We start from the raw sequence: 57,325 nt of genomic DNA, 5'->3' as shown, positions 1-57,325 counted from the left end.
CCGGCGGCGGCGGGCGCGCGCAGGTCGATCGCCCACTGCGCGCCCAGGGTGAGGTCGCCGCGCGCGTTCTCCGCCAGCGCCGGCGAGAACTGGGCCAGGTAGCTGAGCGGCACGTTGTCGGCGTGCCCGCGGCTGACCCAGCGCGCGCCGTTCTTGCTCAGGGTGTCGATGCTCACGCTGCCGGCCGGCAGGCGGATCAGCGCGTTGTCGAAGGCGATGCGTTCCGGCGCGGCCAGGCCCAGCACCCCGGAGCCGGGCGCGCCGCGGATGCTCATCGGCACCGGCGCGGCCAGGTTCAGGGCGTAGCGGCCGCGGTTCTGCAGCGAGGCCAGGCTGCCGCTCCAGGTGTCGCCGGCCAGGCCGCCGCGCACTTCCGTGCTGGCGTCGAAGGCGTCGCCACGCGCCGCCAGGCGGATGCTGTGCGCGCCGCGCGTGCCTTCGCTCTGCAGGCGCAGGCTGGCCACGCGGGTGTCGCCGCTGGCGTAGTCCTCCACCAGCACGTCGGTGACGAAGGGATCGCGCGCGCCGCGGCCGGAACCGAGATTGGCGCTGGCGCGCAGGGCGCGCACCGTGTGCACGCCCAGCAGCTTCAGGTTGCGGCCTTCCAACGCCGCCGTGAGCGAAGGGGTGTCGGCGCTGCCGGACAAGACGCCGTTGCCGCGCAGCGCGCCGCCGTAGTCGGGGCCGAGGGCCGCCAGCTGGGGCGCGTCGATGCGCCAGTCGAGGCGGTCGCGCGCCGTGCCGAAGCCGCCTTTGGCGGCGACCACGTTGGGACCGACATGCAGGTCGATGTCGGCGTTCGAGATATGGCGCGGGTCGGCCGCGAGCTTCGCATGGCCCCAGAACGGCGACTTCGACAGGGTCGAATCCTGGATCCGCAGGTCGAGCGCGCCGCGCCAGTCCTTGGCCGCGCGGCCGCTGGCGTCGAAGACGGCATTGATGCTGCCGGCCAGCGGCGAACCGAAGGCCGCCGGATTGAAGCCCTTGGCGCTGCCGCTGGCCTTGAGCTCGACCGCTTTCGCGCCTTCCGGACCGGCCAGCCAGGCGTCGCCCGCCACGCGCAGGCTGCCGGCATTGTTCTGGCGCTGGCTGGGGGCCCATCCCATGCCCTGGGCCAGCAGCTCGAAGCTGGTGCGCGGCGCGGCCATGGTGCCGGTGGCGACGCCGCTGGCCGTCACCGCGCCATACAGGTCGCTGCGCAGGGCGGAGAGCTGGCGGCCGTCGATGCGCCAGTTCAGGCGGTCGCCCTGGCCGCCGAAGGCGCCGTTCAGGGCCACCGTGTTGCGGCCCAGGGCCAGGTCGGCGTCGATGCCGCTGATGCGTTTGGCGTCGGCGTGCATCTTGCCCTGGCCGGACAGCGGCTGGTTCATGAAGCGGCTGGCGCGCACGGCGAAGTCGGCGTCCACGCGCCAGCCCGGGACCAGCGCGCCGGCGGCGTTGACCGTGGCGTTGATGTTCGCTTCCGGATAGTCGCCGAAGTCGGCCGGATCGAAGCGGCTGGCGCTGAGCGTGGCCTTGAAGGCCTTGTCGCCAGTGAGGTTCATGTTGCCGCTGGCGGCGATGCTGCTGGACCCGGCCGCCAGGCGCGCTTCGCGCAGGTTGACCACGTTGTTCTCCAGCACCGCCAGCGCGGCCAGGCGCAGGCTGCGGTCGGCCAGGCGCGCTTCCAGGGTCTGGCGCGCGGCCTCGTTGGTGAGCGCGATGTCGCCGCGGATCGCGGTCGGCTTCATGCTGGAATAGATGTGCTTGAGGTCGAAGCGCTCGGTGTGCAGGGTGAAGCGGGCGGTGCCCAGGCCTTCCTCGTCCTTCCCGCGCTGGACCCCGCCGGCGCCGCTGAACTGGCCGGCCGCGCCGAAGTCGATCAGCACGTCCGAGACCTGCAGGGCGCTCAGGTTGCCGCCCAGCTGGCCGCGCATGCTGCGCAGGGGCAGGCGCTGCTGGTCGATGGTGCCGGCCGGGCCGTCGTTGACGATGTTGACGCTGCCGCTGATGTTGCGCTTCGCGTCCAGGCGGCCGGCCACGTTGAAGGTCAGGTCGGCGGTCGGCAGCGAGGGGTTGAAGAAGCCCGGGTCGACGTTGCGCCCGTTCAGGCGCAGCGAGCGCAAGGGGATCTCGGCGAAGGGCGAGAGCTCGAAGTGGCCGTCGCCCTGGGCGCGCCCGGCCTGGCCGCTGGCGTCGACCAGCGTGGTCTCGAGGTCGCCGCCCATCTTCAGGCGCAGCTGGGCCGCGCGCGCGCCGGCCTGGGCCGCCGTTTGCGTGAGGCTGGCCGCGCCGTCCAGCTTGAACGGACGCTGGGAGCCGATGCTGGCGTTGGCCGCCGCCAGGCCCCAGGGCGTGGCGGCGCTGGCGTCGCGCAGCACCCAGCTGGTCTTGTCGCCCTTGATTTTCAGGCGGATGTTGTCAATGCGCGTTTCTGCGCCCTTGCTCACGAAGGTGGCCTGGGCCAGGCGCGCGTCATTGACCGCCACCGGGAAGGGCGGGGCCAGGGTGGCCGGCATCGGGGTGCGCTCCTCGGTCTCCTTGAGCGTTTCCATGCGCAGGCTGGCCGCGTGCAGGCGGTCGACCAGCACCCCGCTGGAGAGGATCTGGGCCGGCGACCATTGCAGGTCGATTTTCTGCGCGACCACCAGCTGCTCCTCGGTGCGCCACACCAGGCGCTCGATGCGCATGGTGCCGTACAGCGAGCCGGAGACGCCGCTGAGGGTCAGCTTGCCCCCGCTGGCATTGGCCACCCGCTGGGCGATCATCTGGAGCGTGGTCTCGCGTCCCAGGTACCACAGGGTGCCGCCGATCAGCACCCCGGTGACGGCGACGCCGATCGCGACCCGGCGCGGCCACTTGCGCTGGCGCGCGGCCGGCGCGCCCTCGGGCGCCTGGTGCGGGGAAGTGTCCTTGGTATCCATCAGAACGTGAATCCGAGTGAGAAGTGCAGGCGCGCCTTACGCACCGCGTGGCCATAGGCCAGGTCGACGTTGATCGGGCCGACCGGGCTGCGCCAGCGCGCGCCGACGCCGTAGCCCGACTTCGGATTGAGGTCACCCACCTTGTCGCCCGCGTTGCCGACGTCGTAGAACACGGCCACGCCCCAGGGCGGACGGAACCAGTACTGGTATTCGGCGCTGGCGGTGGCCATGTATTTGCCGCCGACGATGGCGCCGTTCTCGCGCACCCCCAGCTCGCGGTAGCCGTAGCCCCGCACTGACTGGTCGCCGCCGGCGCGGAACAGGAAGATCGAGGGCACGCCCAGCTTTTCCTTGGCCGCCACCGCGCCGAATTCGCCGCGCAGCACCAGGGTCCCGCTCTCGCCCAGGGGCTTGAAGGCTTGCCCGCGCAGGTAGAGGCGCAGGAATTTTTCGTCGGTCAGGATGGGCAGCAGGGCGCCGCCCAGCTGGCCGCTCAGCACATAGCCGTTGGTGGGCTGGATCAGGCTGTCGAGCTTGCGCCGGGTGATGCTGTAGGTGAGCGGCAGGCTGCGCGTCGTGGTCTTGGGATTGGGCGCGACCTCGCGCTGTTCGGCCAGCAGTTCGAGGGTGAGGCTGCGCTCCAGTTCCGGGCTGCCCCAGGCGCGCCGCGCCGACACGGTGGCGGTGGTGGTGATCTCGCCGCGCACGTCGTTGCGCTCGACGCCGGCGCCGACGCTGTCGTTGTAGCCCTTGGGCTTGGTGGGCCAGAAGAAGTCGACGCGCGCGGTCTGGCGCTTCTGTTCGTACAGCAGGTCGCTTTTCATGCGCTTGCCCAGCACGTTCAGGTCGTCGTAGCTGAGCTGGGCGCGGCCGCCGGTGTCGGTCGAGAAACCGACGCCGGCCTCGACGAACTTGCGCTTGTTCTCGCTGACCCGCACCAGCACCGGCAGCACGGTCGGGCCGACCGGAGCGCGGCCGCTGGAGGCGCCGTCCTCGTCGCCGTCCTTGAGGTCTTCCAGCTCGGCGTTGAGCACGGCGCGCAGGTCGGCGCTCACTTCGACGCTGCTGAAATAGCCGGTGTCCTGCAGGCGCGACTGCAGGGCCTGGAGCGAGGCTTCGCTGTACTGGTCACCGGGCTTAATGGTGTTCAGGTTGGTGATCACCTGGCGCGGGTAGCGCTTCAGGCCGCGGATGCGCAGCTCGCCGAAGCGCATCTCGGGCCCGCTGTCGATCACCACGTGCAGCAGGGCGCGGCGCTCGTCCGGGTCGACCGTGGCGCTGGTCTCGACCAGCTGGGCGCGCGGGAAGCGGGTCTGGCTGACCTCGCGCAGCAGGCCGCGCTTGGCCGCTTCCCAGTCGGCCTGGCGGAAGCGCGCGCCGACCGGCAGGCTCCAGCGCTGGCGCAGGGCGTTGGCGTCGAAGGGCGCGGCGCCCTTGTCGAAAGGCGCGAAGCCGCGCAGCACCAGGTCGACTTCGCCCACCAGCACCGGCGGGCCGGGGTCGACGATGACGCGCGCCACCGGACGCGGGCCGCTGGTGTCCAGCCCGGCCGAGACGCGCGGCGAGTAATAGCCTTCAGTGGCGACCAGGGTCTTGACCTGTTCCGGCGCTTCCTTCACCAGGCGCTGCAGCTGCTCGAGGTCGACCCGGCTGTTGCCGCGCCAGCGCACCAGGTCGAGGTTGTCTTCCAGCAGCTCTTCGAGCTGGCCGGGGGCGTCGATCCTGACCGTGTAGTCGATCCCTTGCGCGAACACCGCCGACGCGAACAGCAGGGCCCCGATGCCGAGCATGAAGCGGGGCAGGAGACCGGGCCGGGCGCGGCGCGGATTCAGACGTAGGATCGATCTTTCAGGAAACATAGGACTCCGATAAGCTTGAGTCGGCATCTTAGCGGATTGGCAAAATCGATGGCGTGCTGTTGGTCGACAGTGCGGGACAGGGCGGGGACGGGGTAGCCCCACACGCGGCTGGCGATTTGTGCCAGAATTCCCGCTTTCCTCGCCGCCACGGCGCTTATTTCTCCAGACCATGACCCAGCTTTCCCAAGACACCGCGCTCGTGCTGTTCAGCGGCGGCCAAGACTCCACCACCTGCCTCGCCTGGGCGCTGCAGCGCTATGCGCGTGTGGAGACCATCGGTTTCGACTACGGCCAGCGGCACGCCATCGAACTGGCGGTGCGCCCCAGCCTGCTGGCCAAGCTGCGCGCGCTCGATCCCGAATGGGATGCGCGCCTGGGCGAGGACCACATGATCGACCTGGGCCTGATCGCCAAGATCTCGGACACGGCCCTGACCAGCAATGTGGCGATCGCGATGCAGGAGAACGGCCTGCCGAACACCTTCGTCCCGGGCCGCAACCTGCTGTTCATGACGGTGGCCGCCACCGTCGCCTACCGCCGCGGCCTGAACGTGCTGGTGGGCGGCATGTGCGAGACCGATTTCTCGGGCTACCCGGACTGCCGCGACGACACCATGAAGGCCCTGCAGATCGCCCTGAACCTGGGCATGGCCACCCGTGCGCGCATCGAGACGCCCTTGATGTGGATCGACAAGGCCCAGACCTGGGAGCTGGCCGAGCAGGAGGGCGGGGAGGCGCTGGTGGACCTGATCCGCTTCGACACCCATACCTGCTACCTGGGCGAGCGCGGCGCGGCCCACGACTGGGGACATGGCTGCGGCAGCTGCCCGGCCTGCGAGCTGCGCGCGCGCGGGTATGCGCAGTACAAGGCGAAGAAGGCGGCGACGCCGGCCTGAGCCGGAGCCAGGAATCCGCGGCAGAAGGAAGAACCCTTCTGCCGCGCAGACTCCTAGACGATCTTGTTGCGGTCCGCCAGCAGGGCCTCGTAGGTCATGTTCTGCAGCAGCGTCACGTGCAGCGGATCGAGGTCCACGAACTGCACGCCGTAACCGTAAAGCTCGCCGTCGCTGCGCCCCGGTTCCTCGACCGTCAGGTTGCGCACGATGCCCTGGGTATCGACCATGGTCTCCTGCCCGCCGCCGGGCAGGGTGAGCGCGAACTGCAGGCCCACCAGTTCCTCGCCGCGCGGCAGGGGAATCGGCGAATCGAAGCGCGCGCCGGTCACCGATATATTGGTCAGCACGCACTCATAGGGCGCGACCTCGGGCTTGAGGGTGCTGCGCACCCGCACCGGGATGCGGGTCTTGACCCGCATCGCGCCGCGCAGGCTGGTGCCCTGGATCGAGGTGGGGAAGGCCAGGTGCAGGTAATTCAGCGGCCGGCCGAACACCCGGTCCACCGTGCTGGCGAAGGAACACACGTTCACTCCCGAGAACACCCGCACCGTGACGCGCTCGCCGTCGGTCAGCCCAATCGGGTTGCCGTTCTCGAAGGGCGTCTTGACGATGATGAACTCGTCCTTGGCGTAGCCGATCAGGGTCGAGAAATACGGGACCGGCTTGGCGCGCCGGTGCGTCATCAGCTGCAGGCGCACGCCGACCCGCAGGTTCAGCGATTCGAATTCAAATTCCCGGGGCGTCAGTTCGTTGGTGGGGGCGCCGTTCATGCCAGTATCGCTTTACTTCTCAGTTATTGCTGTGCGAAAACTGGCATCCTACCACTTGTGGGGACGGCAATAATATCGTTTTGTAACGCGTGACTAGCGAAGGACCTTCGTGAACTCGACCAGGTCCCAGCGGTTGCCGTACAGGTCGACGAACACGGCGACCGTGCCGTAGTCGGCTTCCTTGGGCTCACGGACGAACTCCACGCCCGCCGCCTGCAGGCGCCGGTAGTCGCGCCAGAAGTCGTCGGTCCGCAGGAACAGGAAGACCCTCCCGCCGGCCTGGTCGCCGATGAACCTGGCTTGTTCCTCGTTCGTCGCGCGCGCCAGCAGGATGGACGCGGCGCCAGGATCGCCTTCGCTGCCGGGAGGCGCTACCAGCACCCAGCGTTTGTCCTGCTCCGGCTGGTAAGTGTCCTGGAGCAGGGTGAACCCGAGGCGGTCGACGTAGAAGGCGATCGCTTCGTCGTAATCGCGCACCACTAGGGCAATGTGCGCCAGGGACTGTTTCATTGATACTCCTTGCGTTCTCATCGATCTTTACAGGATGCTGCTCAGCCGTGGCGGCGCACCAGTTCCGGCACCTCGTGGGCCTCGACCGGAGGGCTGAACAGGAAGCCCTGGTACTCGTCGCATGCCATGCCGCGCAGGATCTCCAGCTGGGCCGCGGTTTCCACGCCCTCGGCCACGACTTTCAGCTTGAGGCCGCGCGCCAGGTTGACGATCGACAGGGCGATGGCCGCGCTGTCGCCATCGCGGTCGAGGTCGCGCACGAAGGCGCGGTCGACCTTCAGGCGCGCCACAGGGAAGCGCTTCAGGTAGGCCAGGCTCGAATAGCCGGTGCCGAAGTCGTCGATCGACAGCTCCACGCCCAGCGCGCGGATCTGCTGCATCAGTCCGTCGACTTCCTCCTCGCGGCTCATCAGGGTGGTCTCGGTGATCTCCAGCTCCAGGCAGCCGGCGCCGATGCCGTGCTGCTCGAGGCAGCGGCGGATGGTCTCGACCAGGCCCTTCTGGTGGAACTGGCGCGGCGACAGGTTGACCGCCACCGCGACCTGCCGCCCGAGCTGTTCGGACCAGGCGCGCATCAGGCGGCAGGACTGTTCCAGCACCCAGGCGCCGATCGGAATGATCATGCCGGTGCGCTCGGCGATCGGGATGAACTGGACCGGCGAGACCTCGCCCAGCTCCGGGTGGCGCCAGCGCAGCAGGGCCTCGAAGCCGACGATCCGCCCGCCTTCCACGGTGAGCTTGGGCTGGAACACCAGGCGCAGCTCCTCGCGCTCGAGCGCGCGCCGCAGGTGGGCCTCGAGGGTCAGGCGCTGGTCCAGGCTGGAGTGCATGCTGGCCGAGAAGAAGCGCACCGCTTCGCCCACCTCGACCCCGTGGCCGCTGGAGGCGTTCTGGGCGCTGCGGTACAGCTCGTCGGCGTTGCGGCCGTCCTGGGGGAACATCGCCACCCCGAGCACCGGTTCGAGGTAGAAGTCGCGGCCGTCGATGAGCAGGGGCTCGGACAGCATGGCGTGCAGGCCGGTGGCGAAGCGCGCCACCGCCTCGCGCCCTTCGCCGGCGTCGAGCAGGAAGGCGAATTCGGCGCCCCGGATGCGCGCCACCACGCCGCCGTCGCCGGCCGCGCTGCGCAGGCGTTCGCCGATGGTGCGCAGCGCGCGGTCGCCGGCGTCGCGCCCCAGCAGGTCGACGATCTCGTGCAGGCGCTCGAACACCAGCACCAGGGTGGCCGGGCTGCGGCCCTCGAGCGCGGCGGCCAGCAGGCGCGCCTCCAGCAGGCGCCAGAAGCGCGCCTGGTTGGGCAGGCCGGTCAGGGCGTCGAAGTCGGCCAGGTAGGCCAGGCGCGCCTCGGCCCGTTCGCGCTCGGTGATGTCGGTCAGCACCGTGACCACCTGGGCCTTGCCGTTCTCGCCGGCCAGGGGCGCGGCCAGCTCGATCACGGTGCGGGCGTCACCATCGCCGTCGTGCATGCTGCCCGCCGCTTCCATGCGCCGGCCCTCGGTCAGCACCGCGTGGTGGCGCAGGTCGCGTTCGCCGTCGTCGCCCAGCACGCGCCGCTCGTCGAGGTCGATCAGCTGTTCCGGCGCGCGCCCGACCAGGCGGCCGAAGGCGGCGTTGGCCAGCACGATGCGGCGCGCGCCGTCGGTGACCCAGATCGGCGTGCCGACCGCGTCCAGCAGCGAGGACAGGTAGTCGAAGCGCCGCGCGAGGCGCGATTCGCTGGCCGAGAGCAGATCGATCAGCTGGAACTGGCGGCGCGAGTCGCGTCCCACGCGCCAGGCGAAGAAGGCCAGCACGCTGGAGACCAGCAGGTAGAAGGCGAGCGCGGTCCACAGCCGCCCGTACCAGTGCGCGAGCGCGGCATGCCGGTCCAGGCCGGTGATCACCACCAGCGGCAGGCCGTCGACCGAGTCGTAGCCGTACAGGCGCGCGACCTGGTCGAGCGGACTGCTGGCCTCGATCACGCCGCGCGGCGCCTGCGGCAAGTAGGTCTGGAACAGCGGCGTGTCGGCGAAGGAGCGGCCGATCCCCACGGGATAGGCGGGGCCGCGCACCAGCATGGTGCCGTCGCGGTGGAACAGGGTCACCGAACCGCCGCGCCCGAGGTCGACCAGTCGGTAGATGCGCTCCAGGTGGGCCGAGTCGATCTGGGCCACCACCACGCCGGCCGGCCGTCCGTCCGCATGGAATACCCGCCGCGTGAAGTTGAGCAGGCCGCGTCCGCTGCCGCGGTCGACCACGGTGATGGTGACCTCGCGCTCGGGACCGTCGGGCGAGGGCGCGGCCAGCGGCGGCAGCACGCGCGCGGCGGCGTCGGCGGCGCGCACGCTGCCCAGCAGCTGGCCGCGGGCGTCGTACACCGCCAGCCGCGCCAGGTAGGCGCTGACCGGCCCGGCGCTTTCCTCGCGCAGCAGCGGTTCGATCGGGGACAGGTTCTCGCGCAGGCCCGCGGCGGCGTGCTGCAGGGTGGCGTCGACCACCTGGGCCACGCTGGCGGTCTGGGCCGCGAAGACCACGGCGACGTTGCGCAGGTTGATTTGCTGGTCGCGCTCCGCTTCCTGGTAGCTGGCGTACAGCATGGAGCCGGTGACCATGCCGAGGACGGCGATCAGGCCGACCGTCAGGACGGCCAGGCGGGCCACGGGATAGGGGCGGGTAGGAGGTCGGTCCGGAGTTTCCTGGTTGTGCATGCCTGCCCGAGCGATGGTCGTAGTGGGGTATGTGCAAGGATTCTACATTGCGCGTCCGGGAGGGCCGAAAAAAAAGCCGGGACGAGCCCGGCTACGAAGGAGAAGGTCGAGAGGAATTCAGACGGCGGCGGAGGCCTTGGCCACGCGCTCCTTGCGCGCGCGGCTGACGAAGTACCAGACCAGGGCCAGCGGCAGCAGCAGGGGCAGCAGCAGCGGCGAGACCACGAGGCCGATCGCCACCATGCCCAGCGCCAGGCCGCCCAGCAGGACCACGCCCAGGCTGGCGAAGACCACCGCCAGCACCACGCCGACGAACAGGGTGATGACCAGGCCCAGCAGGGTTCCGCCGCCCGCCAGCAGCATGCCGACCAGGAAGCCGAAGGGACCATCGATCTGCTCGCCGTCGATGTTCACGTACATGCCGTCGCTGACGACATCCCACAGCAGCAGGGCGAACAGGGCAAGCAGGAGGTAGGGCGCGTATTTTTTCATGGTGGTCCTCGTCGGGTTGGTGATCGCGTTGTCGCTTTGCATGGTGCTACTCTAGGCCCGCCGTCCGGGGCGGACCACGGGATTGCGACGAACTGCGTTTTTCGCGGACCGAGCCGCCGGCGCGCGCGACGAGCGGAACGCCGGACGGGCGGGGCCGGCCTGCCCGGCGCGGCGCGGGAAGGCCGTGGATTCGTCCTTGTAATACGCGGATTGTTACCTATACTGACAGCCTGCTCTGTTTCAGGGGGATCCTATGCAAGCTGTGTCATTCCGTTCCCGGGATCGCCTGGCCAAAGCGCATTTCGTGCTGGCCAACAGCGGTCCCAAGGGCCCGCCATCGGCGCCGCCTACCATCCCGCCGATCATCATCAATCCCTACAATCGGCAGGCGCCGTCGCCCGCCATCGACCCGCGTCCCGAGCCGGTCGGCCCGCCGGTGCGTCCACCGCGGGGACCGGACTGGCGTTGTCCCCGTGTGGCCCACTAGGCCATCCGGCATCGCCACCCTTCACCGATTGCCCGCCGGCCCTACCGTGCGGGCTTTTTCATGTGCCCGGTTTCCTCTATGATCGTGGTTTTGGGCGCGAGCCCGCCGAAGGAAACCGACACATGAACGACGATATCCACGAGCACGAGCAGGAGGCCGGCGACGGCCCCGTCCAGGAAGCCCGCCTGTGGCAGGGCAATGGCTGGACCGCGCGCGTCATCAAGAACGAGGACGACGAGGGCTGGGCCGTGGCCATGATCCTGGACGGGGAGCCGGAACCGGCCCTGGTCGGCCCCTGGACCATGGGGCGCGACAAGAAGAATCCCAAGCCGCTCGACCAGGCGGCCTTCAACACCCTGGTCAAGACCGCCTCGGAAGTCATCCGCCGCCACGAGCAGCAACTGCACGCCATGCTGCACAAGAGCACCGTGGTGAGCACCGAACAGGGCGAGCTGAAGGTGACGCTCGACATCGTGCCGGACGACGACGATCCCTACGCCTATCTCGCCGCCGTCGACGAGATGGGCGAGCAGGTGGCGCGGGTGCGGGTGGCGGCCAGCTTCAAGCTCACCCCGGCCTCGGCCCACGCCTGGATCGAGAACGGGTTCCGCGCGCCGCGCTGAATGCGGACTGCTGCGCGCCGCGCCGAGCGCGACCTGCCGGCTCAGCACGCGCCGGCGCTGCCGGCGGGGCGCGGCTGGTAGCGCCGGTCGACCAGGGTCCAGCGGGTCGGCGCCTCCGCCTCCCTGCTTGACTGCAGGCCCCGCAGCTTTTCCCACACCGTCTGCTGCGGCAGCAGCAGCGCCTGGGGCATGCGCTTCCCCTTCTTCAGGTACTGGCGCTGCCCGCCCCAGATCCGCACGCCCTTGCCGTCCGCGGCGCACTGCCACCAGCCCGATCCCGGGCAGGGCTCGCCTGCGGCCGCGGTGTCGCCTGGAAGCGGTCCCGGTCCCGGTCCAGGTCCTGGTCCCGGTCCCGGCGCGGCGGCGGGCGCGCCCACCCTGTCGAGGTTCCGGGTCGGGCGCACCCGGATGCTGGACACCACCTGGTCCCACAGCGCCAGCAGGGCTTCCTCGCCGAGCGGACTGGGCACGCGCTTGCCGCCCGCCGCCGCCGGGTGGCCGGTCGACATCTCCAGGTGCAGGAAGGGACGCAGCACGTCGTCCCGGGTGCCGTTGAATTCCCAGTGAAAGCTGAAGGTGCTGACCCCGGCCGGCTCCTGCCAGCGCTCGACCACCTCGTCGCCCTCGATGCCGTGGACGCTGCGCTTGTTATGGCGCAGTTTGGTCATCAGGGCGCGCACCCAGAGCGGGAGTTCGGCGTCCACCCGGACGTCGCGCTGCAGCCGCGTCTCGGCGTCGGGGGTGCTGCGGCCGGCGCTTGAGAACACCATCGCCAGCCCGGGACGGCCCGGGATCGAGGCGAACAGGCCCATGCCTTCGCCGGCGCCGACCGGCAGCGGGTCGACGAAGATGCCGGGGCCCAGGCACAGGCCGGGCGAATCGGGAACGAGGCCGGGTTCGACCAGCCTGAGCCGGGCGATCAGGGCCTTGAGGCGCTCGAAGTCCTCGGGGTCGGAGTAGTCGATCCTGAAGTCGAAGCTCCACCCGTCCCTGTGGGCGTAGGCCTCGTGGCGGATGTTGGTCTCCAGGGTTTCGCGCCCGCCGTCCATGCCCTTGAGCGACTGCCGCCCGAACTGGAAGATGTGGACCTCGAAACCCTCGAGCGAGAAACGCTGCGCACGCTCGAGATGGGCGGCGCCGGGCGGATGGGGCGCGTTGTCGGGCCAGGCCTGCAGCTCGCGCTGGCGGCGCGCGACGCGCTCGGAGAAGGCCGCGCCGGTTTCGGCGACGGCGGCGACCCAGAAGCCGCCGATATTGGCGCTGCGCGTTTCGTGGCGCATCGCCTGCGGCAGATCGATCAGGAAGCGTCCGACGCAGACCGTGTGCATGCGGCTGGTGAGGCCGGTGACTGTCAATGTGTCCATTGCATGGGTTCCGAAAGAGTTAACGAGAAATAGCGCCAGCAGCGAGGCGGTGATGCCGACTAAGCGTGATCCCTGTCTATTGTCTTCGGCCATGCTTGGTCAGCTCCTTGACGATCTTGACGATGGAGTAGTGGGTCAGCAGCAGGGCGTTCCGGTGACGGTAGCCGTCCTGGTGCCGGACACCGCGGGTGGCGAACAACTTCCTGACCTTGCCTTCCGGCGCGGCGCCGGACTGGCGCGCCACGGTATCGTCGCCGTGGGCGTCCTGGGGCTCGACGGCGAAGCTCAGGATGCGCTTGCCGTCGACTTCCACGATCCGGGCGCCGTCGGGCTCGTGCGCCATGAAGCGGGCGTGGCGGATGTTGGCGGCCGTGGCCGACAGGCCGGCAGGCAGGCGCGCGACCCAGCGGATGCGGCCGTAGGAAGCATAGGCGGGGTCGTCGCCGTACCAGGCGAAGCTGGCGGCGTGATAATGGTCCGCCAGCCATGCGTGGAAGTGCTCGGCGCTGTCCAGCGCCTGCTTCGCCGTCCTGACGGCGTCCTGCCGGCTGGCGTAGAGCCCGGCGGGGTCGAGCAGGGCCGGGTTGATCAGGCGGTACCAGGCGTCCATGTCGCGGTAGATCGCGTAGGGATTGGGCTGGGATTCGTTGGGCAGCTGCAGGTAGTCGGTGGCCTGGTCCATATTCCGGTGGCGCGCCGGGCGCGCCACGGCGATATGGAGCCAGGGGCGCGGATACAGGTGGTTCGGCAGCAGCTCGAGCGCGCCCGGCGCCGCCGCCAGCACCGGCGTGGTGTCCTCGGGGCGCCGGCCGGCCAGGTCGGCGAACTTGCCTGCCACGAAATTGCCGTACGCGTTATTGGTCGGGCTGTCGCATTCGGTGCCGCAGGCCAGCCGGCGGTACATGAGCGGGGCGCCGAGCGCCGGCATCACGCCGTGCACGATGCCGGCGATTTTTTCGGGAATCCGCTTGGCGCAGGCGCGCGCCACCAGGCCGCCCATCGAATGCGTCACCAGGATCACCTGGCGGCACTCGTGCTTGCGCGCCCGCCACCAGGCGAGGATCTCGTCGATGCGCCGCTCCAGCCGGCAGGCCGAATCGCCGCAGGACTGCAGCCAGTTGTAGCCGCAGGCGTAGACCGGGTACTGGTAGCCCGAGAAGGTCTCGAGCTCGCGTTCGGTGAGGGGCTCGACCGCGCGCACGCCCCAGCGTCCCTGGGGATCCTCGGCCACCGCCTGCATGACCTCGATCCAGCGCTTGCGGACGTGGCGCTGGCGCAGGGCGTCGACCCGGAAGGTCATTTCCAGATGGCTCTGCAGCTCGTGGAGCAGCTCGCCATAGGCGCCGTGGTGGATTTCTCCCCAGCCGCGTTGGCGCATCTCGTCGGGGCGCAGGTTGCAGGAACCGACGCGCAGCTCGCCGCCATTGTCGACCTCGACGAACTGCGGATGCAGGATCAGCTGGCGCTCCCTGGGCGAGCGCTTGTTCCAGTCGTTTGCGTATTGAAATGCTTCGGGATCGCTGTTCGGCGGACGCCAGGCGACGGCGCCGGGTTCGAGCGGATGATCCTCGGGGAGTCCGGTGTCGCGGCGGAGGCGCAAATGGGTGCCCATGGTGCCGGGAACGAAAATCACCGGGATCACCTTGGTGGAACCCAGGTAGACGGCGCCGCGGACGGTGAAACCGACCGGTGTCGCCACGCTGTGCGTCACCTGGCTGCCATCTTCCTGGGCAATGGGATCCTTGAGGCGTCGGGTTGCTTCAGGCATTGTCAGCACTCTCGTCAAGAAAAAGTGCAATGCTGACATGATGAGAACAGATGGCCCCTGCCGGACCCCAATCGTGGGCGGCACCCTGTTAGAGCATGGACAAGACGCGAAACGCACGACGGACTCCGGGCTGTAAAGCCATTTTAGGAGGAAGCTGATCGGTGGGAATTGACCCGGGTTAAAGGTCGAAAAGCGACAGCCGGCGCCGACAATCTCCCTCTGGAGGAGGCAAGCTGGTACTATTTCCGCAAGGAATTACGCTTTTACATGGGGAAGCAATGGAACGTCTTGACCGGCTGGAAGCGGTCCAGTCGATGCTGCTCGAGATCGGGCAGATGTCGACCAGCTGCAGCGACATCACCGAATTCATCGCTGCGGTGCACCGCGCGCTGGGCCGCATCATGTACGCGGCCAACTTTTACGTCGCCCTGGCCGACCGCGAGGACGGCAGCGTGCGCTTCGTCTACTTCGTCGACGAAGCCGACGCCCCGCCCGACCCGGACGAGCGCATCCGCCTGGCGTCCCCGGAGCAATCGCCCACCGCCTGGGTGCTGCTGAACCGCCGCACCCTGGTCATCACCGCCGACGACTTCGCCGCGCGCGAAAGCGAAGGCATGCGCTGGGGCAGCGGCAGCGCCGCCGAGCACTGGATGGGCTGCCCGCTGCTGGACCAGAACCACCAGGCCCTGGGCGCGATCGTGATCCAGAGCTATGACAAGGGCGTGACCTACAGCGAGGAAGACCAGGCCCTGTTCGCCCTGATCGCCAACCACGTCTCCAACGCGCTGCAGGGCCTGCAGAGCATGGACCGGCTGGAGCGCGCGGTGCAGGAACGCACGGCCGCGCTGGCGATCGAAGTGAGCGAGCGGCGCCGCGCGGAACAGGTGCAGCATGCGCTGTACCAGATCGCCAGCCTGTCGGCCCAGGCGCTCGACACCGATGTGCTGTCGGCCAGCCTGCACCGCATCATCGGCGAGCTGATGGTGGCCGAGAACTTCCTGATCGCCCTCTACCACCCGGAGACGGAGGAGATCAGCATTCCGTACTTCGTCGACCAGAAGGACAAGGAAGCGCCGCTGCAGCGCTTCCCCTTCGGCAAGGCCATGTGTTCCTACGTCCTCGCCAGCAAGCAGGCGCAGTTGCACGACGCCGGCAGCTTCCAGCGCCTGGCAGCGAGCGGCCTGGTGCGCGAGCCCCTGGGCAACACCGAGATCGCGAGCTGGATGGGGGCGCCGATGCTGGTGCACGAAAAGCCCTATGGCGTGCTGGTGGTGCAGAGCTACGATCCGGCGGTGGTGTACACCAAGGCCGACCTCGACCTGCTGGCCTTCATGGCCAGCCACGTGGCGGTGGCGATCGCGCGCATGCAGGCCGACCGCGCGATCCGCAAGACCAAGGAGCGGCTGGAAGAGCAGAACGCGGCCCTGAACGAAGCGCTGCATGCGCTGCAGGAGGCGCAGTCGGAGCTGGTGCGCCAGGAGAAGCTGGCCTCGCTGGGCCGGCTGGTGGCGGGCGTGGCGCACGAGATCAACACCCCCTTGGGCATCTGCGTGACGGCGACCAGCCACCTGGTGCAGGAGCTCAAGCTCACCCGCGAAGAGCTGGCGGCGGGGGAGATGACGGAGGACAGCCTGAACGGCTTCTTCGACATCGTCGACCAGTCGCTGCGCATCCTGACCACCAACACCCAGCGCGCGGCGGCCCTGGTGCGCAGCTTCAAGCAGGTGGCGGTGGACCAGTCCTCGGACGACATCCGCAGCTTCAACCTGCACGGCTACCTGAACGAGGTGCTGCTCTCGCTCCAGCCCAAGCTCAAGGGCCGGCCGGTGAAGGTGGAGCTGGCGTGCCCGAAGGACCTGGTGCTGGACAGCTTCCCGGGGGCGGTGTCGCAGATCGTCACCAACATGGTGGTGAATTCGCTGGTGCACGGCTTCGAGCGCGAGCAGGCCGGCACCATCGCCATCCGCGTGGGGCTGGAGGGCGAGGTGGTGTGCTTCGACTACGCCGACGACGGGGCGGGGATGGACAAGGACACGCTGGACAAGTTGTTCGATCCCTTCTTCACCACCAAGCGCGGGACCGGCGGCAGCGGACTTGGGGCGCACATCCTGTACAACCTGGTGACCGGGGCGCTGGGCGGCACGGTGCGGGTGGAGAGTGCGCCGGGGAAGGGGCTGCAGTATCACTTGCGCTTTCCGCGTTCGCAGCGCAAGGAGAAGATCGCGGCTTGAGGGGCAAGGCAGCGCCGGTTTCGGCCCGCGCTTGCTTTCGGCCCGCCGCGGTAGCTTTCGGCCCGCGACTTTCTCTCGGCCAGCGCCTCGCTTTCGGCCAGCGCCTTGCTCTCGGCCAGCGCCTTGCTTTCGGCCAGCGCCTTACTTTCGGCCAGCGCCTTACTTTCGGCCAGCGCCTTACTTTCGGCCAGCGCCTTGTAAACGTCATCCCGGCGAAGGCCGGGATCCAAGTTTGCCAGCGTAGCCACTCAGGTTTGAGCTAGTGGCGACGCGAAGGAACTTGGATCCCGGCCTTCGCCGGGATGACGTTTACGGGTTAGTGGGTGAGACGAGGAGCAGGCGGTACGCGAAATGTGGGAGCTCCAGGCGGGCTTCCCCTTAATCCGGCCAGTTCCGGTTGATCTCCAGCGCCTTGTCCATGTTCTTGATGAGCAGGTCGACGTAATACGGATCGAGGTGATGCCCCGCCACCTCACGCAGGTGCTCGGTGACCTTCTCGGCCGGCCAGGCGTCCTTGTAGCAGCGCTTGTGGCTCAGCGCGTCGAACACGTCGGCCACCGCCACGATCCGCGCATACGGGTGGATCGCCTCGCCCTTGAGCCCCTGCGGATAGCCGCTGCCGTCGTATTTCTCGTGGTGCTGGTGGGCGATCACCGCCGCCGCCTTCAGGATCGGACGCGAGGAACCGTCCAGGATCTGCAGGCCCACGGTCGGGTGCTGGCGCATGATTTCCCACTCTTCCTCGTTCAGGCGCCCCGGCTTGAGCAGCACCGCGTCCGGGGTGGCGATCTTGCCCACGTCGTGCATCGGCGCGGCGTGCATCAGGGTCGCGACTTCCTCTTCCGGCATGCCGGCCGCCTGGGCCAGCAGGTGGCAGACCTGGGACATGCGGCGCACGTGGTTGCCGGCTTCGTTGGAGCGCGATTCCACCACGTCGCCCAGGCGCAGGATCAGCTCGGCCTGGGTGTCGGTGATCTCCTGGTTCAGCAGGATGTTGTCGAAGGCGATCGCCACGCCCGAGCAGAAGACTTCCAGCAACTGGGCGTCCAGTTCCGAGACTTCTTCCACGCCCTTGAGCACCAGCAGCGAAGCCTTGCCGCTGCTGTTCGGGAAGTAGCCGACATAGGTGTCGCCATGCAGGCGCGAGATGCGGTTGTGGCGCGCGTCGTCGAGCTGGGCCACCAGGTCCGGGCCGATTTCCTCGCCGCCCAGGTCGCCGATCTGGGCCAGCACCTCGTACTGGCTCTCGCCGGTGATCACGCTCGCGCCCTTCAGGCGCAGCAGCATGCTCTGCTCCAGGCGCAGCAGGGCCACCACCTGCTGCAGCAGGCCGTTGGCGAAATCCTTCAGGTTGCGCTGCTGGAAAATATGGCTGGAGGCGGCGATCACCCGCTCCAGGCCTTCGCGGTAATTCTGCTGCACGCGGCGCGCTTCCTCGACCTTCATGATGTCGCGGTAGGCGCGCAGGGCGGCGAAGGTGGTGGTGAACAGCTTGGTGCGGTCGAGCTCGGTCTTTTCCTTGTAATCGTTGATGTCGTAGTCGACGATCACGCGCTCTTCCGGCGCCTGGCCCGGCTGGCCGGTGCGCAGCACGATGCGGGTGAACTGGTTGTCCAGCTCCTGGCGCATCCAGCGCGCCACTTCCAGGCCGCTGTCCTCGCGCTCCATCACCACGTCCAGGAACACCAGCGCGATGTCCTTCTCGCGCGCCAGCACCTCCTTGGCCTCGGCGCCGCTGTAGGCGTGCACGAAGCTCAGCGCACGGCCGTCGAGGCGGAAGCGCGACAGGGTCAGCTTGGTGATGTCATGGATGTCCGGTTCATCGTCGACCAACAACACTTTCCAGGGTGCCAGCTTGGGGGTGGCGGAAGAGAGGAAGGACATAAACGATTCCGATATCGTGGGTGTCGGGTTGGCGGGACGCGTATTTACCTGGGCTGATGCCCGTAGTCAAGTTGATTGTAGTATGGCTCATGATCCTTAACAACAGGCAATATTAAAAGTGTTGGCGAAAGAAGTCACATCACCGATGCAGGCTGGATAAAGGTGCAGCTTGCACCGTGCTGGCCGGCGTTTTGCCGCATGGCGGAGCGGCGCACGCACCCGTTTGGCTCAGGCGCCGTAGCGCTTCTGGCAACGTTCGCACCAGAAGCTGCGGCGGGCGCTCAAGCCCAGCTTGGCCTTGTGCATCGGGATCTGGCAGCGCGGGCAGGTGCGCTGGGCATGGGCCTGCCAATGCTGCTTGAGCACGTACTGGCGTTTCCATTCCAGGAAGTCGAAGCTGTACTGGCGCGCTTCGTCGACCAGCTGGCGCAGCTTGGGCGCGGGCAGGGCGCCGACGGTGGACAGCGGATGCAGGCGGATGCGGAACAGCACTTCGTTCTTGATGATGTTGCCCACGCCCGAGAAGATATCCTGGTCGAGGAGGGCGTCGCAGGCCAGCATGTCGGGCCGGGCGCGCAGCTTCTTGCGGGCGCGCTTCGGGTCCCACTCGTCCGACATGACGTCGGCGCTGAAGTCATAGGCCTCGAAGGTGGCGCGCTCGATCTCCTTCACCGAGCAGGCGTAGAAATTCATCTCGCCGCCGTCGGCCATGCCGAGCGAGAGCCTGGCCGGCTTGTCGCGCCGCTCGTCGATGCGGTAAGTGCCGAACAGCAGGAAGTGGATGCGCAAGACCATGGCCGGGGTCTCGATCAGCAGGTGCTTGCCCCAGGTGCGCAGGGAAAGGATAGGCTGTCCGACCAGGCGCGTGGTGTCGATGGCCCAGGTATTGCCCTCGGCGCGCACGATCTCCTGCCCGGCGAAACGCTGGATTTGCTCTTTCAGCAAGTAGAGTGATGGACCTTCCGGCACGGCTGACCTCCCTTGCCGTATTGTCGGCCGCCGGGGGCGGAACGGCGTGTGCGCAGCCTAACGTTTGGATACAAAAAATCGACGATTAAAGACAGGCGCGCAGCGGCAAAGCGGCGTATATTTTGAACGTAAGCCGAAAGGAAGGAGAGGTTTGACCATGAGATCGTCGATAGCAAAATTGGCCCTGGCGGGCCTGCTCGCGTTTGGCGCAGGGACTGCGTCGGCGGGCGTCACCGTGAACTACATCGAGTCGGAGCGCTTCTCCGACCTGCCTTTCGCCCCCTGGGAGCGCGAAGAGGTGCTGAAGAACCTGAACGATTATTTCACCAAGCTGGGCGCGAACTTGCCGCAGGGGCAGGACCTGACCATCGATGTGACCGACATCGACCTGGCGGGCCGCGAGTATCCGACCCGTGGTTCGGGACGCGACCTGCGCGTGCTCAAGGGCATGGCCGACTGGCCCATCATCACCCTGCGCTACAGCCTGACCCAGGACGGCCAGGTGCTGCGCAGCGGCGACGCGAAGCTGGCGGACATGAGCTACCTGCAGCGCATCAATCGCTGGTCCGACAGCGACACGCTGCGTTATGAAAAGCGCATGATCCAGGAATGGTTCGACCAGGCCATCCTGCAGAAGCGCCGGAGCTGACCCAGGACTGCCCGGGTCTTGCGCCCGCCCCATAAAACTCGGCCCCGCTGGTGCGGGGCCGATTCGTTTGCGGGGCTACGCCTGTCGATCCGGCCTCAATCGGTCTTCTTGAGCGCGGTCCGTGGCGGCGTCATCACATCCCTGACCGTGTAGTCCGAGGGCACCGTGAACAGCGCCGCCGCCGGTTCTTCCCGCTTCAGGTCTTCCAGCCGGTACACCGTCTCCCCGCTGCGCGGATCGCTGCGCTTGTCGTACACGACCACCCTCAGCTCCGGGGAGCTCCAGGTCTCGCTGCTGACCGTGATCGGGTTGCGGTTGCCGATCTCGCCGGCGGGAATCTCGTAGCTGCGCTGGCGCCCCTGTGCTTTCACTCCGGAGAACTCGCGCGTGCCGAGCTCCTTGCTCACCGCCTTGGCCGACCACTTGGCGTCGCCGAATGCGCCGGCGATCATGGGGCCGATGTGCGTCGTGAACTCGGGCCGGGCGAAGGGCGCTCCGGGCATCGGTTGTGCGACGCGGATCTGCACGTCCTTGTGCTCGCCACCGCGTTCGACTTCCTTGACGATGAAACGCCCGCCTTCCGGCAGCCTGCCCTCGCGGCGCAACTGTTCGATGCGCTGGCGCGCCTGCTCGGCTGCAAGCCGCGCCTGGTCGCCAGCTACACGCCCCTGTTCGGCCGAAGCACGCGCCTTTTCGGCGGCGGCGCGGGCCTGCTCGGCAGCCGCGCGCGCGATCTCGCCGGGATTCCCGACCTTGGTCGCCGTCTTCGTCTCCGGACGCAGCACATAGCGCACCCCCTCGACCGGATCATTGATCGTGATCACGCGGACCTCGCCATCGTCGTCGCGCACCTCGGTACGGGTGCGGCCGGCGCTGTCGCGGTAGTTCATGGCCACCGTCTTGTTGACGATCTGGTTGCCGTCGGCCAGGTGCTGGATGCGTTCCGACACCGACAGGGCGCTGTAGGGCGCGTTCTTGACCGCCCGGCCGAGGGACTGCTGGATGATGGCCCCGCCCATCGGCAATCCATTGGCGATGACCAGTTCGTCGCGGCTGTCGCCCAGGCGGGTGACGATGCGGCGCTCGGCGCGTTCCTCGGCTTCTCCCGCTTCCTCGGCCAGGGCCGGGGCGAAGGCGCAGGCCAGCAGGGCGGCGATCAGGATCTTCTCGTGTTTCATGGCATCCTCGTTGGTAGTGAATCAGTTGGCGGCGCTCAGGCGCACCGCCAGCGGCTGGCCGTCGGCGGCCACCAGCATTTCGGCGCGCACCGTGCGGTCCGCGTTGTCGGGCGTGACGGGCAGGCCGAGCGAGGCCAGGGTGGCCTGCGGCAGGTCGGCCTCGACCACACGGGTATCGGGCTCGCGTTCGATGCGCTCCAGGGTGTCGAGGGCGATGAAGGCGGCGCCCCCGTCCACTCCCACCAGCGGCGGCGCGCCGACGGTCACGGTGTCGTGCGGCGACATCGCCAGCAGCACCGCCACGGCGGTGAGCGAACACAGCGCCCCGGCCGCGCCCCACTGGGGCAGCGACAGGCGCTGGTACCAGCGCCTCTTGGGCGGGAACTGGCGGGCGTAGGCCTGCATCAGCTCTTTCTCGACGCAGCGCGGCGCCGCGTGTCCGGCCAGCCCGGCGCGCAGCGCGTCGAAGTGCGCGGCCAGCAGCGGGTCCAGCTTGTCCTTGGATTCCATAGAATTTCCTTCCTTCGTTCTTCAGGCGGCGCTGGCCGGGCGCAGGGCTTGCAGGCGCTTGGCCAGGGCCGCGCGGGCGCGCGCCAGGCGCGAGCGCACGGTGCCGATGTCCACCTGGCACACCGCCGCGATCTCCTGATAGGACAGCTCGTGCAGTTCGTACAGGATGACCGGGTCGCGGTAGTGCGGCGGCAACAGGGACAGCGCGCGCCGCACCTGCTCGGCGGCCTCGTTCTCGAGCAGGCGCCCGAGGGGGCCGTCGTCTTCGCTGGCGATGTCCAGCTCGTCTTCCTCGTCCTCGTCCGCGCCGGCTGGCGGCAGCACCGCATGGCGCCGACGTCCTTCCTCCCATTTCAAGGCCAGGTTACGCGCCACCCCGAACAGGAAGTGCTGCAACTGCCCGCGCAGCGGATCGTAGTCGTAGCGGCCGGTCAGCAGTCCCATGAAGGTTTCCTGCACGATGTCGGCGGCCGTGTCGGCCGAACCGCAGCGCAGCAGCACGAAACGGTACAGCGGCCCCTGGTGACGCCGGTACAGCGCCGCGAAGGCGGCGGCGGTCCCCAGGCGCATCTGGCGCAGCAATTCGGCATCTGGCTGGTCGGGTGGTGTGGTCATGGCGCTCATCTTTAACCGTATTCCGCCGGGGCGGCAAAAAAGTTCCAACTTTTTTCGCCCTTCGTCGCCTGCTCGACAAGAGCAGAAAAATGCAAGCCGACCGGGGATGTTAACCGCACAATGCAGTTTCCTTCATCTCGTCCAACCAACCCCGCCTGAGGAGTTCCATGAACACCACCGCCCCGCTCGAGAAGAAAATCGCCAATCATGGCGTCGCCTGGGAAGACGCCTTCGGCTACTGCCAGGCCGTCCAGGTCAAGGACACGATTTACCTTTCCGGCCAGCTCAGCCATGACAAGGACGGCGCGATGGTCGCGCCCGCCGAGCTCGACGAGAACGGCAAGCCTGTCGATTTTTCGACCATGGAGGCGCAGATGCGTCAGACCTACCTGAACGCCATTTCCCTGCTGGCGGAATTTGGCGCCACGCTGGACGACGTGGTCGAGGAGACCCTCTACGTGCTGGACGTCGACGCCGCCTTCGCGGCCGCCGGAAAGGTGAGAAAGGAGCTGTACGGGCGACCGCAACCGCGCTGCGCAAGCAACCTCATCGGCGTGACGCGCCTGGCGATTCCTTCGCAGTTGATCGAGGTGACCTTCCGCGCCGTGCTGAAGTAAGTGCACGCCGGTCCGGCCGGCAGGCCGCGTCAGTCGATCCAGTTCACCCGGTCGAACTTGGCCCGGAATTCCTCGGGCATGGCGACCACCTGGCTGGTCTTGTAGTTGTAGAACACGAAGCCGGACTTGGCCATGGCGATCAGCCTGCGGTCGCGCGGCCGGGTGATGCGGAAGGTGATGTCGCCGCCATACTTGTTGAAGTCCATGACGCCGACCTCGAACAGCAACTGGTCGCGCGCATGGGCCTCGGCGCGGTAGGTGGTGGCGAGGTCGGTGACGATGATGCCGGTGCCGTCGCGCTCGGTCTCGGCGACGCCGAACTCGAACAGGAAGCGCGCCCGCGCCTCGGAGATCATGGAGATCATCGAGTCGTTGCCGAGGTGGTTGGCGGCATTGATGTCCGTGACCCTCACGGTCAGCGGCGTCGAATAGTAAAACTGGTCTTCGGGGAAGTCTAGTTGTAAGCGTGCCATTTCTTAATTTTAACTCTAGGGCGTGGAGGCGCGTCCGATTTTATAGATGCCGCCCGCCGCCGAGAGCAGGTAAAGCTCACCCTCGGCGTCGCGGCCGAAGGATACGACCTGCCGGACGCCCTGGAGGTTCCAGTCGCGCTGCTGGGTGATGCCGCCGGCGCCCGGCAGGAAGCTCTTGAGCCAGCCGCCGCAGAAATCGGAATAGAAGTAGTGGCCGGCCAGCTCGGGCAAGGCGCGCCCGCGGTAGACGAAGCCGCCCGTGATCGAGCAGCCGTTCACGTTGTTGCTGCCGTGCTCGTACTCGAAGGCGGGCAGGGTGAGGCCGCTGCGGTCGCAGCTGCTGGCGTTGTAGCAGAGCGTGCCCTCCATGATGTTCCAGCCGAAGTTCAGCCCGCCCTGGGACGCGCCCACGATGTTCACTTCCTCGCGCTGGTCCTGGCCCACGTCGGCCAGGTAGAGCTGGCCGCCGTCGAAGCTGAAGCGCCAGGGGTTGCGCAGGCCGGCCGCCCAGATCTCGCCGCGCCGCGAGCTCATCGCGATATAGGGGTTGTCGGGCGGGATCGCGTAGGGCTGGGAGGCGCTGGCGTTGGCGACGTCGAGCCGCAGCAGCTTGCCCAGCAGCGAGGTGAAGTTCTGGCCGTTGCGCTGCGGGTCGCCGGCGCCGCCGCCGTCCCCGGGCGCCAGGTAGAGGAAGCCGTCGGGCCCGAAGGCCAGCTGGCCGCCGAAATGGTTGGTGAAGCCGGGGTGGGGCACGCGGATGATCACCAGGCCCGAGGTGGCGTCGGCCAGGTTGGGATTGGCGCTGGCCGTGAAGCGCTCGACCACGATGTCGCGCTGGGCGTCGGTGTAATACAGGTAGACGTAGCCGTTGCGCGCGTACTGCGGGTCGAAGGCGAGCGAGAGCAGGCCGCCTTCGCCGGCGGTGGCCACGCGCGCGCTGATGTCGAGGAAAGGCGCGCTCAGCACGCTGCCGTTCTGGATGATGCGCACCCGGCCCGGGCGCTCGGTGACGAAGAGGCGCGCGTCGCCGGGCGGCGCGCTCAGGAAAGTCGGGCTCTCCAGCTCGGCGACCCGGGTGACGCCCAGGCTCAGGGTGGCGCTCGCGCCGCCATAGTTGACGGTCGCGCTGGCGGTGGCGCCGGCGCTCACCACCGCGCTCTGGGTGGCGGGCGTGGGGGTGTAGGTGGTGGCGCCGCTGGTGACCGCCGCGGCGCTGAGGCTGTAGCTGCCGGGCGCCAGGTTGCTCAGGGTCTGGGTCTGGTTCAGGTCTTGGGTGAAGTTGTTGGGGCCGGTCACGCGCAGGGCGGCGTTCACGCCGGCGGGCAGGCCGCTGACCGTGACCGTGAGCGCGCCGGTGGTGGCCGGCGGCTGCGGCACTACGCCGGTCTCGCCCGGGCTGCCGCCTCCGCCGCCGCAGGCGGCCAGCAGCATTCCCATCAACAACAGAATCCACATCTGAGCACGTTTGACCAGCATGTCCGCCCCCGTTGCCGAAGTATTCACTGGCGCCATTGTGCCAGCGAATGCCTTTAGCTCGCCACGGAAAACGTGGCGTGCGCCGCACAGTCTAGCGGGCATCCGTGTGCCCGGCCTTTGATCTGTTCCAGGGGGGCGCGCTGAACTCCGACCGGCTCAGGGAGCTCGCGGGCGCGGCCTCAGCGCGTCAGGCGGTAGATCAGCAGCGCGGTACGGATCGCGGCGCGCTCGATCGAGGGCAGGTCGACCCGCTCGTTCGGCGAGTGCGCGCCACTACCGCTGGCGCCCAGGCCGTCCAGGCTGTCGATATAGGGCGCGACGAACTGGATGTCGCCGGCGCCGCGCGCGGTGGCGGGCAGGGCCACGACCTCGCCCAGGCCGGCGTCGCTGCTGGCCCGGGAATACTGTTCCAGCAGCTTGAGGTTGCCCGGCGTGACCGCCATCGGCGGGTAGGAGTCGCGGAAAGCGATGCTGGCGCTGGCGCCGGGCAGGCTCTGGGCCACGATCTCGCGCATGCGCGCCTGGGCCCGGTCACGCTGGGCGTAGTCGAGGTAGCGCAGGTCGCTGCGCACGGTGACGCTGTTGGCGATCACGTTGGTCTTGCCGCCTGCGCTGCCTTTCAGCTTGGCCTCGTCGAAGGCGACCTCGGTGCCGCCCAGGATCACGCCCGGGTTGAAGGTTAGGCCCGGCTCGACCACCTCGCGGCGGAAGGCGTCGAGGATGCGCGCCGCCTCGTACACGGCGCCATAGCCGCCGGGGCCGAACACGCCCTGCGAATGGCCCTGGCGCCCCTTGACCTCGAGATCGAAGGAAGCGGTGGCGCGGCGGCCGACGGTGGCCGTGACACGGCCGCCATCGATCACCTGGCCCTCGAAGCTGAGCGCGAGGTCGCTGCGCTTAGCCAGCTCGACCATGTCGCGGCGCGAGACCGAACGCGGTTCGCCGGCGTCTTCCTCGTCGCCGGTGAACATCACGGTGATGCGGGTATTGTCGAGCGCGCCGGCGCGCTGCAGGGCGCGCAGTGCCGCCACCACCACCACGTTCCCGCCCTTCATGTCGCCCACGCCCTGGCCGCGCGCGCTGTCGCCCTCGCGCTCCCACAGCGGGCCAGGCGCGTCCGGCTCGAACACGGTGTCGAGGTGGCCGAGCAGCAGCAGGCGCTTGCCCTGCTTGCCGTCGCGCACCGCCACCAGGTGGCCGGCGCGCCGCATCTCGGCGGGCATGTCGAGCCAGGCGGTGCGAAAGCCCAGGGCCTCGAACTCCTTGCCGAACAGATCGCCCACGGCGCGCACACCGGCCAGGTTCAGGGTGCCGCTGTTGATGCGTGCGCTGCGCTCCAGCAGGTCGATGGCGCCGCCGGACCAGGCGCGCACTTCGGCGACGATGCGCTGCTCGGTCGGGTCGAGCTCGGCGGCGTGGACGGGCAGGAGGGCGGAGAGAACGAGGGCGAGGGCGGGGAGGAGCTTGCGTTGCATGTCGCTTCCGGGAAAGGATGAGGAAATGCAACTCTACACCGCGCCCGCGGCGCCGTGGTATTTACGGCAGGGCGGGCGCACGGGTACGGGTCTTGGCCACCACCCCTTGCGGATTGAGCAGGACGACGAACTCGGCATAGCGTCCGCCGCCGGCGGGGGACTGGTAGACCCAGGCTTCGTAGCCGCTGTCGAAGCGTACGCTTTTGGTGGGGCCGAAGGCGGCCAGCAGCTCGGCCCGGGTGGTGCGGCCGGGGACCACGCCTTCGGTCAGGCGCGCCAGCGGCGCCTGGGTTCCCGGCGGCGGCGCGGGCTGGCTGGCGCAGCCGGCCAGCGCGAGCAGGATCAGCAGTACGGCCTTCATGGCGCCGCCCCAGGGTCGGTCATGTACTCGAACTCGACCAGGGTATCGTCCGGCCAGGAGCGGTCCCAGATCGGCACGTAATAGGTGCGGTCGAGCAGCACCTGGCAGTCGCAGTATTCGAGGTCGGCGCGGGTCTGCTCGCCGCCGGCGTAGAGCATGCCGAAGGGCAGGGTCTCGACCCGGTCGCCGGCGCGCAGGGTCACGGCGAACAGCGGGCGCTCGGCGAAGAACAGATAGTTGCCGTCGGGGCTGTTGCACACGCCCTCGGGCGTGTCGATGACGTCCGAGATCCAGCCGAACAGGGAGCGGTTGGACACCAGCCCCGCCTCCTTGCCGACCAGGCATTCGAGGCGCAGGTCGCCCAGCCGGCGCATACCGGGCGGCACCCCCGGCGACTGGATCAGGGCGCGCCAGGTCATGCTGGTGGTGCGGCGGTTGGCCAGCACGGCGGCGTCCTCGCGCAGCGCCTGGTCGACGCGCGGCAGGACGAAGGTATTGTTGCCGTCCACCGTGACGGGCACGTTGACGCTGTCGCCGGCGATGCGCAGGGTGATGCCGTGCATGTCCACCGTGCGCGAGCGCGGCAGCAACTGGAAGCGCAGGCTGGCCTGGGGGGCGAGCGCACGCTCGCGCTCGAATCGTTCCATGCCGCGGATCATCTTGCGGTAGGATTTGTCGACCGGATCGCGGGTCGATCTGACGGTGACGGTGCTTTGCCCGGCCGCATCCGTGGATGGGGACGCGGACGCGGACGCGAACGCGGATGCGGGAAAGCCTTGTGAACCGGCCAGGACGGCCAGTCCGAGCATGACGCGGAGGAAGATCCGCGCCATGGTCTTACCAGTAGCGGACCCGGCCGGTGTCCATGTGGACGAACTGCGAATCCGGGTAGTAGCCGACGCCGCCGCCCTTGAGCGACATCGCGGCGCGGTGCAGCATCTTGAGATCCTTGCCCGGCAGGCGGATGTCGATCGCCTTGCCGTCCATGTGCATGCTGCGCTTGGCGACACCGTTGCTGTTGGCGTGCAGCTTGGCGTTCGACTCCGGCGAGCGGTAGCCGGAAATGATGTGCAGTTCCTTGTTGTCGTTGCCGAGCTTGTCGTTCAGCATGTCGACCAGCAGCAGCAACTGCGGATCGATGTCCGCGATCTTGTTGGTGCGGTGGTCGCGCATGACCTTGTTGATGTCCTGCAGGGCGTCCGGAATGAACTCGCCCTCGGCCCAGAAGACGCTGCGCAGCTTTTCGCCCGTGTGCGTGTTATACAGACGCAAGGTTCGCTCGCCGGGAGCGGCTTGTGCGGTATGGGCGGCGAATGCGGGGATGCTGAGGGTGGGCGAAGCGAGGAGGACGGAACTTTTCAGGAAGGAGCGACGTTGCATCATCGTTAGGGATCCTTACGCTGGTTCGATGAAGAGTTCATGATACGCCGTTTGTGCTGAACGTGCAGACAAAATGAATCAAAATACGACAAAATGCCTCTTTTGTTAATCGTTTGACTAATCCTGGGAGATATTTTCATGCCGAGTATGGTGAGAAGCACAAGATTGTCGGGCTCGCTGGCCCTTGCTCTGATGCTGGTGGTTAATAACTCTGCACTGGCCCAGGTCGAGGTCGTCGACAAGCCACCCAGCGCGAGCGGCTGGCGCGCCGAAACCGTGGCCGAGGGCCTGCCCCAGCCCTGGGGCATGACCTGGCTGCCGGACGGCCGCCTGCTGGTCACCGGCAAGGAGGGCAGCCTGCACCTGGTCGAGGGCAAGCGCGTGCAGCCGGTCGCCCTCGAGGGCCTGCCCACGCTGTTCACCGGCGGCCAGGGCGGCCTGCTCGACATCGCCGTGCACCCCGCGGACAAGACCAATCCGCGCGTCTACATGACCATGGCCAGCGGCAGCGACAGCGAGAACCGGACCGTGCTGGTGCAGGGCGTGTTCGACGGCAAGCGCGTGCACAGCGTGAAGACCCTGTTCTCGGTCACGCCCGGCAAGAGCGGCGGCCAGCACTTCGGCTCGCGCCTGGCGTGGATGCCGGACGGCACGCTCCTGATGAGCATCGGCGACGGCGGCAACCCGCCCCAGCGCGTGGGCAGCATGCTGGCGCGCGAGCAGGCTCAGAACCTGGGCAGCCACCATGGCTCCATCCTGCGCCTGACGGCCGAGGGCAAGCCGGCGCCGGGCAATCCGCTGGCGTCCCAGAAGGGCGCCTTGCCCGAGATCTGGAGCTATGGCCACCGCAATATCCAGGGCCTGGCGGTCGACCCGAAGACCGGGCGTGTCTGGGCCAGCGAGCACGGCCCGCGCGGCGGCGACGAGATCAACCTGGTCGAAGCCGGCAAGAACTATGGCTGGCCGCTGCAGAGCTATGGCCTGGACTACAAGACCCGCGAGCCGGTCGGCACCAAGGTGGTGCCGGGCATGGTGCAGCCGCTGGTGGTGTGGTCGCCCTCGCCAGCGCCTTCGGGCCTGGTGGTCTACAGCGGCAAGGCCTTCCCGCAATGGCAGGGCAGCCTGTTCAGCGGCAGCCTGGCGGGCGAGGACATCCGCCGCGTCGCGCTCGACGCCCAGGGCAAGGTGACCAAGCAGGAACGCCTGCCGATCGGCAAGCGCGTGCGCGACGTGCGCCAGGGACCGGACGGGCAGCTCTACGTGCTGACCGACGAGTCGCGCGGCAGCCTGCTGCGCATCGTGCCGCAGTAAGCGCCGCGGGCGCGATGCAGGGCGCATGGATTGCCCTCCATGCGCCTTTTTTGTTTCTTGCAGAAGCGAAACCTGCCTAGAATGCCCTCTCGGCGCTGCGGCGCCGGCCTTTCCCTTTCCATCTGGAGGAGCAGCATGGCAGTTTCTGTTCGTCGCAGCATCCACCTGGCGGCGGCGCTCGCCCTGGCCATCGGCGGCGCATCCGCGCAGGCCGCGCCGGCCAGGCCGGCCGCACCCGAGATCCCGATCCCGCACATCCCCTACACCAAGTTCACGCTCAAGAACGGCCTGACCGTGATCGTGCACGAAGACCACAAGACCCCGGTGGTGGCGGTCAACACCTGGTACCACGTGGGCTCGAAGAACGAAAAGCCCGGCAAGACCGGCTTCGCCCACCTGTTCGAGCACCTGATGTTCAGCGGCAGCGACAACTTCAAGAAGACCTATCTCACCGCGATGGAGGGCATCGGTGCGACCGACCTGAACGGCACCACCAACCAGGACCGCACCAACTACTTCCAGAACGTGCCGACCTCGATGCTCGACTATGCGCTGTTCGCCGAGAGCGACCGCATGGGCCACCTGCTCGGCACGGTGGACCAGAAGAAGCTCGACCTGCAGCGCGGCGTGGTCCAGAACGAGAAGCGCCAGCGCGAGAACCAGCCCTACGGCATCGCCTACGAACTGCTGGTGACCAACACCTATCCGGCCGGCCACCCGTATTCCTGGACCGTGATCGGCAAGATGGAAGACCTGGATGCGGCCAGCATGACCGACGTGCAGGACTGGTTCAAGAAGAACTATGGCCCGAACAACACCGTGCTGGTGCTGTCGGGCGACATCACGCCGGAAGTGGCGCGCCAGAAGGTCGAGCAATACTACGGCCACATCCCGCCGGGTCCGCCGCTGGCCAAGCACGCCGCCTGGGTCGCCAAGCGCAGCGGCACCCACCGCCTCACGGCCCAGGACCGCGTGCCCCAGACCCGCATCTACCGCACCTGGAACGTGCCGGGCGCGCACACGCCCGAGGAAGTCCAGCTCGACCTTGCCGCGCGCATCCTTGGCGGCGGCAAGACCTCGCGCCTGTACAAGCGCCTGGTGTACAAGGACCAGCTGGCGACCAGCGCCGTGGCCGGAGACGCCTCGTCCGAGATCGGCGGCCAGTTCAGCATCACCCTGACCGCGCGCCCCGGCGCCGATCCGCGCAAGATGGAAGCGGCGGCCGACGAGGAACTGCGCGCCCTGCTGAAGAACGACCCGACCCAGGACGAGCTGCGCCTGGCCAAGACCGCGATCCTGGCCCAGTACACCCGCATCGTCGAGCGCGTCGGCGGCTTCGGCGGCAAGAGCGACCTGCTGGCGTCCTGCCAGACCTATACCGGCAATCCGGAGTGCTACAAGGACTACCTGAAGGCGATCAAGGCGGCCACCCCGGCCTCGGTGAAGCAGGCGATGAACGCCTGGCTGAGCGACGGCGACTTCGTGCTCCAGATCGACCCCTTCCCGACCCTGGCGGCCAACCCGCCCCAGGTCGACCGCAGCAAGGAGCCGGCGCTGGGCAAGCCGATGTCGCTCAAGCTGCCGCCGATGCAGAAGATGACCCTGTCCAACGGCCTCAAGGTGGTGCTGGCCGAGCGTCACGAGGCGCCGGTGGTGAACCTGCAGTTGCTGGTGGATGGCGGCTATGCTTCCGACGCCAGGGATCTGCCGGGCGTGGCCAGCCTGGCCATGCGCATGCTGGAAGAGGGCACCCCGACCCGCAAGTCGCTGCAGATCGGCGAGGAACTGGAGAGCCTGGGGGCCAGCTTCGGCGCCTCGGCCGACCTGGACAGCTCCGCCGTGACCATGAACACGCTCAAGGCGACCCTGCCGCAGGCGCTGGCGCTGTACGCCGACCTGGTGCAGAACCCGGCCTTCCCCGAGAACGAGTTCGCGCGCCTGCAGAAGGACCGCCTGGCCGCGATCGCGCGCGAGAAGACGGTGCCCGAGATGACCGCGTTGCGCGTGCTGCCCGGTCTGCTGTACGGCAAGGACCACGTGTATGCGCATCCCCTCACCGGCACCGGCACCGAGGACGCCGTCAAGCGCATGACCCGCGCCGACCTGGCGCGCTACCACGCCGCCTGGTTCAAGCCCAACAACGCGACCCTGCTGGTGGTGGGCGACACCACCCTGGCCGAGATGAAACCCCTGCTGGAGCGCGCCTTCGCGGCCTGGAAACCGGGTGAGGTGCCGAAGAAAGTGATCGCGCCGGTGTCCGCTCCGGACCGGAGCAGGGTCTACCTGGTCGACCGTCCGGGCGCACTGCAGAGCGTGATCGTGGCGGCCCAGCTGGCCCCGCCGCGCAACCATCCGGAAGCGGTGCCGCTGGAGGTCGTCAACGACGTGTTCGGCGGCACCTTCAGCTCGCGCATCAACATGAACCTGCGCGAGGACAAGCACTGGTCCTATGGCGTGTCGAGCTGGACGTGGCCGGCGATCGGCCAGCAGCCCTTCCTGAGCCTGTCGCCGGTGCAGACCGACAAGACCCAGGATGCGATCAAGGAACTGGTGCGCGAGTACCGCGACATCGCCGGCGGCAAGCCGATCGCGGCGGCGGAACTGCGTAGCGCCCAGGACAACAACACCCTGGGCCTGCCGGGCCGCTTCGAGACCGCGGGCCAGCTGGCCGGGGCCTATTCGACCATCCTGAAGTATGGCTTGCCGGAGGACTACTACAACAGCTTCACCCAGAAGGTGCTGTCCATCGAACCGGGCGCGGCGAATGCGCTGGCGGCGCGCGCCTTCACCCCGGACCGCCTGGTGTGGGTGGTCGTGGGCGACATGAGCAAGGTCGAGAAGGACATCCGCGCGCTCAATCTGGGCGAGGTCCGTAAGCTCGATCCGGACGGCAATCCGGTGCAATAAGCGCACCGCGAAACACCATTCCGGTCTTGACAGCAAGACGGCATTCCCGCGCAGCCCGCAGAGGCTTGCGCGGGAAGTCGCCTCCGACAGGCGGTCTCTGACCCAGATTCAAAGTGACCACCTCGTAGATTTCTCGATAGCCACAACGCCGTCCTGTTGACCCCTTCCGCGCGTTCCCATGACGATGGCCAAGCTGCCAAAACGTAGCGAGGCAAAAATCGGAGTTCGACCTCAGCGGGGGCACCATGGCGAACGACGCATACTTGCAAATTGACGGCATCACAGGTGAGTCGACAGACCACAAGCATAGAAATTGGATAGAGGTTTCCAACGTCTTCTACGCCATTCATCAGCCTAGAGCCATGGTCGTATCGACCAGCGGGGGCCATACAAGCGGTAGAGCCGATGTCTATCCAGTCACCTTTCTTAAGCTTGCCGACCTCGCGTCGCCCGTACTGCTGCAAACCTGCGCGGCCGGAAGAACGCTTGTCAAGGCAGTCTTCGAGTTCATGCGCGCTGACAGCAATGGCAACGCTATCCCCTATTTCAGAATAGAACTGGAGAACGTTCTGATTGCCAGCATCACGCCGGATAGTGGGCAGGCCGGTGTCATCAGCGAGCGGATCCAGCTCGCGTACGCAAAGATCAAGTGGAACTACCTGCGCCAATCCATCAGGGGTGGAACGCAAGGCAATACGTCAGGCGGATGGGACTGCTCAGCCAATCGTGTTTGCTGAACGGGGGCGAAATGTCGCAGCCTTATGATGGCGATCGCTTGCTTGTTTGCCCGCTCGAAGAGTCGGACTTCGAGCATGTGTGTGCGGTGATTGTTTCAGGTGACGGGGGCAACTTTTGCGGCCACGCACTTTTGCACATTGGTACCAATTGGAGCTGGTATGTGCATATTGCCGGCGTGTACAAAGAGCCGAAGTTCCTGCATGAGAACGACTATTTGCGCTACTTAAACGAGAACGGCAAACGCGAACTCCAGCGTTGGGCTGTCAGGCTGCCGAATCCTAAGGGCGCCCATGAAAAGCTGCATGAATTGATCGTAAAACCATGGTTATGGGGAATCTTTATCCACAACTGCGCGTCGTTCGTGGAGCAAGTCATGCGAGCGGGCGGCAGTCGGGCCGGACAGCTATTTAATTGTCCAAGCATGGAGCCATTCGCATGAAACTTACCTGCGTTGCGCTGAGCGTAGCCTTCTCCTTCGTCGCATTTCTCTATCTCCTGATCGTTTTCCTCGATCCGGGGATGAATGTCGAGACTGCGTTCAATCTTCTGGTCTTTGCGTTCATTGGTTCAGCCGCGCTCACAGCACTGGTATTGGCGCTGCGGGACCGCCACCGCTAGCGATCCAATCTCCGGACCAGGGCCTGGGCGATCGGGGCCAGGGTGTCCTGGGCCATGTCGCCATTGTTCAGCAGCACCACGGCGCGCCCGTCCGCCGGATCGTAGGCGATCAGGGTCTTGTAGCCGCCGAAGGCGCCCGCCTCCCAGGCCAGGGAGCGGGCGCCTTTGTCCGTGTTCAGAGGCTGGACGCGGCCGCCCAGGGCGTAGTGCTCGGGCGCATGATGCACGGTCGACAGCTCGCGCAGGCTGCGCGCCGACAGCAGCTTGCCCTGGTACACCGCATCCATCAGGTCGACCAGGTCGCGCGCGGTGCTGTAGACGGTGCCGGTCGGCGCCAGCATCGGCGCGGCCGGCGGCGTCTTGCGCTGGCCGTCGGCGCTGTAGCCGACGGCCATGCCCACCGCGTCCTCGTAGCCGGTTTCGGCGAAGCTGGTGTCGCGCACGCCGGCGGGGGCGAACACGAGTTCCTCGACCACTTCCGTGAACGGCTTGCCGGTGGCCCGCTCGACCGCCGCGGCGGCCAGCATGTAATTGGCGCCCGAATACTCGTAGCGCTCGCCGGGCGCTGCCGTGGGCGCGCCCGCCCCGAAGCGCAGGGCCGCGTCGACCAGGCCGATTTCGAGCCGGTTGGTGGCCGGATCCTTGGCCAGGGCCGCCGCATAGCCGTTCGGAATGCCGCTGTGGTGGGACAGCAGCTGGCGCAGGGTCACCGCGCCGTTCGCTGGCGGCAGTTCGGGCAGGTAGCGCGCGATCGGTGCATCGAGCTCGAGCTTGCCCATGTCGGCCAGGCGCAGCATGGTGACGGCCGTGATCCACTTGGTGGCCGAGCCGATCATGAAGCGGGTCTCCTTGGTGTTGGGCTGGCGTTCCTCGCGCAGGGCGAGGCCGCGCGCCTCGAGCACGAGCGGCGCGCGGCTGTCCTTGCGCACGGCGACAACCCCACTGTAGTCCTTGGGAACATGCCGGTCGAGCAGGGGCGCGGTGGTGGCGGTGGCGAGCAGGGTGCAGCCGGACAGCAGGGCCAGGCTGGCGGCCAGTAGCAGGGGGGCGAAGGTGGACAGGCGCAGGCGCATCTCGGCTCCAGGTCGGTTGACAAGGAGCCTATTGTAGGCCCGCAGGCCGCGAAGGTGCGCGTGCGCCGCCGCATGCCGGCATCCGCGATACTGCCCGCTATCGTCGCCTTCGAGGAGTCATCCCATGGATCAACATCCGTTCGACCTGGCGCGCACGGCGCTGGTCCTGATCGATCTGCAGATCAGCAACGTCCAGCGCGAGCTGGCGCCCTACAGCGCTGAACAGACGGTCGGCAACTGCGTGCTGCTGGCCCAGGAAATGCGCAATCGCGGCGCGATGGTGGTCTACGTGCACGTGCTGCTGGAGGAACTGCCCACGCCGCCGGCCGATGCGCCGCTGCGCGCGGCGGGCGCGCCGGCGCCGGCGCCCGAGGCCTCGCGCCTGGCGCCGGAAGCCGGCGTCGAGGCGGGCGACGTGGTGATCGTCAAGCGCCAGTGGGGCGCTTTCTACGGCACCGAACTCGACCAGCTGCTGCGACGGCGCGGCATCGACACCCTGGTGCTGTGCGGCATCGCCACCAATTTTGGCGTGGAATCGACGGCGCGCGCGGCTTTTGATCGCGGCTATGCGCTGGTGTTCGCGGAGGACGCGATGAGCAGCATGGAGGCCGAGGCCCACCATTTTGCCTGCCGCCAGGTCTTCCCGCGCATGGGACGGGTGCGCTCCACGCGCACCCTGATCGACATGCTGCAGGCAGGGACCGGCGACGCCTGACTAGCCGGCGCGCTGGATCTCGGCCGTGATCTCGTAGGAGCGCAGGCGCGCCGCGTGGTCGAAGATCTGCGAGGTGATCATCAGCTCGTCCGGACGGGTGCGCGCGATGAAGGCTTCCATCTGCGTCTTCACGCTGGCGGGCGAGCCGATGGCCGAGCAAGACAGCACGCTGTCGAGCATCATGCGTTCCGGCAGGTCGAGCGCCTCCAGGTAGCCGCGCACCGGCGGCTTGAGCCTGGTCGGCCGGCCGCTGCGTAGGTTGACGAAGGCCTGCTGCATCGAGGTGGCGAGGAATTGCGCCTCCTCGTCGGTCTCGGCGGCGAATACGTTATACCCCAGCATCACATAAGGCTTGTCCAACTGCGCGGATGGGCGGAAACTTGCGCGGTAGAGTTCGATCGCCTGCATCATCATCTGGGGTGCGAAGTGCGAGGCGAAGGCATAAGGCAGGCCCAGGTGGGCGGCGAGCTGGGCGCCGAACAGGCTGGAGCCGAGGATCCACAGCGGCACCTCGAGGCCGGCGCCGGGCACGGCCTGGACCGGGCGCCGGGTCGAGCCGGCGAAGTAGTCCATCAGCTCCACCACGTCCTGCGGGAACTCGTCGGCATCGGAGGCCAGGTTGCGGCGCAGGGCGCGCGCGGTGACCTGGTCCGAACCGGGCGCGCGGCCCAGGCCGAGGTCGATCCGGCCCGGGTAGAGCGAGGCCAAGGTGCCGAACTGCTCGGCGATCACCAGCGGCGAATGGTTGGGCAGCATGATGCCGCCGGCGCCGACCCGGATGGTGTTGGTGCCGCCGGCCACGTAGCCGATCAGCACCGCCGTGGCGGCGCTGGCGATACCCGGCATGCCGTGGTGCTCCGCCAGCCAGAAGCGTTGATAGCCCCAGCGCTCGCCGTGCTGGGCGAGGTCGAGGGAACGCCGGAAGGAATCCGCCGCATCGCTGCCTTCTGCGATGGGGGAGAGGTCGAGTATCGAGAAAGGAATCATTGGGCGATGATACGCCGTTGCGACAAACCGCGTGCGCGGGCGCCTCGTTTTGCGGCGCGCGCCGGCCAGGGCGTAAAGATTGACCCTCGACTGGCCCATCCTTATGATGCCTGGGTCGTGACGCCGGGCCATCTCGGCCCGTCCAGGACCTGCCCGCGAGCCCGCCATGTTCCGATTCCGCCGCCTGCCGCTTTCCCTTGCCCTCGTGTCGCTGCTGGCCGCCGGCTGCGCCGCCTTGCCGGAGCGGGAGCGCGCCGTGGCCGCTGAGCGCTTCGACACGGCGCCGCTGCACGCCCTCGACCGCGCCGTCGAGGACGCGGTGGCGGCGCGCAGGCTGCCCGGCGCCGTCTATCGCCTGGAGCAGGCGGGGACGGTCTACGAGCGCGCCTACGGGCGGTTCAGCGACGAGGCAGACGCTGCCCCGGTCACCCCGGACACCATCTTCGACGCCGCCTCGCTCACCAAGGTGCTGGTGACCGCGCCGGCGGTCCTGATGCTGGCCGAGGAGGGCCGCATCGACCTGGACGCGCCGCTGGTGCGCTACTTCCCCGACTGCGCGGGCGGCGGCAAGGAGGCGATCACGGTGCGCCACCTGCTGACCCACGTGTCGGGCCTGCCGTCCGGCCTGCCGGCCAAACCGGACTGGCGCGGCGACGCGGCGGCCCATGGGCTGGCCTGCGCCCAGCAGGTGACCCATGCGCCGGGCAGCTACTTCCGCTACTCCGACATCAACTACATCCTGCTGGGCCAACTGGTGCAGCGCGTGTCCGGCATGCCGCTCCAGGACTTCGCGCGCCGCCGCATCTTCGGGCCGCTGGGCATGCGCGACACCGGCTACCTGCCGCTGGCGCGGGTGCGGGCGGAAGCGATCGCGCCGACCCAGAAGGGCGGGCCGGAAGGCCTGCACGGCGACCTCGCGCCGGGCCAGCTGCTGCGCGGCGTGGTGCACGACCCTACCGTGCGGCGCATGGGCGGCGTGGCCGGCTCGGCCGGCGTGTTCTCGACCGCGCGCGACGTCGCCCGCTATGCGCGCATGCTCCTCAATGGCGGCGAGCTGGACGGTGTGCGCGTGCTCGGCCGCGACAGCGTGCGCCTGCTCACCACGGTGCAGACCCCGCCCGGCATCGAGTCCCTGCGCGGCATGGGCATGGACATCGACTCGCCCTATGCCAAGCGGCCGCGCGGCGGCATCTATCCGCTCGGCAGTTATGGACATACCGGATTTACCGGCTGCATCCTATGGATCGATCCGTCGTCGAACAGCTTTTACGTGTTCCTGTCTAACCGGGTCTATCCCGACGACAAGAACAACATCCTGCCGCTGTACACGGAACTCGGCACCCTGTCTGCCCAGGCCGTCCGCGCCACCGGGCCTTGAGTCCGTCTACGATCTTGTCAAATTTCCATCGGGCTACCGTGCGCCCCTTGCGCATGGCTCTTACTACACTCGGAACCACATGACTCACGTATCTCATTGATATTGTTGAGTTTTAAGCCCCGAAAATAGTTTAGGAGATAGCCATGAAAACGAATAAGCTTCTGAAAGCCCTCCTCGGCGCGTCTGTCGCCGCCGCCATGTTCGGCGCCACCGCCGTCCACGCCCAGTCGAGCAGCACCTCCGGCCAGAGCGGCAGCACCGCCACCGGCAGCTCGCAGAGCGGTTCCAGCATGAACGACCAGAGCAGCGGCAGCTCGTCCTCGAGCGCGACCGGCAGCTCGCAAAAGCACGACAAGAAGTCCAAGAAGCACTCGGGCAGCACCAGCGGTTCGAGCGGCATGAGCGGCCAGAGCGGTACGAGCGGCCAGAGCGGTTCCAGCGACATGAGCGGCCAAAGCGGTTCCAGCCAGAGCGGCTGGAGCGGTTCGCAGGGTAGCACCGGCTCCGGCATGGAAGCCGGCCGCACCGCCACCGGTAACTCGAGCGAGCCGCAAACCGGCTCCAGCGGCTCCTCCGGCGCGAGCGGCATGACCGGTTCGAGCACCTCGGGCGGTAGCGGTGTGAGCGGTTCGAGCGGCACCAGCGGCTCGACCGGCACCATGGGTACCGGCACCAGCGGCTCGAGCGGTTCGGGCATGTCGACCGGCACCGGTTCGAGCGGCTCGACCGGCAACATGGGGACCAGCGGCTCGTCGGGCTCGACCGGCACCACCGGCGCCGGCAGCAGCGGCTCGATGGGCACCAGCGGCTCCGGCGGCACCAGCGGCACCACCAGCGGCTCGATGGGTGGCGCCGGCACCGGCACCTCGGGCAGCTCGGGGACCGGTACCGGGACCGGCAGCAGCACCACCAGCGGCGGCACCGGCGGCGGCACCACCGGCCGCGGCTACTAAGTTCGGGGCGAAAAAATGGCGGCCTCACGGGCCGCCATCCTCGCGACACCAGGTCCACGGACCTGGTGTTTTTCTTTGGGCCTCAGGCAGCCAGGAGCCGGCGCTCGGGAACGGGCGGCAGGGCGCGCCCTTCGACGGGCTCGAGGTGGAAGGTGCCCACCAGCTGCGAGAGCGTGCGCGCCTGTTCGTTCAGGGCGTCCGACGCGGCGGCAGCCTCTTCGACCAGGGCGGCGTTCTGCTGGGTCACCTGGTCCATCTGGGCCACCGCCAGGTTCACCTGCTCGATGCCGGTCGACTGCTCGCCGCTGGCGGCCGCGATCTCGGACATGATGCCGGCCACGCGCTCGATCGCGCCGACGATGTCGCGCATCGTGGCGCCGGCCTCGCCAACCAGGCGGCTGCCTTCCTGCACCTTGCCGGTCGAGTCGCCGATCAGGACCTTGATCTCCTTGGCGGCGCTGGCCGAACGCTGGGCCAGCGCGCGCACCTCCGAGGCCACCACCGCGAAGCCGCGGCCCTGCTCGCCGGCGCGCGCCGCCTCGACCGCGGCGTTGAGCGCCAGGATGTTGGTCTGGAAGGCGATGCCGTCGATCACGGCCACGATGTCGTTGATGCGCAGCGAGGCGGCGCTGATGTCGGCCATGGTCTCCACCACCTTGCCCACCGTGGCGCCACCGCGCGCGGCGACCTGCGAGGCGTCGAGCGCCAGCGTGTTCGCGTGACTGGCGTGCTCGGCGTTCTGCTTCACGGTCGCGGTCAGCTCTTCCATCGCCGATGCGGTCTCCTCCAGGCTGCTGGCCTGCTGCTCGGTGCGCGAGGACAGCTCGAGGTTGCCGCCGGCGATCTGGTGCGAGGCGCTGGCGATGGTCTCGGTGCCGCTGCGCACCCGGTCGACGATGCCGCGCAGGCTGTCGTTCATGTCCTTCAGGGCGCCCATCAGCTGGCCGGTTTCGTTCGCGCCGCGGACTTCGATCTTGCTGCCCAGGTTACCCGAGGCGACGGTGCGCGCGACCTGCAGCGCTTCCTGCAAAGGCACGGTAATGGCGCGCGCGATCAGCCAGGCGAACACGGCGCCGGTAGCCAGCGCGAACAGGGTCAGGCCCAGCTGGGCGTTGCGGCTGGTGTCGAACTCGTGGTCGATGGCAGCTGCTTCCGCGGTCACGGCGGCCTTCTGGTAGGCGACCAGCTTGTCCAGGCTGCCGATGTAGTCGTTCACGCGCGGCAGCATGTCGGTTTCGAAGAAACGCGTCGCCTCGTCGAGCTTGCCATCCGCCTTGTGCTTGAAGGCCTGCTGGCGCGCGTTGCGATAGGCTTCGCGCGCGGCCACGATGCCTTCGAACAGGCGGGTGCCCTCGGCGTCCGCGGCCAGGATCTCCTTCACTTCCTTCTGGAGCGCGTCGGCGCGCTTGGAACCGGCGGCGATGGCGTCGAGGAAGAATTTGTCGGTGGCGGGATCGGTGGACTTGGCCACCGCGATGGTGCGCGCCGCGTTGACTTCGATGATGCTCTTCCACTCCTGCAGCAGGTTGGACTTGCGGATGCCTTCGCCGGTCAGGGCGCTGGTCATGCCGCCGATCGTGTGCATTTTCGCGATGCCGATCCCGACCAGCAGCAGCATCAGCAGCAGGACTGCCGAAAAGCCGAGGGCGAGCAAGGGACCGATCTTCATTTTCTGGAGTGTCATGGCAAATTCCTCAATGATGCAGGCCGCTGGGGAGCGGCATGGGGTACGAGCGCAGGCGGGGGTAGGGGTGCGCAGATGAAATGGCGCGGTCGCGCCAGCCGGCTTGTGGCCGGGCGGATATGACAAGTATCCGGATTTAGAGGAAAGTGTCTATTTCTGTGCACCAATTTTGCGCACAAACAACGTTTCTTTGTAGGAAATGAAACGCCAAAAGGGTGCGCGCGAGCTTCCGCTGTAGGGAAGATGACAACAGGGTGACACGCCCCCGGCCTCGCCCAGCGCGCGGCTCAGCGCATCGGCCTGCGCACCCCGTTGCGCGTGCCCGCCGGACGCGGCGCGGGCTCGGGCGCCAGCTCGACCTTCTCCAGCGGCGTCGGGGCCGGCCCGTGCAGCACCTGCCCCTCGATGTCGAAGCGCGAGGCGTGGCAGGGGCAATCCCAGGAGCGCTCCGCCGCATTCCAGTGCACCGCGCAGCCCAGATGGGTGCACTTGGCCGAGAGCGCATGCAGCGCGCCTTGCGGATCGCGGTAGACCGCGATGCGGCGCAGGCCGTCGCGCACCACCGCGCCTTCGCCGGCCGCGATTTCCTGCACCGAGTCGACGTCGCCGCCGGTCAGCCATTCGCCGTAGCGCGCCATCACGTTGGCCTGCTCTTTGGCGAACTCGCCCATGCCGTGCAGCGGCTTGCGCGAAGGGTCGTAGAGCGCGCTCCAGGGATTCGGCCTGCCCATCACGAGGTCGCTCACCACCAGGGCGCCGATGGTGCAGTGGGTCATGCCGTTGCCGGAGTCGCCCGTGATCAGATAGACGTTGTCCTCGTCCATCGGGTTGCGGCCCAGGTAGGCCAGGCCGTCGGAAGGCTCCATCACTTCGCCCGACCAGCGGTACAGGGTCTCCTGGGCCATCGGGAAGCGTTCGCGGGTCCAGCGCTCGATCTCATCGTAGCGGTGCTGCGGGTGGTCGTCCTGGCCGGTCTTGTGGTCGGCGCCGCCGACGATCAGGATGTCGTGGTCGAGGGACGCCTCGGGCGTCTCGAGCCGGATGTAGTAGTAGGGATCGCCCGTGTCCCATAGCAGGATGCGCGGCACCGATCCGCGCGGCACGCGCAGGCCCACCACGTAGGTGCGGTAGCCGGCCTGCTTGGTGTGCATCACCACGCGGTCGTTGAAGGGGGTGTGGGTGGCCACCACCACCGCCCGGGCGCGGATCTCGCCGCCGGCGGTCGACACCACCTGGCGCTGGTGGTCGCCGCGGATGCGGTGGGCGTGGGTCGCGCCGTGGATGCGGCCGCCGCGCCGCACGAAGGCGCGCGCCAGCCCGGCGAGGTAGTTGAGCGGATGGAACTGGGCCTGGCCGGGGTAGCGCACGCAGGGGCCGGTGTCGAAGGGCAGGCCGGGCACGCGCGCCAGCAGTTCGGCCGGCACCCCGGCGCGCGCGGCGCTCTGCTGTTCGGCAGCCAGGTCCTGGAAGCCATTGCCGGGCAGGGCATAGAGATAGCCGTCGAGGCGCTCGAAGGCGCATTCGATGCCTTCCTCGCGCACGATGCCTTCCACCGCGTCGATCGCGCGCGCATAGCTGTCGGCCACCAGGCGCGCCTGGTCGGCGCCGAAGCGCTGCTCGATGAAGCTGTACCATTCGTCCGGCGGGAACAGGTGGGCGGTGGTGCGGCCGGTCTCGCCGGCGCCGATGCCGAGGGCGTCGATCAGCACCACCTCGCGCCCTTCGCGCGCCAGCAGGTAAGCGGTGGTGAGGCCGGCGATGCCGGCGCCGATCACGCACACCTCGGTGTCGAGTTCGCCCTGCTGGGGCGGGAAGACGGGCACCTCGGCGGTGTCCATCCAGACCGAGGTCGAGCTGCCGTTGGTCGATTCGAGCATGGTGCCTCCTGGCTGTCCGGTTCGCCGGACCAGTCTACTGAAACGGGGCGGCGGCGGCGCACGATGCGCCGGATGCAGACGCGGACCGGGTGTGGCGCGCTTGCCGCACCGGCGGCGGCGAAAGCTGGCTTGCGGTGTTTTATGGCGTAGAATCAATTGATATTGCATTCAGGAATGACGCCATGAAACTGGTCGCGGCCCCCACCGACGCGCTGTCGCCCAGCGCCATGAAGCTGTCCGAACTGATCGGCGCGCTCAGCTATGCGCTCGACATCACCGAGGGCCAGCCGCCCGGGCATTGCGTGCGCAGCTGCTGGATCGGCATGCACGTCGGCGCGGCCATCGGCCTGCCGCAGGACCAGATGTGGGAGCTCTACTACACCCTGCTGCTCAAGGACCTGGGCTGTTCCAGCAACGCGGCCCGCATCTGCGAGCTGTACCTCACCGACGACCTCGAATTCAAGCGCGACTTCAAGACCGTGGGCGACAGCCTGCCCCAGGTGCTGTCCTTCGTGCTGAGCCATACCGGGCTGAAGGCGGGGCTGGCCGAGCGCTTCCGCAGCGTGATGACGATCCTGAAGGACGGTCCCGCGATCGCCCAGGGCCTGATCGCCACCCGCTGCCAGCGCGGCGCCGAGATCGCGCGCCTGCTGCGCTTCTCCGATGGGGTGGCGGCCGGCATCTATTCGCTCGACGAGCACTACAACGGCAAGGGCAAGCCGGCGCAGCTGGCGGGCGAAGCGATTCCGGTGTATTCCCGCATCGCCCTGCTGGCCCAGGTGGTCGACGTGTTCCACGCCGCCGACGGCCGCACGGCGGCGCTGCGCGAAGCGCGCGGGCGCGCCGGCACCTGGTTCGATCCGCGCCTGGTGGCGGCCTTCGAGGAGGTCGCGGGCGAGGAGGATTTCTGGGACACCCTGGCTTCGCCCGGCATCGACGCCGCCGTGTTCGCGCTCGAGCCGGCCGGGCGCGAGGTGGCGCTGGACGACGACTACCTGGACGACATCGCCACCGCCTTCGGCCAGGTGGTCGACGCCAAGAGTCCCTATACGAGCGGCCACAGCGCGCGCGTGGCGCTGTACACCGACATGATCGGCGAGGCGCTCGGGCTGGACGCGCAGCGGCGCCGCTGGCTCAAGCGCGGCGCGCTGCTGCACGACGTGGGCAAGCTGGGCGTCAGCAACAGCGTGCTGGACAAGGCGGGCGCGCTCGACCGCGACGAATGGGCGGCGGTGCGCCTGCACGCCGAGTTCACCGAGACCATCCTGGGGCGCATCGCCGCGTTCGCCGAACTGGCGACGATCGCCGGCAGCCATCACGAGCGCCTGGACGGCGGTGGCTATCCGCGCGGCCTGTCGGGGGAGGCGATCCGCCTCGAGACCCGCATCATCACCACCGCCGACATCTTCGACGCGATCACCGCCGAGCGTCCGTATCGCGGGGCGATTCCGATTCCGCAGGCGCTGGAGATGATGGCGAAGACCGTCGGCAGCGCGCTCGATCCCGATTGCTTCGACGCGCTCAAACGCGCGGTCGAACGCGTGCCGTTCCCCGTCTAGTGTTGTTTTAGTTAGCGTTTGAATGTCGTTCCGGCGAAGGCCGGAACCCAAGTTTGCGTGCAGATCGGCTGCTCGACGAACTTGGGTTCCGGCCTTCGCCGGAACGACGTTTACGGGTCAACGATAACAGTCACTTTGCGGGCGTTTAGACGCTTCCTCACCCCCGTGCACCAATGACACACCCCACCCGCGCATGTAATCGGGATAGCAAGATTTGACAAACATGCGCCGCCAACTGCCGCCACAATGCGTCCCACCAAGAGAACAAACGATGCCCGGATGCGCCCGCGCGGCCGCCGGCCGGAAAAGAACCATATCGACGTTTTGGAGAACACATGAACCAAGGGATGGCACGGCAGTACAAGCGGACCGCGATCGCGGTGGCGGTGGGGATGTGCGCGGCGGCTTCGGGTCAGGGCTGGGCGCAGGAGCAGGTCGGCGAGGCCCAGACGGTGGTGGTGACCGGCGTGCGCGCCGCCCTCGAACAGTCGCTGCGCCAGAAGCGCAACGCCGACGCGGTGGTCGAAGTCGTGACCGCCGAAGACATCGGCAAGATGCCCGACAAGAACGTGGCCGACGCCATCCAGCGCCTGCCCGGCGTGAACACCCAGTCCTCCGCCGGCGGCGAGGGCGGCTTCGGCGAGAACGACCGCGTCAGCCTGCGCGGCACCAGCCCCAGCCTGCAGCAGACCCTGTTCAACGGCCATGCGATCAGCACCGGCGACTGGTTCGTGCTGAACCAGATCGGCGGCGGCGTCGGCCGCTCCAGCAGCTTCTCGCTGCTGCCCTCCGAACTGGTGGGTTCGATCGTGGTGCAGAAGAGCCCCACCGCCGACCTGGTCGAAGGCGGCGTCTCGGGCGCCATCAACGTCATCACCCGCCGTCCGCTCGACTTCCGCCAGCCGCTCACCCTGGAAGCCTCGGTGCAGGCCAACTACAACGACCTGTCCGAGGAAACCGAGCCCCATCTGTCGGGCCTGGTGGCGTGGAAGAACGCCGCCAGCACCTTCGGCGTGCTGCTGCAGGGCTTCTCGGAGAAGGCCAGCGTGCGCCGCGACGGCCAGGAGATCCTGGGCTACACCCCGATCAGCCCGACCAGCGCGGCGGTCGCCGCCAACCCCGCGCTGCGCGGCGTGGTGGTCCCGACCTTCATCGGCGCCACCCTGTTCGAGCAGACCAAGAAGCGCGAGGGCGGCTCCTTCGACATCGAGCTGCGCCCCTCCGCCGGCGTCAGCCTGGACCTGAACGGCTTCTATTCCAAGCTCGAAGCGCCGCACCAGAACACCAACTGGCTGGCCGCGCCGGCCAACTCGGTCAACAGCCTGAACCTGGTGCCGACCAACGCCGTGGTGCGCAACGGCACCCTGGTGGCGGCCAGCTTCACCCGCAACGCGGGCGAGGTCGACAACATCTATCGCCCGGAAGCCGGCGGCGAATCCTGGTACCTCGACCTGAACGGCAAGTGGCGCGTCAACGACCGCCTGACCCTGTCGGGCAAGGCCGGCCGCACGCGCGGCAAGGGCTGGGACTACAACGATGTCTTCTACCAAAACAACGTCGACGGCGGCATGAACTACGCCCTCAACGGCCTGGCCCCTGCCACCGTTAGCTACCCGGGCGGGAACACCACCTCGCCGCTCAGCACCGCCTGGGCCGGCGGCGGCGACGCCCAGTCGGTCGACCAGGAAAACTATGCCCAGGTCGACGGCCAGTTGCGCCTCGACCATCCGGTGCTCCAGACCTTCCGCTTCGGCCTGCGCTGGGCCGACCACCACCGCACCGCCGAGCACCCGCTCGAGACGCGTCCGGGCCCGGTGGGCTTCACCAACCCGGGCCCCGCCTGGAACGGCCAGATGTACCCGAAGGATTTCGCCAAGGACCTGGGCGGCAACCTGTCGGCCAACTACTTCAAGTACGACGGCGCGGCCCTCGGCGCCTGGGGCGCGGTGCCGGGCAACCGCCTGCTCGACTACACCCTGCGCCACAACTGGCTGGACGAGTTCGAGGTCGGCGAGAAGACCGCCGCCGTGTACGGCATGGTCGACTTCGGCGGCGACAACTGGAGCGGCAACGTCGGCCTGCGCGCGGTCGAGACGCGCCAGACCACCATCGTCAACCTGCCGGGCGGTCCCAACCCGATCACCGGCTCGGCCTTCGGTCCCTATACCCCGACCACCTACAAGCGCAGCTACCGCGACTACCTGCCGAGCCTGAACCTCAAGTACGACCTGCGCTCCGACCTGGTGCTGCGCACCGCGCTGGCCAAGACCATCGCGCGCCCCGACTACAGCGCGCTGGGCGGCTCGGTCTCGCTCAACGACGACGCCCTGAGCGGCAGCGGCGGCAACGTCAACCTGGACCCGGTGCGCTCGGTGAACTTCGACCTCGGCGCCGAGTGGTACTACGCGCCCAAGGCCCTGCTGTCGGCCGGCTTCTTCTACATGGACTTCCGCTCCATCGTGGCCCAGGGCACCTCGACCGGCACCTACTACAACAACAAGCGCTCGGCGCTGGCGACCTACCAGATCACCTCGCCCTACAACACCACCGGCAGCAACAAGGGCATCGAGACGAGCTGGCAGCAGCCCTTCTTCGGCAACTTCGGCACCCTGGTGAACTACACCCACGCCGACGGCGAGCTGGATGACGGCGGCGAGCTGCTGAACTCCTCGAGGAACACCTGGAACGTCACCGGCTACTACGAGAACGAGCGTTTCTCGGCGCGCCTGGCCTACAACTACCGCTCGCGCTACAAGGTGGGCGTGGACCGCGGCGCCAGCCAGCACGTGGCCGGCATGAAGAACTTGACGGCCTCGGTCAACGTCAAGCTGACCGAACGCCTGACCCTCACCTTCGACGCGCTCAACCTCAGCAACGAGACGATCCGGATGTACGCCGAGAATGAGGACCGCCCGCGCGCGTTCTACTCCAACGGCCGCACCTTCTATCTCGGCCTGCGCGGCAAGCTGTGATCCCCTGCGCCGCGTCCGGCCCCAGGGGGCCGGCGCGGCGCCTCCGCCGCCACCGCGGGGCGCCGTCCCGCAGCAACGCCACATCCAATGAAGCCGATCCCTGAGCCATCCTCGCGCCCCGGCGCGGCGCCGGTCGCCGTGTCCTGGGAATGCCTGACCAATACCGCGCGCGACGACCGTTTCCGCGCGCGCCTGGTGCTGGCCAATGTGTCCGACGCCGCCATCGCCCCCGGCTGGCGCCTGTATTTCAACACCGCGCGCAAGCCGCTGGCCGCCAGCGCCACGCCCGGCTACGCGATCGAACACCTGAACGGCGACCTGTGCCGCCTGGGCATGCCGGACGGCGGCCCCTGGCTGCCCGGCCAGCGCCATGTGATCGACTACGATTGCCTGCACTGGGCGATCAGCGTCACCGACGCGCCGCTGGGCTTTCACCTGGTGACGGCCGAGGGAGAAGCGATCGACCTGGGCGACCCCCGCATCGCGCCCTTCGCCCGCCCCGAGCAGCGCATGCGCACCAGCTACGACCTGCTGCCGACCGAGGACGCGGCGCGGCGCCACCGCCGCAACGCCGGCCTGCGCCAGTTGCCGGAGGACGAGATCGGGCGCATCACGCCGCGCCCGGTCCACGCGCGCCTGGGCGGCGCCACCTGCCGCCTGTCGCCCGGCGCCCCGCTGGTGCACGACGCCTCCCTCGGCCGCGAGGCGGCGCTGCTGTCGGCCATGCTGGCCGCGTTGCCGGACGGTCCGCCGGGCGAGGCCGGGGTCGAGCTGCGGCTCGGCGCGGTGGCGCTCGAGGACCCCAGCGAGGAAGCCTACGAACTCGAGATCGGGGCGCGCCGCGTGTGCGTGCGCGGGCGCAGCGCCCACGGCGTCTTCAACGGCCTGCAGACCCTGGCCCAGCTGCTAGGGCCGGACGGCAGCCTGCCGCTCGGGCAGGTGCTGGACGCCCCGCGCTTTGCCTATCGCGGCATGATGCTCGACGTGGCGCGCCATTTTTCCAGCGTGGCCACGGTGCTGCGCCTGCTCGACTGCATGGCGGCCTACAAGCTCAACCGCTTCCATTTCCATCTCACCGACGACGAAGGCTGGCGCCTGGCGATCGCCGCGCTGCCCGAGCTGACCGCGATCGGCTCGCGCCGCGGCGTGGGCGCGTCCTGCCTGCCGCCCTCGTACGGCTCCGGCGCCCGCATCGAAGGCTCGGCCGGCACCGGCTTCTACAGCGCCGAGGAATTCGTCGCCATCCTGCGCCACGCCCACGCGCGCCACATCGAGGTGATCCCCGAGTTCAACATGCCCGGCCATGCGCGCGCCGCCGTGGTGGCGATGCGCGCCCGCTACGAGCGCCTGCTGGCGGCCGGAGACCGCGCCGGCGCCGAGGAATACCTGCTCAGCGATCCTGACGACCGCTCCGAGTACGAATCGGTCCAGCTCTGGCACGACAACGTGATCTGCATCGCGCTGCCCTCGGTCGACCGCTTCATCGATACCGTGGTCGGCGAGGTGTGCGCGCTCTACCGCGAGGCCGGCGCGCCGCTGCGCGTGATCCACACCGGCGGCGACGAAGTGCCGGCCGGGGCCTGGCTCGGCTCGCCCCTGTGCCGGGCCAAGATGGAGCGGGAGGGCTGGACCCGCATCGACCAGCTGCACGACGACTTCGTGGCGCGCTGCCGCGCCATCCTGGCGCGCCACGGCCTGGGCTTCGCCGGCTGGGAAGAGACCGCGCTGGTCGAGGTGACAGGGGAGGGCATGCGGCCCAATCCGCGCTTCGCCGGGCCGGACTTCCATGCCTACGTGTGGAACAACGCCTGGGGCTCGGGCCAGGAGGACTGCGCCTACCGCCTGGCCAACGCCGGCTACCGCGTGGTGCTGGCCAATGCCGCCAACCTGTATTTCGACCTGGCCTATGCCAAGCATCCCGAGGAGCCGGGCTATTACTGGGCCGGCTTCGTCGAGACCCGCCACGCATTCGCCTTCTGTCCGCTGGACGTGCGCGTGACCGCCGACCTCGATCCGCTCGGACGGCCGCTCGATCCGCGCGTGCTCGCCGCCATGCAGCCGCTCGACGCCGCGGGCAAGGAGCGCATCGCCGGCCTGCAGGGGCAGTTGTGGGGCGAGAACGCGGTCGACGCCGGCCGCATCGACTACCTGGCCTTGCCGCGCCTGATTGCGCTGGCCGAACGGGCCTGGTCGCCCGACCCCGGCTGGCAGCACGTCGCCGACGAGGCGCAGCGCGCCGCCGCCATCGAGCGCGACTGGAACGAATTCGCCAACCGCCTGGCGCGGCGCGAGCTGCCGCGCCTGGACCGCGCGCCCGAGCCCTACCGCTACCGCCTGCCGCCGCCCGGGGTGGCGCTGCAGGACGGCGCGGCCCACGCCAATGTCGCCCTGCCGGGCCTGGCCCTGCATTACACTGTCGACGGTTCCGAGCCGAGCGCGAGCGGGCCGCGCTACCAAGCGCCGGTGCCGCTGGCGCCGGGCAGCCGCTTCCGCATCGCCAGCTTCGACACCCGCGGGCGGCGCAGCCGCATCGTCAGCCTGATCCTGGATACGCCATGACCGCCATGCACGATACCTCGCCCCTCGGGGCGGACACGCCCTCCGCGACCGCCGCCGCGGCGGCGCCCCGCCGGCGCCACCCGCTGGCCTGGGTGCCGAGCCTCTACCTGGCCCAGGGCCTGCCCTTCTACGCCGTGGCCCTGGTGGCCGGCCAGATGCTCAAGAGCATGGGGGTGCCGAACGACCAGATCGCGCGCTGGACCGGCGCCATCGGCCTGGCCTGGGCCTTCAAGGCCTTGTGGAGTCCTTTCCTGGAACTGGCGCCCAGCAAGCGCCTGGCGGTGGTCGGCCTGCAGCTGCTGGGCGGCGCCAGCCTGGGCGCGGTCGCGCTGGCGCTGCAGCTGCCGGCCTGGTTCGCCGTCTGCATCGCCCTGCTGGCGGTGGTGGCGCTGGCGTCCAGCACCCACGACATCGTGGCCGACGGCATCTACATCGCCAACCTGAGCGCGCGCGAGCAGGCCGCCTACGCCGGCTGGCAGGGAGCCTTCTTCAACGCCGCCAAGTTCCTGTCGCTGGGCGGCCTCCTGATCCTGGCCGGCTACCTGGAAGACCGGATCGGCGCCGAACTGGCCTGGACCACGGTGTTCGCCCTGCTGGGCGGCCTGCTGGTGCTGCTCGGCCTCTACCACCTGCGCGCGCTGCCGGCGGGGCCGGGCGACCGCTCTGCCAGCCAGGGCGGGATGGGCGGGATCGCCGCCACTTTGGCGGACGTGATCCGCACCTTCTTCGCCAAGCCCGGGATCTGGGTGGCGATCCTGTTCATCATCCTTTTCCGCGCCGGGGAAGGGCAGATCCAGTCGATCGGCCCGCTGTTCCTGCGCGACGCGCGCGAAGTCGGGGGCCTGGGCCTGAGCACCGCCGAAGTGGGTTTCGCCTACGGCACCGTGGGCACCGCCGCCTTCCTGCTGGGCAGCATCGCGGGCGGCTATTTCACGGCCTGGCTGAGCCTGCGGCGCGCCATGCCCTGGCTGATCCTGGCCATGAACCTGCCCAACGCGGTGTTCTGGTACCTGAGCGAAGCCCAGCCCAGTTCGCTGGCCCTGATTTCCGGGGCCCTCGGGCTGGAAATGTTCGGCTATGGCTTCGGTTTCGTGGGCGTGACCCTGTTCATCATGCAGGTGGTGGCCAGCGGCCGCTACCAGACCGCCCACTATGCGCTGGGCACCGGCTTCATGCAGCTCGGCTTCGTGCTGTTCAAGGTGGTGAGCGGCGACATCCAGGGCGCCCTGGGCTACCGCAACTTCTTCCTGTGGGTGCTGGTGGCGGCGCTGCCGGTGCTGGTGCTGAGCCGCTTCATGCGGATGACGCCCGCCGAGGCGCCTAGCGCTTCTTGATCGGCAGGGCCAGCCAGCCCTGCCACTGGCCGGCCCGCGGCCCATCGGCCGCTTCGCGCGCCACCTTCTGGATGTGGGGACGGGTGCTGTCCAGGCGCCACACGGCCTGGCGGTCCAGCCAGTCCTCGTACATGGAGCGAAAGCGCGGCCACTCCTGGCTGAATTCCAGCACCGCGTAGGTGCCGGCCGGCAGCACGCGCATCCCGAGCTGGGGCTCGGGCGCCTCGCTGGCGAAGCCGAAGTCGTAGCAGTATTCGCGCTCGCCGGTGAAGCCGGGGTCTTCGTCGAACACCCCGTACCAGGGCGTGCCGGGAGCCATGCCGGCGCGCTCGCGCTCGCAGATGAAGCTGTTGCAGGCGACCGAGAGCGCGGTGCCGGACTGGCCGAAGAAGCGCTGGTAGCGCAGGGCCACCGCCGGCAGCTGGCGCACGGCGATGCGCGCCGCGATGCTGCCCGGCTCGGGCGGGCTGTAGGGGGCGAGGATCACTTCCAGGTTGTCCGGCTCGGCGACGAAGAAGCTGACGTCGCTCTCGCGCCCGACCTGGGCGTCCATGTATTCGCGCCAGCCGCCGTCGCGCCAGTTCTTGGCCGACATCCCGAACTGCTGCTTGAAGGCCTTGGCGAAGGCGGCGTTGCAGGGAAAGCCGCAGTCCTGGGCGATGCGCCCGACCGCCACGTCCGGCTCGTGGCGCAGCAGGTGGGCGGCGCGCCGCAGGCGGCGCTTGCGCTGGTATTCGACGGCTGAAAAGCCGGTCAGTTCGCGGAAGATGCGGTCGAAGTGGAAGCTCGAATAGCTGGCCGAGGCGGCCAGGCTGTCGAGCGGCAGCGGGTCCGCGACCGAGTCGAGCATCAGGTCCATCACCTCGTACAGGCGCGAGACGCGGGTCGGCACCTTGGTGGTCATGCCGTTTCCCTGCCGGGAGACCGGGACGTTGCGGGCGGGTGAGGGGCGGGACAGCGGAACATCGTGTGGACGCATTGACTGAACTGCATCGATTATGCGGCCAAATGGAATGTCGTGGCGAAATAACTGAGGCGGCAACACAACAGTCCGTGTTGTGTTGCCGCTAACATACGCCGGCTAGCCGCCGTAGGGCTGGTAGGCAATGCCGTTCGCGATCAGCTGGGCGGTGCCGTTCTGGTTCTCGACGCTTTCGCTGAAGGCGACCAGCAGTCCGGTCAGGTCGGTCTCTCCCTTGGTCAGGCGTTCCAGCCAGTAGTCGTAGCCGGCCTGCTCGGGCGCGCGGTGCAGGATGTTCTGGTACAGCCGCATGACGATCTCCTCGTTGGCGGGCGCGCTGCCGTACAGGTCGCGGAACTCGCGCGAGCCCGCGAACCCTGCGGCCACCGTGGCCAGGCTGGCGCCGCCGTCCATGGCGGCGATCCAGAAGCCCAGCCCACCCTCGTCGGGGCTGCGGTCGAAGGCGGCGCGGTAGATGCGGTAGGCCTGGCCGGCCACGCCCTCGGTGTCGAGGGCCAGGTTGCCATCGGCGAAACGCAGGCGCTCGACCTCGTCCACGCGGTCGACGCCGTCGTGTACGCCGCCGCGCAGGTGGGCCACCATCGTGCCGAAGGTGATCTGCTGCAGGACGTAGTCGGCGCGCCTGCCATCGAAGATCGCGGTGTCCAGTCCGGCGCCGCCGAGCAGCTGGTCGTTGCCGGCGCCGCCGCTCAGCAGGTCCCGGCCTGCGCCGCCCACCAGCAGGTCGTTGTCGGCCGTGCCCGCGATCCGCTCGCCGCCGTCGCCGGCCCGGCGCTCCACCCCGGGCTTGAGCACGGTGTCCGGCAGATAGCCATAGCGCATGTTATCCGGCGTCAGCTGGGAAATCGCGACGTTCTTGAGGGTGACCAGGTCGCTGAAGCCGTGGAAGGCCTCTTTCGCGTCGCGGTCGAACTGCACCACGGTGTCGGCGCCGCGCTGCTCGACACGGATGTAGCCGGCGCTGAAGGGCGAGGCCTGGTGGTAGCGGATGATCCCGAACACGTCGAGCACGTCGCCGCCCGCGCCGGTCCGGAAATCTTCGATCGTGACCGTGCTGCTGCCATCCGGCTGTCCGGTCAGGACGAAGGTGTCGCTGCCGGCGCCGCCGGTCAGCTTGACGGCGGCGGCGGTCTGGGGGCCGATGCCGACGCTCAGCCTGTCGTTTCCCTCGCCGCCGTCGAGCTGCGCGAGTTGTCCGCGACCCTGGACCGGGTAGGGATGGCCGCTGACGGCCAGGCTGTCGTCGCCGGTCCCGCCCAGCAGGACGTCGTCGCCCCAGGTGCTGACCAGGGTGTCGTTGCCGGCGCCGCCTTCGAGGCGGTCGTGGCCGGTGCGGTCGCCGTTCCATGGCAGCAGCCAGGGTTCCCCGGCGACGATGTCGATCAGGTCGCCATTCAGCAGGTCGTCGCCGTCCCCGCCTTGCAGCAGATCGTCGCCCATCGCGCCGATCAGCGTGTCGTTGCCGGCGCCGCCGTCGAGGCGGTCGTTCAGCCAGCCGCCCGCCATGCGCTCGCCTGCGGCGCCGCCAGTGGCGATCAGCCCGGTGCTGGAACCGTCGGGATTGAAGTGATGCACGAAGTTGGCGGCGGTGAGCTGGGGCAGGGTGGTGTCCTTGAGGACGATGGCGTCATCGAAACTGCCGCCATCGGCGGAACGCACGCGCAGCACGGTATCCGCGCCGCGTTGCTCCAGACGCAGGCTGGCGCCGGGCGCGAACGGGTTGCCGGCCGGACCGCTGACCAGCGCCGACACGTTCAGCAGATCGCCGCCGGCGCCGGCGGCGAAGTCGGTGATGGTCAGGATGCCGCCAGGCAGGCGCGACTCCAGCAGGTAGGTGTCGACCCCGGCGCCGCCGGCGGCGATCACGTTCAGCGTGGAGCCGACACTGCCCTGCATCAGCTGGACCAGGTCGTTGCCGGCGCCGCCGCTCACCTGGTACCGCGCGCTGTCGCGGCCGTAGCCGCTGTTCACGCGGATCCTGTCGTCGCCGCTTCCACCGTCCAGCAGGCCACTGCCCGCGGTGGCGTCGAGGATATCATTGCCGCCTTCGCCGAACAGGCTGACGGACCCGCCCGACCTGACGTAGAGCTGGTCCCTGCCATCGCCGCCCCACATCTGGTCGTCGCCGCTCTCGTCGCGCAGCAGATCGTCGCCATCGCCGCCGCGCAACAGGTCATTGCCGGCGCCGCCACGCAACTCATCGGCCCCTGCGCCGCCGTCGAGCTGGTCGTCGCCGTTGCCGCCGTCGAGGATGTCGGCATCGCCCTCGCCGTAGAGCTGGTCCTTGCCCTCATTGCCGATCAGGATGTCGGCGCCCCCTCCGCCCCGCAGGAGGTCGTCGAGCGGACCGCCGGTCAGCATGTCCTTGCCCGGCCCACCGGTGAGGGTTTGACCCGTGGCCGAGCCGTCCGGCTGCAGGCCGCCCACGAAGTTGGCGCTGGTGAAGGCGCTCACCACGGTATTCTCGAATGCGATACGGGTGGCGAAGGACTCGCCGTTTGCCGCGCCATCGGTGTCGATCTGGAGCAGCACGCGGCTGCCGTCCTGGACCAGCCTGGCATAGCCGGCGCCGAAGGGATTGTCCTGCGGGCGATCGCTCAGCATCGGATAGATCTCGACCAGGTCGCCACCAGCGCCGGTCTGGAAGTCTTCGACGACGAGGCTGAATCCTGTGGCTTCGCTGGTCGTGCCGTGGGTATCGCTTCCCGCCCCGCCACGCGCGCGCACCAGCAGCACCTGATTCAGCAGGTTCTGTCCCACGAAGATCACACGATCGTCCCCGGAGCCCGCGTCGATGTCCATCGACGCGCCTTGTCTCAGGGAGCCGATGTAGACTTCGATCCGGTCATTGCCGTTGCCGCCCACGACGCGGCTCACGGCCGCCGCGCCGGCGCCGATCGTGTCATCGCCGTCGCCGCCATCCAGCAGCGAGCCGGCGCCATTCGCATAGCCGTTATGGCCGGGATTGGAGAGCTGGTCGTTGCCGGCGCCGCCACGCATGACGTTGGCTCCGCTGTCGTCGCTCAATACGTCATCGCCGTCGCCGCCATCGAGCAGGTCCTTGCCGTCGCCGCCTTCCAGCCTGTCCACCCCGGCATCGCCGTAGAGCTGATCGTCGTCCTCGTCGCCACGCAACTGGTCGTTACCGGCGCCGCCACGGATCGTATCCTTGCCCAAGCCGCCCGAGATGGTATCGCCGGCGCCGGCCAGGCTCTCGTCGCCCCCGTTCAGGACGTCGTTGCCGGCACGACCCTGGATGCGGTCAGCGCCGTCGCCGCCGTCGATGATGTCGTCGAGCGCGTCGCCGTCCAGGATATCGTTGCCGGCGGTGCCGGTCAGGCGCACGCCGCCGCTGGCCCCGCTGGGATCGTAGCCACCCACGAAATGCGCGCTGCCCAGCGTCGCGGCGGCGACATTCCTGAGCAGGAGCACAGGCGCGAAGCCATGGACCGAGCCTGCGGCGCCGTCGCGGTCGACCTCGACGCGGGTGTCGGCGCCGTCCTGAACCAGCCGCAGGTAGCCGCTGGCGCCGAAGGCATTGCCCGACAGGGCAAGCGGAAGGACGCCTTTCAGGTCCAGCTTGTCATCCGCGGAAAAGTCGGTGATCGCCAGCTTCAGGTTGGTGGCCGAGATGGCGAACACGTCCGCGCCTGCGCCGCCGCTCAGGTTGATGTTCACCTCACCCATGATCATGTTAACGCGCAGCAGATCGTTGCCGGCTCCGCCGTCGAGCGTCACGGTGCGCGGGCCCGCGGTGCCGTAGCCGTCGGCGAACAGTTCGTCGTTGCCGTCGCCACCGCGCAGCGTATCGGCGCCTTCGCCGCCGCGCAGATAATCGTCGCCAGCGCCGCCTTCGAGCAGGTTGGTCCCGGGGTGGGTCGCATATAAGGTGTCCTTGCCATCGCCTCCGCGCAGGATATTGTTGCCCTGGTCGCCGAACAGGGTGTCGTTGCCGTCACCGCCTTCGATGGTGTCGTTCCCCGCGCCGCCCTCGATCCTGTCGTTGCCCGCCAGGCCAAGGATGGTGTCGTCCAGGCTGCCGCCGCGCAGGGTGTCGTTGCCGTTCGTGCCGGTGAGGCTGAGTCCAGTGGTGCTGCCCCGGGGATCGTAGCCGCCGGTGAAATTCGCGCTGGTTAGCTGCTCCGGCGCCACGCCGGTCAGACGCAGCAGGGTGACGTAAGGGGACTGGGCGGTCTCGCGCATCTGCAGCAGGGTGTCGCCTCCCGCAGCCAGCAGTCGCAGGCGGCCGTCGGTGAAGGGATTGCCGCCCGCGCGCATGATCCACAGCTCGCGAACATCGATCTGTTCGCCTTCTGCGCCGGCCACGAAATCGCTCAGCACCACGGCCGTGTCGCGGGCGCCGCTGGTAGGCGCCTTCAGCACGAAGCTGTCGCTGCCGGCGCCGCCGCTCACCGTGGCCTTGGACTGCAGGTAGAATTGCAGTTCGATCCGGTCCATGCCGCCACCGCCGCTGATCGTGGTGGCGGCCGCCTCGGACAGGTCGACAGCGTACAGGTCGACCTCGATGGCATCGTCGCCGTCGCCACCCTTGTAATCGACGCCGGCGAAGCCTTCCATCCTGTCGTTGCCGGCGCCGCCGTCCATGCTGCCCGTCGCCTGACTGTCGCTCTTCAGCACGTCGTCGCCTTCGCCGCCCAGGAGGATATTGTCACCACGGTCTGCATACAGCGTGTCGTTGCCGGCGCCGCCATCGACCAGGTCGTTGCCGTTGCCGCCCCTTAGGTGATCGTTGCCACTGCCGCCGTAGAGCCGGTCGTCGCCGTCCTCGCCTTCAAGGTAGTCATTGCCGTCGTTGCCTTCGACGAGGTCGTCACCGGCGCCGCCGTAGAGACGATCACCGGTGCTGCCCACTTCCGCGACCTCGTCGCCTCCGCGCAGTGTGTCGTTTCCGCCCCAGCCGTACACACTATCCTCGCCGCCCGCGGCATCGACCGTGTCGGCCAAGTCACTGCCGTTGACGATCTCGTCGCTGCTGTTGCCGCTGTAGTGCAGTGCTACCGGGCTCAGCCCGGATTGGAAGCTGAACGAGAGGGAGGAGCCTGGCCGCACGGCATTGCCGTCCAGGTCGCGGATGGCGTCGGCGCTGATCTCGATCCGGTAATTGGTGGCATAGGCAAGGCGCATGGGCAGTGTGAAGCTCAGCGTTGCGCCGTCCACCTTCACCTTGGGATTGCCCGTCAGGTTTTCGGAGAACAGGATGCCGTCCGGGCCGCGTACGAGGAGGGTGCCGCCAACGACCTGGATCGGCTCGCTGAACGTGAAGACGAAGGGCGCGTCGGCGGGATGGCGGTCTGCCGGCGCGCTGAGGATCAGGGGAGGGCCTTCGGCAGCGGCGGCGCCGCTCAGATTGCCCTGAAAGTGCAGCGACCCGGGCGAGAAAAATGTCTGTGGCATGGTCAGCAGAGGATTTTGCATATGGGCACTATCTGCCAACTCGACCATGGCGTCCATACACCGCCGCGATTTCATGCACGGCGCGTG

The 57,325-nt window shown here is 68.5% G+C and carries 44 protein-coding genes (2 of these 44 cut by a window edge); 17 read left to right on the top strand and 27 right to left on the bottom strand.

Annotated elements, in window-relative coordinates; all coding sequences use genetic code 11:
* Positions 1-2,903, bottom strand: partial view of a translocation/assembly module TamB domain-containing protein gene (locus B0920_RS20745; RefSeq protein WP_078034590.1) — the 5' portion only. It extends 1,537 nt beyond the left edge of the window; only the first 2,903 of its 4,440 coding nucleotides appear in the window; the start codon lies at positions 2,901-2,903; its stop codon lies off the left edge, out of view.
* Complete coding sequence (locus tag B0920_RS20740; protein WP_078034589.1) at positions 2,903-4,693, bottom strand: autotransporter assembly complex family protein; 1,791 nt, start codon at positions 4,691-4,693, stop codon at positions 2,903-2,905. Before B0920_RS20740 ends, B0920_RS20745 begins: the two co-directional genes overlap by 1 nt.
* Positions 4,694-4,931: 238 nt before the next feature.
* Between B0920_RS20740 and queC the strand changes: the two genes are divergently transcribed.
* Complete coding sequence (gene queC, locus B0920_RS20735; RefSeq protein ID WP_078034588.1) at positions 4,932-5,657, top strand: 7-cyano-7-deazaguanine synthase QueC; 726 nt, start codon at positions 4,932-4,934, stop codon at positions 5,655-5,657.
* Between the two features lie 53 nt (positions 5,658-5,710).
* Here queC and B0920_RS20730 read toward each other — a convergent pair whose 3' ends face one another.
* From B0920_RS20730 to B0920_RS20715, 4 genes are all read right to left on the bottom strand, one after another.
* Positions 5,711-6,427 carry a flagellar brake protein gene (locus B0920_RS20730; RefSeq protein ID WP_078034587.1) on the bottom strand — a complete coding sequence of 239 codons (717 nt, stop codon included), beginning with the start codon at positions 6,425-6,427 and terminating at the stop codon, positions 5,711-5,713.
* 93 nt (positions 6,428-6,520) lie between these two features.
* Entirely contained in the window at positions 6,521-6,937 is a 417-nt protein-coding gene (locus tag B0920_RS20725) for a VOC family protein (protein WP_078034586.1), read from the bottom strand.
* A gap of 41 nt (positions 6,938-6,978) precedes the next feature.
* A complete protein-coding gene (locus B0920_RS20720) occupies positions 6,979-9,624 on the bottom strand; it encodes an EAL domain-containing protein (protein ID WP_078034585.1) in 2,646 nt (881 codons plus the stop codon).
* A gap of 117 nt (positions 9,625-9,741) precedes the next feature.
* Positions 9,742-10,158: a hypothetical protein gene (locus tag B0920_RS20715; protein ID WP_229455856.1), complete on the bottom strand. Its 417-nt coding sequence runs from the start codon at positions 10,156-10,158 to the stop codon at positions 9,742-9,744.
* Positions 10,159-10,725: 567 nt separating this feature from the next.
* On the opposite strand from B0920_RS20715, the gene B0920_RS20710 reads away from it, so the two are divergent.
* On the top strand, positions 10,726-11,226 hold the full coding sequence (locus B0920_RS20710) for a hypothetical protein (protein WP_078034584.1): 501 nt from the start codon (positions 10,726-10,728) through the stop codon (positions 11,224-11,226).
* A 41-nt stretch (positions 11,227-11,267) separates the two neighbouring features.
* On the opposite strand, the gene B0920_RS20705 is transcribed toward B0920_RS20710, so the two are convergent.
* Together B0920_RS20705 and B0920_RS20700 are read right to left on the bottom strand one after the other, a co-directional pair.
* Complete coding sequence (locus B0920_RS20705) at positions 11,268-12,590, bottom strand: T6SS immunity protein Tli4 family protein (RefSeq protein WP_143745864.1); 1,323 nt, start codon at positions 12,588-12,590, stop codon at positions 11,268-11,270.
* A 76-nt stretch (positions 12,591-12,666) separates the two neighbouring features.
* On the bottom strand, positions 12,667-14,358 hold the full coding sequence (locus B0920_RS20700) for a triacylglycerol lipase (RefSeq protein ID WP_078034582.1): 1,692 nt from the start codon (positions 14,356-14,358) through the stop codon (positions 12,667-12,669).
* Positions 14,359-14,636: 278 nt separating this feature from the next.
* On the opposite strand from B0920_RS20700, the gene B0920_RS20695 reads away from it, so the two are divergent.
* Positions 14,637-16,589, top strand: a complete 1,953-nt coding sequence (locus B0920_RS20695; RefSeq protein WP_078034581.1) for a GAF domain-containing sensor histidine kinase — start codon at positions 14,637-14,639, stop codon at positions 16,587-16,589.
* Here B0920_RS20695 and B0920_RS26075 read toward each other — a convergent pair.
* The 3 genes from B0920_RS26075 to B0920_RS20680 all read right to left on the bottom strand — a co-directional run bounded on the left by B0920_RS26075 (position 16,541) and on the right by B0920_RS20680 (position 19,442).
* Positions 16,541-16,819, bottom strand: coding sequence for a hypothetical protein (locus tag B0920_RS26075; RefSeq protein ID WP_078034580.1), 279 nt, complete (start codon positions 16,817-16,819; stop codon positions 16,541-16,543). The two genes, B0920_RS20695 and B0920_RS26075, sit on opposite strands and share 49 nt — an antisense overlap.
* A gap of 148 nt (positions 16,820-16,967) precedes the next feature.
* Positions 16,968-18,473, bottom strand: a complete 1,506-nt coding sequence (locus B0920_RS20685; protein WP_078034579.1) for an HD domain-containing phosphohydrolase — start codon at positions 18,471-18,473, stop codon at positions 16,968-16,970.
* A gap of 228 nt (positions 18,474-18,701) precedes the next feature.
* Positions 18,702-19,442: a DNA-formamidopyrimidine glycosylase family protein gene (locus B0920_RS20680; protein WP_078034578.1), complete on the bottom strand. Its 741-nt coding sequence runs from the start codon at positions 19,440-19,442 to the stop codon at positions 18,702-18,704.
* Positions 19,443-19,599: 157 nt separating this feature from the next.
* On the opposite strand from B0920_RS20680, the gene B0920_RS20675 reads away from it, so the two are divergent.
* Complete coding sequence (locus B0920_RS20675) at positions 19,600-20,091, top strand: DUF3016 domain-containing protein (RefSeq protein WP_078034577.1); 492 nt, start codon at positions 19,600-19,602, stop codon at positions 20,089-20,091.
* Between the two features lie 95 nt (positions 20,092-20,186).
* Here B0920_RS20675 and B0920_RS20670 read toward each other — a convergent pair whose 3' ends face one another.
* Genes B0920_RS20670 through B0920_RS20660 form a run of 3 tightly spaced genes read right to left on the bottom strand, consistent with a single transcriptional unit; the run spans position 20,187 to position 22,394 of the window.
* Positions 20,187-21,269: a hypothetical protein gene (locus B0920_RS20670; protein ID WP_078034576.1), complete on the bottom strand. Its 1,083-nt coding sequence runs from the start codon at positions 21,267-21,269 to the stop codon at positions 20,187-20,189.
* Positions 21,270-21,290: 21 nt separating this feature from the next.
* A complete protein-coding gene (locus B0920_RS20665) occupies positions 21,291-21,779 on the bottom strand; it encodes a hypothetical protein (protein WP_078034575.1) in 489 nt (162 codons plus the stop codon).
* A 21-nt stretch (positions 21,780-21,800) separates the two neighbouring features.
* Complete coding sequence (locus B0920_RS20660; protein WP_078034936.1) at positions 21,801-22,394, bottom strand: RNA polymerase sigma factor; 594 nt, start codon at positions 22,392-22,394, stop codon at positions 21,801-21,803.
* Between the two features lie 167 nt (positions 22,395-22,561).
* Between B0920_RS20660 and B0920_RS20655 the strand changes: the two genes are divergently transcribed.
* Entirely contained in the window at positions 22,562-23,011 is a 450-nt protein-coding gene (locus B0920_RS20655; RefSeq protein ID WP_078034574.1) for a Rid family hydrolase, read from the top strand.
* A gap of 29 nt (positions 23,012-23,040) precedes the next feature.
* On the opposite strand, the gene B0920_RS20650 is transcribed toward B0920_RS20655, so the two are convergent.
* The 6 genes from B0920_RS20650 to B0920_RS20625 form a co-directional block, all read right to left on the bottom strand.
* Positions 23,041-23,484, bottom strand: coding sequence for a thioesterase family protein (locus B0920_RS20650; RefSeq protein ID WP_078034573.1), 444 nt, complete (start codon positions 23,482-23,484; stop codon positions 23,041-23,043).
* Positions 23,485-23,499: 15 nt separating this feature from the next.
* Entirely contained in the window at positions 23,500-24,939 is a 1,440-nt protein-coding gene (locus tag B0920_RS20645; RefSeq protein ID WP_229455855.1) for a sorbosone dehydrogenase family protein, read from the bottom strand.
* A gap of 200 nt (positions 24,940-25,139) precedes the next feature.
* Positions 25,140-26,435 carry a M20/M25/M40 family metallo-hydrolase gene (locus tag B0920_RS20640; protein WP_078034571.1) on the bottom strand — a complete coding sequence of 432 codons (1,296 nt, stop codon included), beginning with the start codon at positions 26,433-26,435 and terminating at the stop codon, positions 25,140-25,142.
* A 61-nt stretch (positions 26,436-26,496) separates the two neighbouring features.
* Complete coding sequence (locus B0920_RS20635) at positions 26,497-26,796, bottom strand: hypothetical protein (protein WP_078034570.1); 300 nt, start codon at positions 26,794-26,796, stop codon at positions 26,497-26,499.
* The gene (locus tag B0920_RS20630) at positions 26,793-27,629 is read right to left on the bottom strand and encodes a hypothetical protein (protein WP_078034569.1); all 837 of its coding nucleotides are present in this window, start codon (positions 27,627-27,629) and stop codon (positions 26,793-26,795) included. Before B0920_RS20630 ends, B0920_RS20635 begins: the two co-directional genes overlap by 4 nt.
* Before the next feature lie 4 nt (positions 27,630-27,633).
* The gene (locus tag B0920_RS20625) at positions 27,634-28,068 is read right to left on the bottom strand and encodes a DUF882 domain-containing protein (RefSeq protein WP_229455853.1); all 435 of its coding nucleotides are present in this window, start codon (positions 28,066-28,068) and stop codon (positions 27,634-27,636) included.
* Between the two features lie 273 nt (positions 28,069-28,341).
* Here B0920_RS20625 and B0920_RS20620 point away from each other — a divergent pair, with 273 nt between their 5' ends.
* From B0920_RS20620 to B0920_RS20605, 5 genes are all read left to right on the top strand, one after another.
* Entirely contained in the window at positions 28,342-29,487 is a 1,146-nt protein-coding gene (locus tag B0920_RS20620) for a PQQ-dependent sugar dehydrogenase (protein WP_229455850.1), read from the top strand.
* A gap of 135 nt (positions 29,488-29,622) precedes the next feature.
* The gene (locus B0920_RS20615) at positions 29,623-32,394 is read left to right on the top strand and encodes a pitrilysin family protein (protein WP_078034566.1); all 2,772 of its coding nucleotides are present in this window, start codon (positions 29,623-29,625) and stop codon (positions 32,392-32,394) included.
* Between the two features lie 245 nt (positions 32,395-32,639).
* Positions 32,640-33,131, top strand: coding sequence for a type VI secretion system tube protein Hcp (locus B0920_RS20610; RefSeq protein WP_078034565.1), 492 nt, complete (start codon positions 32,640-32,642; stop codon positions 33,129-33,131).
* A gap of 11 nt (positions 33,132-33,142) precedes the next feature.
* Positions 33,143-33,571, top strand: coding sequence for a hypothetical protein (locus B0920_RS25780; RefSeq protein WP_143745860.1), 429 nt, complete (start codon positions 33,143-33,145; stop codon positions 33,569-33,571).
* Positions 33,568-33,750 carry a hypothetical protein gene (locus B0920_RS20605; protein ID WP_078034564.1) on the top strand — a complete coding sequence of 61 codons (183 nt, stop codon included), beginning with the start codon at positions 33,568-33,570 and terminating at the stop codon, positions 33,748-33,750. Before B0920_RS25780 ends, B0920_RS20605 begins: the two co-directional genes overlap by 4 nt.
* On the opposite strand, the gene B0920_RS20600 is transcribed toward B0920_RS20605, so the two are convergent.
* Positions 33,747-34,823 (bottom strand): serine hydrolase, encoded by a 1,077-nt coding sequence (locus B0920_RS20600; protein ID WP_078034563.1) that lies wholly within the window; start codon positions 34,821-34,823, stop codon positions 33,747-33,749. The two genes, B0920_RS20605 and B0920_RS20600, sit on opposite strands and share 4 nt — an antisense overlap.
* A 124-nt stretch (positions 34,824-34,947) precedes the next feature.
* Here B0920_RS20600 and B0920_RS20595 point away from each other — a divergent pair, with 124 nt between their 5' ends.
* Positions 34,948-35,538, top strand: coding sequence for an isochorismatase family protein (locus tag B0920_RS20595; protein WP_078034562.1), 591 nt, complete (start codon positions 34,948-34,950; stop codon positions 35,536-35,538).
* Here the strand turns inward: B0920_RS20595 and B0920_RS20590 are convergent, their stop codons facing one another.
* Entirely contained in the window at positions 35,539-36,525 is a 987-nt protein-coding gene (locus tag B0920_RS20590) for an LLM class flavin-dependent oxidoreductase (protein ID WP_078034561.1), read from the bottom strand.
* 166 nt (positions 36,526-36,691) lie between these two features.
* On the opposite strand from B0920_RS20590, the gene B0920_RS20585 reads away from it, so the two are divergent.
* Together B0920_RS20585 and B0920_RS26070 are read left to right on the top strand one after the other, a co-directional pair.
* Positions 36,692-37,903: a serine hydrolase gene (locus B0920_RS20585; RefSeq protein WP_078034560.1), complete on the top strand. Its 1,212-nt coding sequence runs from the start codon at positions 36,692-36,694 to the stop codon at positions 37,901-37,903.
* Between the two features lie 143 nt (positions 37,904-38,046).
* A complete protein-coding gene (locus B0920_RS26070; protein ID WP_179119258.1) occupies positions 38,047-38,856 on the top strand; it encodes a hypothetical protein in 810 nt (269 codons plus the stop codon).
* Positions 38,857-38,938: 82 nt separating this feature from the next.
* Here the strand turns inward: B0920_RS26070 and B0920_RS20575 are convergent, their stop codons facing one another.
* Positions 38,939-40,540 carry a methyl-accepting chemotaxis protein gene (locus B0920_RS20575; RefSeq protein WP_218669400.1) on the bottom strand — a complete coding sequence of 534 codons (1,602 nt, stop codon included), beginning with the start codon at positions 40,538-40,540 and terminating at the stop codon, positions 38,939-38,941.
* A 287-nt stretch (positions 40,541-40,827) separates the two neighbouring features.
* Positions 40,828-42,417 carry an FAD-dependent oxidoreductase gene (locus tag B0920_RS20570; RefSeq protein WP_078034558.1) on the bottom strand — a complete coding sequence of 530 codons (1,590 nt, stop codon included), beginning with the start codon at positions 42,415-42,417 and terminating at the stop codon, positions 40,828-40,830.
* A 182-nt stretch (positions 42,418-42,599) separates the two neighbouring features.
* On the opposite strand from B0920_RS20570, the gene B0920_RS20565 reads away from it, so the two are divergent.
* The 4 genes from B0920_RS20565 to B0920_RS20550 all read left to right on the top strand — a co-directional run bounded on the left by B0920_RS20565 (position 42,600) and on the right by B0920_RS20550 (position 50,841).
* Positions 42,600-43,976 (top strand): HD-GYP domain-containing protein, encoded by a 1,377-nt coding sequence (locus tag B0920_RS20565; protein ID WP_078034557.1) that lies wholly within the window; start codon positions 42,600-42,602, stop codon positions 43,974-43,976.
* Positions 43,977-44,311: 335 nt separating this feature from the next.
* Positions 44,312-46,948 (top strand): TonB-dependent receptor, encoded by a 2,637-nt coding sequence (locus tag B0920_RS20560; RefSeq protein WP_229455848.1) that lies wholly within the window; start codon positions 44,312-44,314, stop codon positions 46,946-46,948.
* 87 nt (positions 46,949-47,035) lie between these two features.
* On the top strand, positions 47,036-49,507 hold the full coding sequence (locus B0920_RS20555; RefSeq protein ID WP_078034556.1) for a family 20 glycosylhydrolase: 2,472 nt from the start codon (positions 47,036-47,038) through the stop codon (positions 49,505-49,507).
* A complete protein-coding gene (locus B0920_RS20550) occupies positions 49,504-50,841 on the top strand; it encodes an MFS transporter (protein ID WP_229455846.1) in 1,338 nt (445 codons plus the stop codon). The genes B0920_RS20555 and B0920_RS20550 overlap by 4 nt, the downstream gene beginning before the upstream one ends.
* Here B0920_RS20550 and B0920_RS20545 read toward each other — a convergent pair.
* From B0920_RS20545 to B0920_RS25710, 3 genes are all read right to left on the bottom strand, one after another.
* On the bottom strand, positions 50,828-51,745 hold the full coding sequence (locus B0920_RS20545; RefSeq protein WP_078034554.1) for an AraC family transcriptional regulator: 918 nt from the start codon (positions 51,743-51,745) through the stop codon (positions 50,828-50,830). The two genes, B0920_RS20550 and B0920_RS20545, sit on opposite strands and share 14 nt — an antisense overlap.
* A gap of 177 nt (positions 51,746-51,922) precedes the next feature.
* A complete protein-coding gene (locus tag B0920_RS26315) occupies positions 51,923-57,238 on the bottom strand; it encodes a DUF4214 domain-containing protein (protein WP_229455843.1) in 5,316 nt (1,771 codons plus the stop codon).
* 71 nt (positions 57,239-57,309) lie between these two features.
* Positions 57,310-57,325 carry the end of a DUF2256 domain-containing protein gene (locus B0920_RS25710; protein ID WP_218669399.1) on the bottom strand. Its footprint extends 155 nt past the window's final position, so only the last 16 of its 171 coding nucleotides appear in the window; its start codon lies off the right edge, out of view — the gene reads right to left on this strand; its stop codon occupies positions 57,310-57,312.

Origin of the sequence: Massilia sp. KIM (assembly GCF_002007115.1) — a bacterium.
Lineage (GTDB): Bacteria > Pseudomonadota > Gammaproteobacteria > Burkholderiales > Burkholderiaceae_D > Telluria.
Note: the sequence above shows the minus strand (reverse complement) of the source record. Positions and strands in the feature narration are given on the sequence as shown.

Bases quoted from the DNA above. Each gene is read 5' to 3' on its own strand.
- B0920_RS20740 (WP_078034589.1), bottom strand. From the start codon at position 4,693: ATGCTCGGCATCGGGGCCCTGCTGTTCGCGTCGGCGGTGTTCGCGCAA.
- queC (WP_078034588.1), top strand. From the start codon at position 4,932: ATGACCCAGCTTTCCCAAGACACCGCGCTCGTGCTGTTCAGCGGCGGC.
- B0920_RS20730 (WP_078034587.1), bottom strand. From the start codon at position 6,427: ATGAACGGCGCCCCCACCAACGAACTGACGCCCCGGGAATTTGAATTC.
- B0920_RS20725 (WP_078034586.1), bottom strand. From the start codon at position 6,937: ATGAAACAGTCCCTGGCGCACATTGCCCTAGTGGTGCGCGATTACGAC.
- B0920_RS20720 (WP_078034585.1), bottom strand. From the start codon at position 9,624: ATGCACAACCAGGAAACTCCGGACCGACCTCCTACCCGCCCCTATCCC.
- B0920_RS20715 (WP_229455856.1), bottom strand. From the start codon at position 10,158: ATGCAAAGCGACAACGCGATCACCAACCCGACGAGGACCACCATGAAA.
- B0920_RS20710 (WP_078034584.1), top strand. From the start codon at position 10,726: ATGAACGACGATATCCACGAGCACGAGCAGGAGGCCGGCGACGGCCCC.
- B0920_RS20705 (WP_143745864.1), bottom strand. From the start codon at position 12,590: ATGGACACATTGACAGTCACCGGCCTCACCAGCCGCATGCACACGGTC.
- B0920_RS20700 (WP_078034582.1), bottom strand. From the start codon at position 14,358: ATGCCTGAAGCAACCCGACGCCTCAAGGATCCCATTGCCCAGGAAGAT.
- B0920_RS20695 (WP_078034581.1), top strand. From the start codon at position 14,637: ATGGAACGTCTTGACCGGCTGGAAGCGGTCCAGTCGATGCTGCTCGAG.
- B0920_RS20685 (WP_078034579.1), bottom strand. From the start codon at position 18,473: ATGTCCTTCCTCTCTTCCGCCACCCCCAAGCTGGCACCCTGGAAAGTG.
- B0920_RS20675 (WP_078034577.1), top strand. From the start codon at position 19,600: ATGAGATCGTCGATAGCAAAATTGGCCCTGGCGGGCCTGCTCGCGTTT.
- B0920_RS20670 (WP_078034576.1), bottom strand. From the start codon at position 21,269: ATGAAACACGAGAAGATCCTGATCGCCGCCCTGCTGGCCTGCGCCTTC.
- B0920_RS20665 (WP_078034575.1), bottom strand. From the start codon at position 21,779: ATGGAATCCAAGGACAAGCTGGACCCGCTGCTGGCCGCGCACTTCGAC.
- B0920_RS20660 (WP_078034936.1), bottom strand. From the start codon at position 22,394: ATGACCACACCACCCGACCAGCCAGATGCCGAATTGCTGCGCCAGATG.
- B0920_RS20655 (WP_078034574.1), top strand. From the start codon at position 22,562: ATGAACACCACCGCCCCGCTCGAGAAGAAAATCGCCAATCATGGCGTC.
- B0920_RS20650 (WP_078034573.1), bottom strand. From the start codon at position 23,484: ATGGCACGCTTACAACTAGACTTCCCCGAAGACCAGTTTTACTATTCG.
- B0920_RS20645 (WP_229455855.1), bottom strand. From the start codon at position 24,939: ATGTGGATTCTGTTGTTGATGGGAATGCTGCTGGCCGCCTGCGGCGGC.
- B0920_RS20640 (WP_078034571.1), bottom strand. From the start codon at position 26,435: ATGCAACGCAAGCTCCTCCCCGCCCTCGCCCTCGTTCTCTCCGCCCTC.
- B0920_RS20635 (WP_078034570.1), bottom strand. From the start codon at position 26,796: ATGAAGGCCGTACTGCTGATCCTGCTCGCGCTGGCCGGCTGCGCCAGC.
- B0920_RS20630 (WP_078034569.1), bottom strand. From the start codon at position 27,629: ATGGCGCGGATCTTCCTCCGCGTCATGCTCGGACTGGCCGTCCTGGCC.
- B0920_RS20615 (WP_078034566.1), top strand. From the start codon at position 29,623: ATGGCAGTTTCTGTTCGTCGCAGCATCCACCTGGCGGCGGCGCTCGCC.
- B0920_RS20610 (WP_078034565.1), top strand. From the start codon at position 32,640: ATGGCGAACGACGCATACTTGCAAATTGACGGCATCACAGGTGAGTCG.
- B0920_RS25780 (WP_143745860.1), top strand. From the start codon at position 33,143: ATGTCGCAGCCTTATGATGGCGATCGCTTGCTTGTTTGCCCGCTCGAA.
- B0920_RS20605 (WP_078034564.1), top strand. From the start codon at position 33,568: ATGAAACTTACCTGCGTTGCGCTGAGCGTAGCCTTCTCCTTCGTCGCA.
- B0920_RS20600 (WP_078034563.1), bottom strand. From the start codon at position 34,823: ATGCGCCTGCGCCTGTCCACCTTCGCCCCCCTGCTACTGGCCGCCAGC.
- B0920_RS20595 (WP_078034562.1), top strand. From the start codon at position 34,948: ATGGATCAACATCCGTTCGACCTGGCGCGCACGGCGCTGGTCCTGATC.
- B0920_RS20590 (WP_078034561.1), bottom strand. From the start codon at position 36,525: ATGATTCCTTTCTCGATACTCGACCTCTCCCCCATCGCAGAAGGCAGC.
- B0920_RS20585 (WP_078034560.1), top strand. From the start codon at position 36,692: ATGTTCCGATTCCGCCGCCTGCCGCTTTCCCTTGCCCTCGTGTCGCTG.
- B0920_RS26070 (WP_179119258.1), top strand. From the start codon at position 38,047: ATGAAAACGAATAAGCTTCTGAAAGCCCTCCTCGGCGCGTCTGTCGCC.
- B0920_RS20575 (WP_218669400.1), bottom strand. From the start codon at position 40,540: ATGACACTCCAGAAAATGAAGATCGGTCCCTTGCTCGCCCTCGGCTTT.
- B0920_RS20570 (WP_078034558.1), bottom strand. From the start codon at position 42,417: ATGCTCGAATCGACCAACGGCAGCTCGACCTCGGTCTGGATGGACACC.
- B0920_RS20565 (WP_078034557.1), top strand. From the start codon at position 42,600: ATGAAACTGGTCGCGGCCCCCACCGACGCGCTGTCGCCCAGCGCCATG.
- B0920_RS20560 (WP_229455848.1), top strand. From the start codon at position 44,312: ATGAACCAAGGGATGGCACGGCAGTACAAGCGGACCGCGATCGCGGTG.
- B0920_RS20555 (WP_078034556.1), top strand. From the start codon at position 47,036: ATGAAGCCGATCCCTGAGCCATCCTCGCGCCCCGGCGCGGCGCCGGTC.
- B0920_RS20550 (WP_229455846.1), top strand. From the start codon at position 49,504: ATGACCGCCATGCACGATACCTCGCCCCTCGGGGCGGACACGCCCTCC.
- B0920_RS20545 (WP_078034554.1), bottom strand. From the start codon at position 51,745: ATGACCACCAAGGTGCCGACCCGCGTCTCGCGCCTGTACGAGGTGATG.
- B0920_RS26315 (WP_229455843.1), bottom strand. From the start codon at position 57,238: ATGCCACAGACATTTTTCTCGCCCGGGTCGCTGCACTTTCAGGGCAAT.